Origin of the sequence: Pseudacidovorax intermedius, assembly GCF_003350475.1 — a bacterium.
GTDB classification, from domain to species: domain Bacteria; phylum Pseudomonadota; class Gammaproteobacteria; order Burkholderiales; family Burkholderiaceae_C; genus Xenophilus; species Xenophilus intermedius.
Window position 1 is genome coordinate 276,455 of record NZ_QQAV01000005.1, and the last position, 45,422, is coordinate 321,876.

General features: G+C 69.4%; 41 protein-coding genes (1 of these 41 cut by a window edge). 19 read left to right on the top strand and 22 right to left on the bottom strand.

Features of this window, described 5'->3' with window-relative positions; genetic code table 11:
- Nucleotides 1-1,164: the 3' portion of a TerC family protein gene (locus DFR41_RS15215; RefSeq protein WP_114803382.1), read on the top strand. It extends 411 nt beyond the left edge of the window; 1,164 of the gene's 1,575 nt are visible here — the last part of the coding sequence; its start codon lies beyond the left edge, outside the window; the stop codon is at nt 1,162-1,164.
- Here DFR41_RS15215 and DFR41_RS15220 read toward each other — a convergent pair.
- The 4 genes from DFR41_RS15220 to DFR41_RS15235 form a co-directional block, all read right to left on the bottom strand.
- A complete protein-coding gene (locus tag DFR41_RS15220) occupies nt 1,146-2,186 on the bottom strand; it encodes a lysylphosphatidylglycerol synthase domain-containing protein (protein ID WP_425326704.1) in 1,041 nt (346 codons plus the stop codon). The genes DFR41_RS15215 and DFR41_RS15220 overlap by 19 nt on opposite strands.
- Nucleotides 2,187-2,438: 252 nt before the next feature.
- Nucleotides 2,439-3,029 carry a DUF4142 domain-containing protein gene (locus tag DFR41_RS15225; protein WP_147284363.1) on the bottom strand — a complete coding sequence of 197 codons (591 nt, stop codon included), beginning with the start codon at nt 3,027-3,029 and terminating at the stop codon, nt 2,439-2,441.
- 157 nt (nt 3,030-3,186) lie between these two features.
- Nucleotides 3,187-4,698 carry a tripartite tricarboxylate transporter permease gene (locus DFR41_RS15230; protein WP_114803319.1) on the bottom strand — a complete coding sequence of 504 codons (1,512 nt, stop codon included), beginning with the start codon at nt 4,696-4,698 and terminating at the stop codon, nt 3,187-3,189.
- Between the two features lie 13 nt (nt 4,699-4,711).
- Nucleotides 4,712-5,197: a tripartite tricarboxylate transporter TctB family protein gene (locus DFR41_RS15235; RefSeq protein WP_017761498.1), complete on the bottom strand. Its 486-nt coding sequence runs from the start codon at nt 5,195-5,197 to the stop codon at nt 4,712-4,714.
- Nucleotides 5,198-5,427: 230 nt separating this feature from the next.
- On the opposite strand from DFR41_RS15235, the gene DFR41_RS15240 reads away from it, so the two are divergent.
- Nucleotides 5,428-5,898: a MarR family winged helix-turn-helix transcriptional regulator gene (locus DFR41_RS15240; RefSeq protein WP_017761499.1), complete on the top strand. Its 471-nt coding sequence runs from the start codon at nt 5,428-5,430 to the stop codon at nt 5,896-5,898.
- 35 nt (nt 5,899-5,933) lie between these two features.
- On the opposite strand, the gene DFR41_RS15245 is transcribed toward DFR41_RS15240, so the two are convergent.
- Nucleotides 5,934-6,830: a LysR substrate-binding domain-containing protein gene (locus DFR41_RS15245; protein ID WP_231394058.1), complete on the bottom strand. Its 897-nt coding sequence runs from the start codon at nt 6,828-6,830 to the stop codon at nt 5,934-5,936.
- Between the two features lie 272 nt (nt 6,831-7,102).
- Between DFR41_RS15245 and DFR41_RS15250 the strand changes: the two genes are divergently transcribed.
- The 4 genes from DFR41_RS15250 to DFR41_RS15265 all read left to right on the top strand — a co-directional run bounded on the left by DFR41_RS15250 (nt 7,103) and on the right by DFR41_RS15265 (nt 11,566).
- The gene (locus tag DFR41_RS15250) at nt 7,103-8,101 is read left to right on the top strand and encodes a Bug family tripartite tricarboxylate transporter substrate binding protein (protein ID WP_017761501.1); all 999 of its coding nucleotides are present in this window, start codon (nt 7,103-7,105) and stop codon (nt 8,099-8,101) included.
- A gap of 28 nt (nt 8,102-8,129) precedes the next feature.
- Nucleotides 8,130-9,548: an FAD-binding oxidoreductase gene (locus DFR41_RS15255; RefSeq protein ID WP_017761502.1), complete on the top strand. Its 1,419-nt coding sequence runs from the start codon at nt 8,130-8,132 to the stop codon at nt 9,546-9,548.
- A gap of 52 nt (nt 9,549-9,600) precedes the next feature.
- On the top strand, nt 9,601-10,992 hold the full coding sequence (gene hglS, locus DFR41_RS15260) for a 2-oxoadipate dioxygenase/decarboxylase HglS (RefSeq protein WP_017761503.1): 1,392 nt from the start codon (nt 9,601-9,603) through the stop codon (nt 10,990-10,992).
- A gap of 106 nt (nt 10,993-11,098) precedes the next feature.
- Complete coding sequence (locus DFR41_RS15265) at nt 11,099-11,566, top strand: GFA family protein (protein ID WP_017761504.1); 468 nt, start codon at nt 11,099-11,101, stop codon at nt 11,564-11,566.
- Between the two features lie 30 nt (nt 11,567-11,596).
- Here the strand turns inward: DFR41_RS15265 and DFR41_RS15270 are convergent, their stop codons facing one another.
- Genes DFR41_RS15270 through DFR41_RS15280 form a run of 3 tightly spaced genes read right to left on the bottom strand, consistent with a single transcriptional unit; the run spans nt 11,597 to nt 14,600 of the window.
- A complete protein-coding gene (locus DFR41_RS15270; protein WP_017761505.1) occupies nt 11,597-12,469 on the bottom strand; it encodes an alpha/beta hydrolase fold domain-containing protein in 873 nt (290 codons plus the stop codon).
- A 25-nt stretch (nt 12,470-12,494) separates the two neighbouring features.
- Complete coding sequence (locus DFR41_RS15275; protein WP_081682084.1) at nt 12,495-13,511, bottom strand: Bug family tripartite tricarboxylate transporter substrate binding protein; 1,017 nt, start codon at nt 13,509-13,511, stop codon at nt 12,495-12,497.
- A gap of 42 nt (nt 13,512-13,553) precedes the next feature.
- Nucleotides 13,554-14,600, bottom strand: coding sequence for a porin (locus tag DFR41_RS15280; RefSeq protein ID WP_043113130.1), 1,047 nt, complete (start codon nt 14,598-14,600; stop codon nt 13,554-13,556).
- A gap of 146 nt (nt 14,601-14,746) precedes the next feature.
- Between DFR41_RS15280 and DFR41_RS15285 the strand changes: the two genes are divergently transcribed.
- Complete coding sequence (locus DFR41_RS15285; protein WP_231394061.1) at nt 14,747-15,538, top strand: GntR family transcriptional regulator; 792 nt, start codon at nt 14,747-14,749, stop codon at nt 15,536-15,538.
- On the opposite strand, the gene DFR41_RS15290 is transcribed toward DFR41_RS15285, so the two are convergent.
- From DFR41_RS15290 to DFR41_RS15345, 12 genes are all read right to left on the bottom strand, one after another.
- Nucleotides 15,459-16,292, bottom strand: coding sequence for a ChbG/HpnK family deacetylase (locus tag DFR41_RS15290; protein ID WP_114803320.1), 834 nt, complete (start codon nt 16,290-16,292; stop codon nt 15,459-15,461). The two genes, DFR41_RS15285 and DFR41_RS15290, sit on opposite strands and share 80 nt — an antisense overlap.
- Nucleotides 16,289-17,893, bottom strand: coding sequence for an ArnT family glycosyltransferase (locus DFR41_RS15295; protein ID WP_244917762.1), 1,605 nt, complete (start codon nt 17,891-17,893; stop codon nt 16,289-16,291). The genes DFR41_RS15290 and DFR41_RS15295 overlap by 4 nt, the downstream gene beginning before the upstream one ends.
- Nucleotides 17,890-18,921: a glycosyltransferase family 2 protein gene (locus tag DFR41_RS15300; RefSeq protein WP_114803321.1), complete on the bottom strand. Its 1,032-nt coding sequence runs from the start codon at nt 18,919-18,921 to the stop codon at nt 17,890-17,892. The genes DFR41_RS15295 and DFR41_RS15300 overlap by 4 nt, the downstream gene beginning before the upstream one ends.
- Complete coding sequence (locus DFR41_RS15305; RefSeq protein WP_170159385.1) at nt 18,918-19,508, bottom strand: phosphatase PAP2 family protein; 591 nt, start codon at nt 19,506-19,508, stop codon at nt 18,918-18,920. The genes DFR41_RS15300 and DFR41_RS15305 overlap by 4 nt, the downstream gene beginning before the upstream one ends.
- A gap of 204 nt (nt 19,509-19,712) precedes the next feature.
- The gene (locus DFR41_RS15310; RefSeq protein ID WP_114803323.1) at nt 19,713-20,681 is read right to left on the bottom strand and encodes a Bug family tripartite tricarboxylate transporter substrate binding protein; all 969 of its coding nucleotides are present in this window, start codon (nt 20,679-20,681) and stop codon (nt 19,713-19,715) included.
- A 139-nt stretch (nt 20,682-20,820) separates the two neighbouring features.
- On the bottom strand, nt 20,821-21,540 hold the full coding sequence (locus tag DFR41_RS15315) for a nitroreductase (protein ID WP_114803385.1): 720 nt from the start codon (nt 21,538-21,540) through the stop codon (nt 20,821-20,823).
- A 35-nt stretch (nt 21,541-21,575) separates the two neighbouring features.
- Nucleotides 21,576-22,031 (bottom strand): Zn-ribbon domain-containing OB-fold protein, encoded by a 456-nt coding sequence (locus DFR41_RS15320; protein WP_114803324.1) that lies wholly within the window; start codon nt 22,029-22,031, stop codon nt 21,576-21,578.
- Complete coding sequence (locus tag DFR41_RS15325; RefSeq protein ID WP_244917763.1) at nt 22,028-23,245, bottom strand: thiolase C-terminal domain-containing protein; 1,218 nt, start codon at nt 23,243-23,245, stop codon at nt 22,028-22,030. Before DFR41_RS15325 ends, DFR41_RS15320 begins: the two co-directional genes overlap by 4 nt.
- Nucleotides 23,242-24,210: a Bug family tripartite tricarboxylate transporter substrate binding protein gene (locus DFR41_RS15330; protein WP_114803325.1), complete on the bottom strand. Its 969-nt coding sequence runs from the start codon at nt 24,208-24,210 to the stop codon at nt 23,242-23,244. The genes DFR41_RS15325 and DFR41_RS15330 overlap by 4 nt, the downstream gene beginning before the upstream one ends.
- 26 nt (nt 24,211-24,236) lie before the next feature.
- Nucleotides 24,237-25,013 (bottom strand): FadR/GntR family transcriptional regulator, encoded by a 777-nt coding sequence (locus tag DFR41_RS28175; protein ID WP_280525161.1) that lies wholly within the window; start codon nt 25,011-25,013, stop codon nt 24,237-24,239.
- Nucleotides 25,014-25,023: 10 nt separating this feature from the next.
- Nucleotides 25,024-26,340, bottom strand: coding sequence for a Rieske 2Fe-2S domain-containing protein (locus DFR41_RS15340; protein WP_114803326.1), 1,317 nt, complete (start codon nt 26,338-26,340; stop codon nt 25,024-25,026).
- Between the two features lie 141 nt (nt 26,341-26,481).
- A complete protein-coding gene (locus tag DFR41_RS15345; protein ID WP_114803327.1) occupies nt 26,482-28,182 on the bottom strand; it encodes an FAD-dependent oxidoreductase in 1,701 nt (566 codons plus the stop codon).
- A 93-nt stretch (nt 28,183-28,275) separates the two neighbouring features.
- Here DFR41_RS15345 and DFR41_RS15350 point away from each other — a divergent pair, with 93 nt between their 5' ends.
- From DFR41_RS15350 to DFR41_RS15365, 4 genes are read left to right on the top strand one after another with little or no spacing between them, the layout of a single operon-like run.
- A complete protein-coding gene (locus DFR41_RS15350) occupies nt 28,276-29,532 on the top strand; it encodes a CaiB/BaiF CoA transferase family protein (protein WP_244917764.1) in 1,257 nt (418 codons plus the stop codon).
- 58 nt (nt 29,533-29,590) lie between these two features.
- A complete protein-coding gene (locus DFR41_RS15355; RefSeq protein ID WP_043112508.1) occupies nt 29,591-30,784 on the top strand; it encodes a thiolase family protein in 1,194 nt (397 codons plus the stop codon).
- On the top strand, nt 30,781-31,212 hold the full coding sequence (locus tag DFR41_RS15360; RefSeq protein WP_017757146.1) for a Zn-ribbon domain-containing OB-fold protein: 432 nt from the start codon (nt 30,781-30,783) through the stop codon (nt 31,210-31,212). The genes DFR41_RS15355 and DFR41_RS15360 overlap by 4 nt, the downstream gene beginning before the upstream one ends.
- A gap of 49 nt (nt 31,213-31,261) precedes the next feature.
- Nucleotides 31,262-32,422, top strand: a complete 1,161-nt coding sequence (locus DFR41_RS15365) for an acyl-CoA dehydrogenase family protein (protein WP_017757145.1) — start codon at nt 31,262-31,264, stop codon at nt 32,420-32,422.
- Between the two features lie 16 nt (nt 32,423-32,438).
- On the opposite strand, the gene DFR41_RS15370 is transcribed toward DFR41_RS15365, so the two are convergent.
- Nucleotides 32,439-33,395 carry an IS110 family transposase gene (locus DFR41_RS15370; RefSeq protein ID WP_114803329.1) on the bottom strand — a complete coding sequence of 319 codons (957 nt, stop codon included), beginning with the start codon at nt 33,393-33,395 and terminating at the stop codon, nt 32,439-32,441.
- Between the two features lie 173 nt (nt 33,396-33,568).
- Nucleotides 33,569-34,492 carry a LysR family transcriptional regulator gene (locus DFR41_RS15375; RefSeq protein ID WP_043118830.1) on the bottom strand — a complete coding sequence of 308 codons (924 nt, stop codon included), beginning with the start codon at nt 34,490-34,492 and terminating at the stop codon, nt 33,569-33,571.
- A 103-nt stretch (nt 34,493-34,595) separates the two neighbouring features.
- Between DFR41_RS15375 and DFR41_RS15380 the strand changes: the two genes are divergently transcribed.
- The 8 genes from DFR41_RS15380 to DFR41_RS15415 form a co-directional block, all read left to right on the top strand.
- On the top strand, nt 34,596-36,017 hold the full coding sequence (locus DFR41_RS15380; RefSeq protein WP_114803330.1) for an amidohydrolase family protein: 1,422 nt from the start codon (nt 34,596-34,598) through the stop codon (nt 36,015-36,017).
- Nucleotides 36,018-36,098: 81 nt separating this feature from the next.
- Nucleotides 36,099-37,601 carry an ABC transporter substrate-binding protein gene (locus DFR41_RS15385; protein WP_017760863.1) on the top strand — a complete coding sequence of 501 codons (1,503 nt, stop codon included), beginning with the start codon at nt 36,099-36,101 and terminating at the stop codon, nt 37,599-37,601.
- A 49-nt stretch (nt 37,602-37,650) separates the two neighbouring features.
- A complete protein-coding gene (locus DFR41_RS15390) occupies nt 37,651-39,000 on the top strand; it encodes an amidohydrolase family protein (RefSeq protein WP_170159386.1) in 1,350 nt (449 codons plus the stop codon).
- Nucleotides 38,997-39,941 (top strand): ABC transporter permease, encoded by a 945-nt coding sequence (locus DFR41_RS15395; RefSeq protein WP_017760861.1) that lies wholly within the window; start codon nt 38,997-38,999, stop codon nt 39,939-39,941. The genes DFR41_RS15390 and DFR41_RS15395 overlap by 4 nt, the downstream gene beginning before the upstream one ends.
- Nucleotides 39,942-39,954: 13 nt before the next feature.
- A complete protein-coding gene (locus tag DFR41_RS15400; protein WP_017760860.1) occupies nt 39,955-41,904 on the top strand; it encodes a dipeptide/oligopeptide/nickel ABC transporter permease/ATP-binding protein in 1,950 nt (649 codons plus the stop codon).
- The gene (locus DFR41_RS15405; RefSeq protein WP_114803332.1) at nt 41,901-42,938 is read left to right on the top strand and encodes an ABC transporter ATP-binding protein; all 1,038 of its coding nucleotides are present in this window, start codon (nt 41,901-41,903) and stop codon (nt 42,936-42,938) included. The genes DFR41_RS15400 and DFR41_RS15405 overlap by 4 nt, the downstream gene beginning before the upstream one ends.
- Nucleotides 42,935-44,266 carry an amidohydrolase family protein gene (locus DFR41_RS15410; RefSeq protein WP_114803333.1) on the top strand — a complete coding sequence of 444 codons (1,332 nt, stop codon included), beginning with the start codon at nt 42,935-42,937 and terminating at the stop codon, nt 44,264-44,266. Before DFR41_RS15405 ends, DFR41_RS15410 begins: the two co-directional genes overlap by 4 nt.
- Nucleotides 44,267-44,280: 14 nt before the next feature.
- On the top strand, nt 44,281-45,422 hold a 1,142-nt coding region (locus DFR41_RS15415; protein WP_170159387.1), incomplete at its 3' end, for an amidohydrolase family protein.

The following is a 45,422-nucleotide window of genomic DNA, read 5'->3' on the forward strand; positions in this document are numbered from 1 at the left end:
GTGTTCTCGCTCGATGCCGTGATCACCGCCGTCGGCATGGTGGGCGACCTGCCCGTGATGATGGCCGCCGTCGTCATCTCCATCGGCGTGATGCTGCTGGCGGCCAAGCCCCTCACGCGCTTCGTCAACGCGCATCCCACGGTAGTGGTGCTGTGCCTGAGCTTCCTGCTCATGATCGGCCTCAGCCTGGTGGCGGAGGGCTTCGGCTTCCACCTGCCCAAGGGCTACCTGTATGCGGCCATCGGCTTCTCGATCCTCATCGAGCTGCTCAACCAATTGGCGCGGCGCAACCAGGCGCGGCAGCAGGCCCTGCGGCCCTTGCGCGAGCGCACGGCCGAGTCGGTGCTGCGGCTGCTGGGTGGTGGCCGGCGTCTGCAGGCGGCCTCGACGTCGGCCGGCGATGCGCAGGCGCCGGCCGATGCCCCGGCGTTCGCGCCGGAAGAGCGCCACATGGTCAGCGGCGTACTCTCGCTTGCGGAGCGCACGGCGCGCAGCATCATGACGCCGCGCTCGGATGTGTCCTGGATCGATCTCGAGGAGTCGCCCGACGCAGTGCGCGAGCGTCTGCTGGGCTCACCGCACAGCCTGCTGCCGGTGTGCCGCGGCAGTCTGGATCAGGTCGTCGGCGTCGGACGGGCGACCGAGTTGCTCGCGACGCTGGTGGCGCAGGGCCGCATCGACGAGCAGGGCGCACACATGCGCGTACCGCTGTACCTGCCGGAAAGTGCCAGCGTCACCCACACCATCGATGTCCTGCGCAAGGCCAAGGGCCAGCTGGTGCTGGTCAATGACGAATACGGGCTGCTCAAGGGCCTGCTCACACCCTTCGATGTGCTCGAAGCCATCGCGGGCGAGTTTCCCGACGAGGACGAGTTGCCGGAGATCGAGCGCCTCGAGGCGGGCGCCTGGCGTGTCGCCGGCACTGCCGACATCCATCAGCTCGAGCGGATGCTGGAGACTGAAGGGCTGGTGAGCGATGACGACAGCTACACCTCGTTGGCGGGCTATCTGCTTTCACGGCTGGGTCGCATGCCGAGCACCGGCGAGGTGCTCATCCACGACGGATGGCAGATGCAGGTGCTCGACGTGGACGGCCAGCGCATCCGTGCGGTGCGCATCGAGCCGGCGGCGGATGAGACGCGGGCTCACGCCCCCTCGGCCTGACCTGCATTCGGATCGGCGGTCTTCTCCAGGTACACATAGAGCCCCAGCGCGATCGCCAGCGGCAGCAGGTAGTAGAGGGCGCGGTAGGCCAGCACCGCGCCCATCAGCTTGCCCTGCGGCACCTGGCCCGACAACAGGGCGAGGTACACGGCCTCCAGCACGCCCAGGCCCGCTGGGATCGGCACGCACACGCCCACCACCGACGCCGCCAGCAGCACGCCAAGCACGTGGGCATAGGACACACTGCCCCCCAGCAACAGATACATCAGGGTGCCCATCAGGCACCAGTTGCTCGCGGAAAGTGCCAGCTGCACCAGAGCGAGGCGCGGCGTGGGCAGGTGGACCGACTTGCCGCGCACCTTCCAGGTGGCACCGTGCCAGCGCAGGCAGGCGCCCAGGTACGCCACCGGCAGCAGCATCAGCCCGATGCCGATGATCTGCAGCATGCCGTTGGACAGTGGCACTGACGTCGGCAGCTTGAGCATGCCGGACGCGAAGAGGCCGCCCGCCACCAGCCCGTAGCCCAGCCAGTTGGTGCTCAGGCTCATGGCGATGATCTGACCCACCTTGGTCTCGTCCAGCCCGTCGCGCGCATAGAGCCGCGCGCGCAGCGCCACGCCGCCGACCAGCGACCCGAGGTTGAGGTTGAAGCCGTAGCTCGCCACGGCGATGGCCCAGGTCCGCATCACCGGCAGGCCGTGTTTGGTGTGATGTCGTCCGGTGAGGTCGAAGCACCCATACAGCGCATGGCTGGCCAGCGCGAGGATCGATGCCTCCAAAAGCACGGTGCCGGGATAGCGCTTGAGCGCAGCCCATGCGCCGGCCCAGTCGACCTTGTGCGCGTGGGAGATGAGCATGGCCAACACCAACAGCCCGAGTGCGGGCACTGCCCAGCGCCTGATCGTGGGCCACAGGCGTGACCAACGGGAGCGTTGGGCGGGCGCATCCTGTTCATCCTCAGCGCGTGCCGCTGTGCGGGGGGAAGAGCTGGCCATCATCAGCGGCGCGTCGGTGTCTTGCATGGTGCGATGGTGCGAAGGGCGCGCGTCACCCCACGTCGGCGTCCAACATCGGCCGCTGTAGGCCGCCCGGATGCGTCGGCAGCGGGCTGGCCCGGATCCTGCTTGGAAACAGTGGTCTCCTCGCAGCACCCTTGCTGCGACTTCGCCCGGCGGCCTCACGGCCGACCGGGCTTTTTCATGCCAGCGAATGCCAGCGTGGCTCACGCGGATCCCAGGGGCCGCGCCGCGCCCGGCGCTGGCCACCGCCACACCTCAGGAACGCGGTGCGGCCTTGTCGAGTGCCTGCAGCAGTGCTCGCCGGTCATCCGCCGCGCGGCGGGCGAGGGCGGCAACCGCCTGGTGCTCCGCCGATTCCGCGGAGTCGCTGAACACGCGCACCTGCTCTTCCAACAGGGCGCGCACGGTGCGCACCATGTCGCGGTCGAAGGTGGCGCCCTTGCTCTCGGCGACGCGGTCGACCATCCGGCGGGATGCCTCCGACATGTCCAGCGGAAGGTTGGTCTTGTGGCGCTCTGCATAGTCCGTCATGTCGCGGTAGAGCGCGTCGGACTTCTTCTCCAGCGATGCCGCCCATTCCCGCAAGGCCGGCTTCTGGAAGCGTCGCTGGCCCAGTTTGCCGATCTCGCGGTCGCGCACGATGAGCCCGCCGGCGGAGCGCAGGAACACGCGGTCGCCGTTGCTCATGTCGCCACGCAGCGTGGCGTCGTCGGGGTCCTTGCTGTTGGGTTGGGCCTGGGCGGCCGAGAAGGCGGTACCGGTACAGCCGGCCGCGACAAGCACCAGAAGTCGACGCCGGTCGGGGCGATGGGGGGAGGAAGGCGAGACGAAGAGAGGCTGACGCATGGCACTGGACGTGAACGGGATGGCAATGCGCCAAGCATCGGCGCAGCGGCGCGCCACCACGCTGCGCCTTCGCACCCAAGCGACGTAGGACCGGTCAGCACGTGACCGGTTGTCCGCGTCCGACGTGCGCCCCGCCGTGGGTCATCGCAGAAGCGAGTCAGGCCTCCACGAACGCCTCCTCGCGCCGGGATCGCACGGCGGGCATGAGCACGATGACGACCAGCACAATGGCGGCAACCAGCAGTCCGGCCGAGATGGGCCGCGTGACCAGCACGCCCCAGTCGCCGCGCGACAGCAGCAGCGCGCGCCGCAGGTTTTCCTCCATCATCGGCCCCAGGATCAGGCCCAGCAGCAGTGGCGCCGGCTCGCAGCCCAGCTTTATGAAGCCATAGCCGATGACGCCGAAGACGGCCACCATCCAGATGTCGAAGGTGTTGTTGTTGGTCGAGTACACGCCCACCGCGCAGAACAGCACGATCGCCGGGAACAGCCACTTGTAGGGAATCGACAGCAGCTTGATCCACATGCCGATGAGCGGCAGGTTCAGGATGATCAGCATCAGGTTGCCGATCCACATCGAGGCGATCAGGCCCCAGAACAGCTCGGGATTGCTGGTCATCACCTGCGGACCGGGCTGGATGTTGTGGATGGTCATCGCGCCCACCATCAGGGCCATCACCGGATTGCCCGGGATGCCCAGCGTCAGCAGCGGGATGAAGGAGGTCTGCGCCCCGGCGTTGTTGGCCGACTCGGGGCCCGCCACGCCGCGGATGTTGCCTTTGCCGAACGGGATCTCGCCCGGCTTCAGGCGCAGCTTCTTCTCCAGCGTGTAAGAGGCGAAGGACGACAGCAGCGAGCCACCACCGGGCAGGATGCCGAGCGAGCAGCCCAGCGCCGTGCCCCGCAGCACGGCGGGCGTCATGCGCCTGAAGTCGTCCCGCGTGGGCCAGACGCCGTTGAGCTTGGCGGTGAATGCCTGGCGGTCTTCCTCGGGCTTGGCCAGGTTGGAGATGATCTCGCCGTAGCCGAAGATGCCCATGGCGATCGCGATGAAGCTGATGCCGTCGGTCAGCTCCGGGATGTCGAAGCTGTAGCGGGCCACGCCCGAGTTCACGTCCGTGCCTACCAGGCCCAGCAGCAGGCCCAGGATGATCATGCACACCGCCTTGAGCAGCGAGCCGGAGGCCAGCACCACGGCGCCGATCAGGCCCAGCACCATCAGGCTGAAGTACTCGGCCGGGCCGAACTTGAAGGCCAGCTCGGTCAGCGGCGGCGCGAAGGCGGCGAGGATGACCGTGCCCACGCAGCCCGCGAAAAAGGAACCAAGCCCCGCCGCCGCGAGTGCCGGCCCGCCACGTCCCTGCTTGGCCATCTGATGGCCGTCGATCACGGTCACCACCGAGGCCGATTCCCCTGGCAGGTTCACCAGGATGGCGGTGGTCGAGCCGCCGTACTGCGAGCCGTAATAGATGCCGGCCAGCATGATGAGCGCGGCCACCGGGGGCAGCGCATAGGTGGCCGGCAGCAGCATGGCGATGGTGGCCACCGGCCCGATGCCGGGCAGCACGCCGATCAGCGTGCCCAGCAGGCAGCCGACGAAGGCATAGACGAGGTTCTGGAGCGTGAAGGCGGCTTCGAAGCCGAGCGCGAGGTGGTCGAGCAGTTCCATGGTGGGGTTGTCCTCAGCTGATGAAGGTCGGCCAGACCTGGAACTGCAGCTTCAGGCCGACGATGAACACCAGGTAGCTGCCGATGGCCAGCAGCGTGGCCAGGATGAGCGTGGTGCGGAAGGAATAGCTCGGGCCCGCGCGGCTGGCGATGAAGGTCAGCGCGTAGATGGCGAGCACCAGCCCCATGGCGGGCAACCCGATGCTCGGCAGGCCGCCCAGCAGCACGCCGAAGGCGAGGTTGGCGCAGATGATGAGCGTCAGCGGCCGCCAGGCAATGGCGCCGATGCGGCCGTCGCTGCCATCGCCGCGTGCGAGCGAGCCGGCGATCACCAGCAGGCCGAGCAGTGCCAGCACGATGCCCAGCATGAGTGGAAAGTAGCCGGGGCCCATGCGGGCGGCGTCGCCCACGTTGTAGGAGGTGGCACCCATGGCGAACGCCGTGCCGACGCCCGTGAACATGAGGCCGGAGAAAAAGTCCTTCTGGCTTTGGATCTTCATGGCAATGGAGGTTGGAGAAGGCACGGCGGATGCGTGCTGGCGGGCGGTGCGTGCGCCCCGTTGGCGCAGCCTGGAGGGCGCGACGCACGTCGGCGACCCGTCAGTGCCGGGTCAGATACATCATGGTATGAGCAAAAAATACATCACATCATGAGTAATTACCCTTTCCAAACGCTCATGCGGGCGGCTCGTGCCTGGGGCTAAAGTGCCTCCATTTCGTGGGGGACCGAATGAGTGAAGGATCGGCCGCGTCGGCGGCGGAAAAGCGCCGGCTCGAGGCGCTGTCGGAGTTCCGGTACCGGCTGCGCAACTTCCTGCGCTTCAGCGAGGACGCGGCGCGCGAGGAGGGCATCACCGTGCTGCACTACCAGCTGCTGCTGCACACGCAGGGCTTTGCCGGACGCGACTGGGCCACCGTGACCGAGATCGCTGAGCGGCTGCAGGCGCAGGTGCACGGCGTGGTGGCGCTGATCTCGCGCTGCGAGGAGGCGGGCCTGGTGCAGCGCAAGCCGGGGCGCACCGATCGTCGCCAGACGGAGGTGCACCTGTTGCCCAAGGGGCAGCGCAAGCTTCAGAAGCTGGCGGGCCAGCACCTGGGCCAGATCAGCGCGCTGGCCGAGGCCGTGCGGTTGGCGCAGGCCATTGCCGGCCCGGCCGAAGCGGGCGGGGCCCCGGCCTCCGAGGCGGCCGAAGCCTCCTAGCCCGTGCTGCCGCCCGGCGCAGGCGCAGTGGCGCTTCAGGGCGGCGAGGCAGCCGCCTGCCGTCCGAGCCACTCGCGAAATGCCCGCAGCGGCGGATAGCGCAACTGACTGCTGGCGCAGGCAAGGTAGTAGCTGCCGGCGCTGCCGCAGCGCAGATCGACGGCCGGCACCAGCTCGCCGCGGTCGAGCTCCGAGCGGATCAGGAACTCGGGCAGCAGCGCCACGCCCAGTCCCGCCGAGGCCGCCTGGGTGACGGTGGCGAATTGGTCGATGCGGGTGCCGGCCTCGTCGCCGGGCGCGAGGCCTTGCGCGGCGAACCAGTCCGTCCAGGCCTGGGGACGCGAATTCAGGTGCAGCAGCGGCGCGGCCCGCAGGTCGGCCGCTGCCGCGAAGCCGTAGTGCGCCTTGAGGGCGGGCGAGCAGGCCGGTACGACGGTCTCGCCGAACAGCAGGTCGAGTTCGGCCTGCGGCCAGTGCGCATGCCCGTAGTGGATCGCCGCATGCACGCCCTCCGCATCCAGGTCGAAAGGGTCGAGCCGTGTCACCAGGTTGAGCGTGATGCCGGGATTGGCGCGCATGAAGTCGGGCAGAAGCGGGGCCAGCCAGCGCGTGCCCACGGTCGGCAGGATGGCCAGGGTCAGGGTGCCGGCGCCGGGGTCGGCGCGCAGCTGCAGCGTGGCGTTGCCGATGGCCCGCAGCGCGTCGCGGATTTCCAGGGCGTACATCTCGCCGGCGGGCGTGAGCCGCACCGTCTGGCGGTCGCGCGTGAAGAGCTCCACGCCGACGGCGTCTTCGAGCGCGCGGATCTGGCGGCTGATGGCGCTCTGGGTCAGATGGAGCTCGTGCGCCGCCGCGGTGAACTTCTGCAGGCGCGCGCAGGCTTCGAAGGCCACCAGCAGGCCCATCGACGGAAGATATTTACGGGAATTCATGAGCGCGCGTGAGCGAGAGGCGGGATGCGGGCCGACCATCGCGTCTTCTGCCAAGCGGTCGCCCGAAAAGCGCGACGCCTGCAGGCATCGCCGGGATCATTCTCAAACGGAATGACGATCTTCCAAAACATTGATTGACGTCAAGGTGCGGTTTTCAGGACCATGCGCCCCCGACCTGCCCGCACGCTGCAGGTGCCATGCCTCGCATGACGCACCGCGGCCGACGGGGCTTCCGCCCCGCCGATGGGGCCCGAACACGGAGACTCCCTCTTTTGACCCGCATCCTCTCGCGCAAGCATTTCCTGGGCGCTGCCGCCCTGGCCGCCACCACCCTTCTGCTGCCCACCTGGGCCCAGGCACAGGCGGGCGGCTATCCCGCCCGGCCGATCCGGCTCGTGGTGCCTTTCGCGCCCGGCGGCAACACCGACATCCTGGCCCGCATGGTGGGCCAGGGCCTGACCGAAAGCCTGGGCCAGCCCGTGGTCGTGGACAACGTGTCGGGGGCCAACGGCTCCATCGGTGCCAGCCGGGTCGCCTCGTCCGCGGCCGATGGCTACACGCTGCTGTTCGGCACGGCGGGCACGCAGGCCATCAACCAGAGCCTGTACAAGAACCTGGGCGAGAAGAACCTCGATGATTTCGAGTACGTCGCCATGGTCACCTCCATCCCCAACGTGCTGGTGGTCAACGACACGAAGGGCGCACCGAAGACCGTGGCCGAACTGGCCGCCAGCGAGAAGGCGCGGCGCGAAGGTCTGAACTACGGCTCGCCGGGCACCGGCTCCACCGTGCATCTGTCCGGTGAACTGTTCAAGACCGCCACCAAGCTCAACCTCGTCCATGTGCCCTACAAGGGCAGCTCCCTGGCGCTCACCGACCTCATGGGTGGGCAGATCGACTTCATCTTCGAGAACGTGACGCCGGCGCTGCCCTTCATCCAGGGCGGCAAGCTGCGCGCCCTGGCCGTGACCTCGGCCGAACGCATCCCGGTGCTGCCCAACGTGCCCACCATGAAGGAGCTGGGCTATGCCAACTTCGTGACCGCCACCTGGAATGGCGTGCTGGCCCCCAAGGGCACGCCGGCCGCCATCGTCAAGCGCCTGGAAGAGGCCACGCTCAAGGTCGCGGCCAGCCCGGAGTTCAAGGAACGCGTCACCGCCCTGGGCGGCGAGGTGAAGCCCCTGGCCGGTCCGGCCTTCCGCGACTTCACCCGCAGCGAGTACCGCCACTGGGGCGCCATCATCAAGGACGCCGGCGTTCCCCGGCAGTGAGCCGCCGCGAGTCCACCGACGCCGACGCATGACGACGCTCACCGACACCCTCGCCGCCATCGTGGGCCCCGCCCATGTGCTCACCGGCGCCGATCTCGACAGCTATGAACAGGACTGGCGCGGCCGCGTGCGTGGCCGCGCCCTGTGCGTGGTGCGCCCTGCCAGCGCCGACGAAGTGGCGCGCGTGGTGCGCGCCTGCGCCGCCGCCGGCACCAGCCTCGTGCCGCAGGGCGGCAACACCGGCCTGGTGGCGGGCTCCACGCCCGACGACACCGGCACGCAGGTGGTGCTGAGCCTGCGCCGCATGAATGCCGTGCGGTCCATCGATCCGCAGAACATGACCTTCACCGTCGAGGCGGGCTGCATCCTGCAGACGCTGCAGCAGGTGGCGGACGAGGCCGGCTTCCTGTTTCCGCTCAGCCTGGGCGCCGAAGGCAGCTGCACCATCGGCGGCAACCTGGCCACCAATGCGGGCGGTACCCAGGTGCTGCGCTACGGCAATGCCCGCGAGCTGTGCCTGGGCCTGGAGGTGGTGACGGCACAGGGCGAGCTGTGGGACGGCCTTTCGGGCCTGCGCAAGGACAACACCGGCTACGACCTGCGCGACCTCTTCATCGGCAGCGAGGGCACCCTGGGCATCATCACTGCGGCCACACTCAAGCTCCACCCGCGGCCTGCCGCGCAGCTCACGGCCTGGGTGGCACTGGCGTCGCTCGAAGACGCCACGGCACTGCTGGGCCTGGCGCACCAGCACCTGGCCGCCGGACTCACGGGCTTCGAGGTGATGAACCAGTTCGCGCTCGGCCTCGTCGATCGGCACTATCCGCAGTTGCGCGTGCCGATGTGGCGCGAGCATGCGTGGTGCGTGCTCATCGAGCTGTCGGACAACGAATCCGAGGACCATGCGCGCGCGCAGTTCGAGCGGCTGCTTGAAACTGCCTTCGAGCAGGGCCTGGCGGCCGACGCCATCGTGGCCGAGAGCCTCAAGCAGGCCCACGACCTCTGGCACATCCGCGAGAGCATCACGCTCGCACAGGCAGAAGAGGGCGTCAACGTCAAGCACGACATCTCGATCCCGGTGTCGCGCATCCCGGACTTCGTGCGCGAGGCCGATGCCGCGCTGGCTGCGGGTGTGCCCGGCGTGCGCTTCGTCAACTTCGGCCACCTGGGCGACGGCAACCTGCACTACAACATCCAGGCACCGGCCGACGGTGATGCCCGGGCCTTCGTGGCCGCGCACGAGTCGACGATCAGCACCATCGTCTACGACACCGTCAGCCGCTTCGGCGGCTCGATCTCGGCCGAGCACGGCGTGGGCGAGCTCAAGCGCGAGAAGCTGCCCCACCACAAGTCGCCCGTGGCGCTGCAGCTGATGCAGGCCATCAAGCAGGCGCTCGATCCGCAGCAGCTGCTCAACCCGGGCCGCGTGCTGGCTCGCACGCCTTGAGGCCGTTCGCCCGCCGCCCTTCCGCATTCCTACGCTTCCCGACGTTTCCACCATGTCCTCCTTCGTCAGTCCGGACCAGATCCGCGACCGCTTCTCGCAGTCCATGTCGGCCATGTACAAGACCGAGGTGCCGCAGTACGGCGCCTTGCTCGAACTCGTGGCGCAGATCAACCAGGCCACGCTCGACGCGCAGCCCGTGCTGCGGCAGTCGCTCACGGAGGCCGGCGAGCTGCATCGCCTCGACGTGGAGCGCCACGGCGCCATCCGCCTGGGCACGCCCGAAGAACTCGCGACCATGCGGCGCATCTTCCGCGTGATGGGCATGTTCCCGGTCGGCTACTACGACCTCTCGGTCGCCGGCGTGCCGGTGCATGCGACCGCCTTCCGGCCCGTAAGCGACGAGGCGCTGCGGCTCAACCCCTTCCGTGTGTTCACCTCGCTGCTGCGGCTGGAGCTCATCGCCGACGCAGGCCTGCGCGAACAGGCGCGCGACATCCTCGCGAAGCGCCGCATCTTCACGGACGAGGCACTGGCACTCACGGCGCGCTTCGAGTCCGATGGCGGGCTGACCGATGCGCAGGCCGATGCCTTCGTGCGCGAGGTGACCGAGACCTTTCGCTGGCACAGCGAGGCCACCGTGAGCCTCGACACCTACCGTCAGCTGCATGCCGCGCACCGCCTGGTGGCGGACGTGGTGTCGTTCAAGGGCCCGCACATCAACCATTTGACGCCGCGCACGCTCGACATCGATGCGGCCCAGGCCGAGATGCCGCGCCGCGGCCTGGCCGCCAAGGACGTGGTCGAAGGACCGCCGCGCCGCCGCCATCCCATCCTGCTGCGGCAGACCAGCTTCAAGGCGCTGGAAGAGACCATCGTCTTCACGCAAGGCGGCGACGCTGGCTCGCACACCGCCCGCTTCGGCGAGATCGAGCAGCGCGGCATGGCGCTCACCCGCAAAGGTCGCGCGCTCTACGACCAACTGTTGGCGCAGGTGCGGTCGATGGAAGGCGCCGGCAGCGCCGCGGCCGACTACGGTCAACGGCTGGCCGCGGCCTTCGCGGACTTCCCGGACGAGCCGGAGGTGCTGCTGGACCAGGCGCTGGCCTTCTTCCGCCATCACGTGGCGGACGAGGCCGGCTTTGCCGCGCGCGCGGCGAGCGGCACGCCCTTCGACCTGGCCGCCCTGCGCCGCGACGGCATCGTGGGGGCGCGGCCCATCGTCTACGAAGACTTCCTGCCCGTGAGCGCGGCCGGCATCTTCCAATCCAACCTGGGCGGGGAAGAGCAGAAGAGCTACGCCGCCAATGCGGCCCAGGCTGCTTTCGAACAGGCCCTCGGTGCGCCGGTGGCCGACGAGATCGCGCTGTATGAAGCGAGCCAGGCGGCCTCGGTGGAGGCGCTGCGGGTCCGCTACGCAGAACTGGCGGGCGCGGGCGCGCGCTGAGGCGCGGCGGCCCCTGCCTACAGCAGACTCGGCTGTCTGGCTGGCGGGCCGCCCCGTGCAGTGCACTAGGCTCCTGGGTCCGAATCCATTCCAAGGAGTCCTGCCCATGCATCTCGACGGATCGTGCCATTGCGGCCGCGTGCGCTTCAGCGTGGAGTCGACGGAGCCGGTGCCCTTCATGCGTTGCTACTGCTCGATCTGCCGCAAGACCGCGGGCACGGGCGGCTATGCCATCAACCTGGGCGCGGATGCGCGCACCTTCCAGCTGCACAGCGGCCAGGATGCGGTGCGCATCTATCGCGCCCGCATCGACGGCAAGGAGAGCACGGGCCAGCGCCACTTCTGCGGCCACTGCGGCACAGCCCTGTGGCTGTACGACAAGAGCTGGCCCGAGCTGATCCACCCGCATGCCGGTGCCATCGACACGCCGCTGCCCGTGCCGCCCGAGAACGTGCACATGCTGCTCGATTCGAAGGCTGCGTGGGTGCAGGTGGAAGGCCGGCCGGGCGATGCGCGCTTCGAGCACTTTCCGAAGGAGTCGCTCGCCGAGTGGCACCGCCGCCACGGGCTGTGAGCGGCCGGCCGCCCGGCGCAGGCCCGCGCCTCAACCGGTCTGTGCCACGAGCCTGAGCAGCGCCCCGTACCACGGCGCCTGCGGATCCCGCAGCGCCAGGTGGGTACCGAAATGGTCCAGCAGCGGCATCTCGTGCGTGCTCACGCCGCCGGGTTGCAGGGCCAGCAGGGCGGCTGTGCGGCGGTTGGACCGCTGGACCCGCTCGCTGTCCTGTGCGCCCCAGCCCAGGTGCACGGGAAGGCGGTTTCCCGCCGTCCAGCACAGAGGGCTGAGCGGGGCGTCGTCGTCGGCATCGAGGAGCACATGGGTGTAGACGCGCTCCTCCAGGCTGCCCGGCGGCGGCATCGGATGGTGCAGGTCGAGGATGGCGCTCAGCGGCAGGCAGGCGCGTATCGCCTGAGCCGGCACGCCGGCGCGCTGCGCGTCGGCGATGCGCAGTGCCGCCAGGGCCGCAAGGTGGCCGCCCGCCGAATGTCCGGCCAGATAGAGCCGTCGCGGATCGCCGCCGAAGCCGGTCGCGTGCCGGGCAATGTGTGACAAGGCAGCCAGGCTGTCGTCCAGGGCGGCAGGCAAACGGTGCGCGGGCGCAAGGCGGTAGCCCGGCGTGACGAGCCGCATGCCCATCGCGGCCACGATGGGTGCCATGAAGGCACACCATTCCTTGTGGCCATGCGTCCAGCCGCCGCCATGCCAGAAGACCAGCACGGGTGCGTCGCGCATGCCCGGCGCGCCGTACACGTCGTAGCGCTGTGCCGGGTCGTCGCCGTAGGGCACGTTCCGGACCTGCACGAGGGCGGCGGGCACCTCGCGTGCCCAGCCGAGCACGGTCTCGGCGTAATCCGCCGCTGCCTTGAATGGCAGGGGCGGCTGGAGTGGGAGGGCGTCGATGTCGAGGAAGGTCACAGTGTCCTTGCGGTGGGCCTGTGCGCTACTCGGCGCGGATGCCGAATTCCTTCACCAGCCTGCCGTAGCGCAGGTAGTCATCTTCGGCGAGCTTCTTCATTCTGTCCGGCGGACCGCCTTCGGGCTGGAGCGAGATCGACTTCATGCGTGCCACCACGTCGGGCATGCGGATGATCTCGTTGAAGTGCTGGTTCAGCAGCGCGACCAGCGCGGGCGGCAGGCCCTTGGGCCCGAGCAGCGCCTGCCAGGCGCCGATCTCGGCATGGGGTATGCCGGCCTCGGCCAGCGTGGGCACCTGCGGCAGGAAGGGCGAGCGCTGGGCATCGGCCACGGCCAGCACGGTGAGCTTGCCGCTGTCGATGTAGGGCGCCACCGGTCCGAGCGACGTGTACATCATCGGCACCTGGCCGGCGACCATGTCCGCGATGGCCGGCATGCTGCCGCGGTAGGGCACCTGGGTGATCTTCACGCCGGCGGACTTGTCCACCAGTTCGGCCAGGATATGCATGGGCGAGCCGTAGCCGGGACTCGCATAGCTGCGGATACGGCCCGCCTTGACGCTGGCGAGCAGATCCTTCATGGTCTTGACGCCCGTGTCCGACGCCACCACCACGAAGAGCGACTGGCTGGCGAGTTGGATGATCGGCGTGAGATCGTTGGCGGGGTCCACCTGCGCCGTCCGCGAGGTCTGCAGCACATGCGGGGTGATGGCGAGGGTGTTGGGGGCCAGCAGCAAGGTGTAGCCGTCTGCTGGCGCCTTCGAGACATAGTTGACGGCAATGGTGCCGGCGGCGCCGGTGCGGTTGTCGATGACCACCGGCTGGCCCAGGCGCGCGGACAGCTTCTCGCCCAGGATGCGGGCAAGCACGTCGGAGTCGCCGCCGGCGGGATAGCCGACGACCAGCGTGATGGGCCGGGCGGGATAGCCGGCCGTGCCCTGCGCAAAGGCGGGCAGCGGTGCGATGGCCGCGAGCGGGGCGGCAGCGCAGGCCAGCAGGCGCTGGCAGAGGGAGCGGCGGTTCATGGCGATGTGCGGGTTCATGGGTGGAGGGGATGAAGGCGGAGGCGGACGGGAAGGCGGCGCTCAGAAGGCATGGCGCACGCCCACGTTGAAGGCGCGGCTGCCCAGTCCCTGCTCGGTGGCGTTGCCCACGCGGTAGAAGCCGGTGGCGGAGCCGGCCGGGGCGTTGTTGTGGATGCGTGCGATGGACACGTACAGGGCGGTGCGCCGCGAGAGGTTGTGCACGTAGCCCACGGCCCACTGGTTGGCATCGTTGTTGGCCAGGGTGCGGTCGTCCTTGCGGATGTACGACGCAAGAAACCGGCCGGGTCCGTAGGGCACGGAGACGCCCAGCAGCACGTCGCGCGAATCGCGGTTGAGCACGCCGAACACCGACGAGCCCTTGTTGATCGCGTAGTTGAAGTGCGCGGTGAGGAGGCCGAAGTCGTACTTGGCCGCCAGCAGGCTCATGCTGCCTGGCTTGCCGTTGGCATCGTTGACGTTGTGGTGGCCCAGCTTGACGTACACCGGACCCGACACGTAGCCGATGGCCGCGCCCCATTCCCGCGAGAGGCTGGCGTCGTTGGCTTTCTCGCCGAAGCCGTAGGCCAGGTCTACGGTGAAACCCTGGCGGGTTTCGAGCGCGTAGCGGACCGTGTTGTCCATGCGGTTGCTGCCGCCGGCGCCACCCGGGCTGATCAGGTTGGCCGAATCGCCGGCGAGGCCGGTGCCGAAGGGGTCGGACTCCACCTGGACGATGGCGACCGGTGTGTACTGCCGGCCCAGCAGCACGCGGCCCCAGTCGCCCTGCAGGCCGACCCAGGACTCCCGGCCGAAGCCGCGGCCGCCCTGGCCCAGCGTGCCGGTGTCGGCATTCAGGCCCATCTCCAGCCGGTAGACGGCAGCGAGCCCACCGCCGAGATCCTCGGCGCCCCGGAAGCCGAGCCGGGAACCGGCGGAGACCCCGCTGGTCAGCTTGCTGGCCTCGGCGCCGTTCGGTCCGCCGCTTTCGCGCACGAAGCCGAGGTCGACCAGCCCATAGACTGTGACGCTGCTTTGCGCAAGGGAGGAGGTCGCCGCGCTCGCAAGCGCCAGGGCAACAAGACAGGGGAGGGGACGTGCAGAGGTCATGGGACGGAAGGACAGGGATGCGAAGCGGCAAATGGGACGGATGAACCGATGCGCTTTTCATGTTTCGCCTCGGATTTCATGAAATCTACAAGTTTCATGAAATATTGTCGTTCGTATAATGGCGTATTTACTTCATGGAGGCATCCGTGTTAAACGAACCTGTGCCCGACGCCTCCGGCTCGCGGACGGAGCGCGCCTACGAGCGGCTGCGCCAGGAGATCCTGCGTGGCGAGCTGGCGCCCAACGAGCGGCTTCGCGCCGCCGACCTGGACAAGCGCTTCCAGCTCGGCCTGACACCCATCCGCGAGGCGCTGGCCCGCCTGGGCAGCGAGGGGCTGGTGGCCATCGAGGCGCATCGGGGTGCGCGTGTGGTGGAGTCGTCGCCGGCCGAACTCATCGACCTGACCCGCACGCGCCGCGAGATCGAGCGGCTGTGCCTGGCCGATGCCATCGCCCATGGCGATGCGCGGTGGGAGGCCGGCATCGTGGCGGCATTGCACGTGCTGCACCGGACGCCGCTGCCCGACTTCAGTCGCAGCGACGCCATGGCCTCGGAATGGGAAGTGCACCACCGCGCCTTCCATGCCGCGCTGGTGGGTGCGTGCACCTCGCAGTGGCTGCTGCGCTTCTGGAACCAGCTGGCGGACCATTCCCAGCGCTATCGCAAGATCCGGCTGGAGAGTGCGCACCTGCAGGCGCGGGACGTGAATGCCGAGCACCAGGCCATCGTCGACGCGGTGCTCGCGCGCGACGCCGCGACCGCCATCGCGCTGATGGACCGCCACCTGCAGGAGACCGAGAACGCGGTCAGACAGGCGGGCTCGTCCGCGCCAGACGCCGCTGGGGCGGCACCGGCGCTCAGTGCCCCGCGCGCACGGGCTGGGGCGAAAGCCGCACGCCCCAGCCCTGTTCCACCAGCGCGGGGCTCAGCGCGCTGAGTGCCTCGAACTCGATCTGGCGTGCGGCGGCGATGCCGTCGTAGGGGGTCGCGCCGATGGCCGGGTGGCACATGAGCACGTCGCCGTCCTGGCACTGGGCGATCCACTCGTCCAGCGATCGCGCATAGGTCTGCACGTCACGGTCGAAGCCATAGACGCCCAGCAGGCGATGGCTCAGGGGAATGCCCCGGCGCCGGGCGAGCCGCCGGGCGCCCGGCCCGCCCAGGCGGTGGATGAGCTGCTGCTTGAAGGCGACGGCGCCCGATGCCGGGCCGGGCCGCGTGCCACGCAGCCAGGGCAGTGCACGGCCGTAGCGCTGGTTCAGCAGTTCGGCCAGCGTCTCGCGCACGCCCGGCAGCTGGTGCACGTGCCGGTGGCCGTCCACATGGCTGGGTGGCCGGCCCATCGCGTCCTCGAAGCGGTCCAGCTGCTGCCGCAGGAGCGGGCGCCAGTGGTCGGCGCCCCGGGGCATCAGCATGCTGCGTGCCGCGAGGCCCGCCAGGCTGGCCTCGCGGGCCGTGCCATCCACGTTGGTCAGGTCCAGGTGCAGGCCCGCGTCGACGCGGTCGGCCGCGCGCTCGCGCAGCCTGGGTGCGTCGGCCGCCCAGGCCTGCCGCAGCACCATGCAGCTCGTCGCCGTGACCACGCCCTGGTCGATCAGCGCCAGGATCGCACGATCGATGCCCTGGCTCAGGCCGAAGTCATCGGCGCACACGCACAGGCGGCGCAGGAAGACCGGGTGCGGTGGGCTCATGAGGCGCCGCTCCAGGCGGGCAGTGCGCCCGGTGCGCCGTGGCCTGTGAGGCAGTCCGGTCCCTCGCCCGCCCGGCCATCGTGGCGCCAGACCGCGATCTCGGTGTTGAAGGTGACCAGCTGCATGCCCAGCACCCAGGGGGCGACGAGCTGCGCGTTGGAGGGCCCGATCACCCAGGTGCGGCCTGGGGCGCAGATCCGCGCCGGCTGGGCGTCGATGCCCTGCAGCCACGCGGCCTGGGTGACGGGCTCGAAGGCGCCGGCGTCGGCCAGTTCCTTGCGCCAGTTGTCGCTGGCCTGGGCCACGGCCGGCCGCCAGTCGGACGCCACGGTGACGGGGCCGGGAAGCTGCCAGTAGAAGGGCAGTTCGTAGAAGTAGTGGTCGAGCATCACCACGCGATCCCCGGGCCGCACGGACTCGCCCGCGGGCAGCTGCAGCCGGGCGTCGGGCGGGGTGCCGTAATGCCCGGCCGCCGCCACGCCTCCCACGCACAGCAGGGCGGCGAGCGTGCCGGTGGCGCCCAGGACCTTGGCGCGCCGCGGCGAGCCTGCCAGGGCGCGCTCCAGGCCCAGCGCGACGAGGGCAGCCAGGGGCGGCAGGGCCGGCAGCACATAACCCACCAGCTTGGAGCGCGGCAGCGAGAAGAACACCACCACCACGCCCATCCACACCAGCATCAGCAGCGGCAGACCCTGGGCGCCGCGCGAGGGCGCCGGCGCGGCCTTGCGCCACCACAGCAGCAGCCACGGCGTCCAGGGAAGGCACAGGCCCAGCACCACGGGTGCATAGAACCAGAAGGGATGCTCATTGTTGAAGCCGCTGGCCGCGAAGCGGCGGAAGTGCTGCGTGATGACGAAGTAGTCGAAGAACTCCGGGTAGCGCAGCTGCATGGCGACGAACCACGGTCCGGCGACGAGCGCCATCAGCAGCCAGCCCGGCCACCACACGGCCATGCGCAGCGCCACGCGGGTGCGGCGTGTGAGCAGGGCCCACAGCACGATCACGCCGCCCGGCAGCACCACGCCGATCAGCCCCTTGGCCAGCAGGCCCAGCCCCGCCGAGGCGAAGGCCAGCGCCAGGGCGATGCGCCAGGGGCGCTCCTCGTCCAGGCACAGCAGTGCATCCGCGGCGCAGGCGATGGTAGCGGTGATGCAGCCGGCCACCAGCATGTCGAGGTTGGCGAACTGGGCGCCGACGAAGAAGAAGGGGCTGGTGCACAGCGCCAGCGTGGCCCAGCGCGCCAGGCGCAGATCGCCATGTCGGCGCAGGAGGGTGTAGAGCGATGCGGCCGCCAGCCAGGCGCCCAGCACCGACGGCAGGCGCGCGGCCCACTCGTGCACGCCGAAGACCTGCATGGCCCCGGCGCCGAGCCAGTAGAACAGCGGCGGCTTGTGGAAGAAGGGCAGGCCGTTGAGCCGTGGCACCAGCCAGTCGCCGGATTCCAGCATGGCGCGCGCCACGCCGGCGTAGCGGCCCTCGTCGGGGGCGGTCAGCGGGCGCAGGCCGGCGGTCCAGGCCAGCCACACGCCGACCATCAGCAGGAAGGCGGCATGCCCCTTCCACCACGACGACGTGCCGCGCGCTTGCGCGGCGGCGCTCACGGCGTGCGCTCCGCGAGGCCGTGGCCGTGTTCTTCGCGCACCAGGAACAGCGGCCGGGCCTTGACCTCCTCGAAGATACGGCCCACGTACTCGCCCACGATGCCGACCGACACCAGCTGGATGCCCATGAAGAACATGAGGCTCACGACGATGGTGGACCAGCCCGGCACATCGCTGCCCGAGATGAAGTGGCTCAACACCAGGAAGACGCCATAGCCCAGCGCCGGCACGGCCAGCAGCAGCCCGATCACGCTGATCAGCCGCAGCGGCCAGGTGGTGAAGGAGGTGATGCCGTCCAGCGCCAGGTTCAGCAGCCGCAGCGCGCCGAAGCGGCTCTGGCCTTCGGCCCGCGGCGCCGGCGTGTAGGGCAGGGCCACGGTCTTGAAGCCCACCCAGGCGTACAGGCCCTTCATGAAACGGTTGCGCTCGGGCAGCGCCAGCAGGGCGTCCACCACCTTGCGGTCCATCAGTCGGAAGTCGCCCGCGTCCTCCGGCAGCGGCGTGCGGCTGGAGATGTTCACCGCCCGGTAGAAGAGCCGCGTGCCCACGCGCTTGAGGGCGCCTTCGTCGGCCCGGTTCTCGCGCACCGCGTAGACCACTTCGGCGCCGCTGCGCCACTGCTCGACCATCTTGCCGATGAGCTGGGGCGAGTGCTGCAGGTCGCCATCGAGCAGCACCACGGCATCGCCGCGCGCGGCCTTGAGCCCCGCACTCAGCGCGGCCTCCTTGCCGAAATTGCGCGACAGCCGCACCAGCCGGAAGCCCGCCAATTGGCACCAGGTGCGCGCCACGTCGGAGGTGTCGTCGCTGCTGCCGTCGTCCACCACGATGACTTCCCATCGCAGGCCGATGCCCTGCAGCAACTGCTCCAGCAGCGGCAGCAGCAGGCGGAGATTGGCTGCCTCGTTGAAGCAGGGGATGACGCACGACAGGGCTGCCGCGGCGAGCTGAACGGGCGGCTGGGCGACGACCTCGTCGGTCTCGACGACCTTCAAGTGCGCGACAGGAGCATGCACGGCGGCATTCATGGCAGCGGTTTCTCTCGATGCGAAGGGGCGATGGCAGATGGAGCAGGCGGCAGCACGACCGGCTCGGCGGCGCTGGCGCCGAGGCGGACTCGAAGTTGCCACTGCACGACCAGAAAGCCGGTCAGGAGCGCGGCCGCCAGCCCCAGTCCCGCTACAACGTCCAGCGGGAAGTGCACGCCGACATGGATGCGGGCCCAACCCGTGGCAAGCGCCAGGGCCATCGCCGCCAGCCCGTACCGGCGCAGTGGCCGACGCACCAGCATGCCGAAGGCCACCAGGCCCATCACGGTGGCATGGGTGCTGGGCAGTCCGTCGCTGCCGCCATGGGCCAGGTGGCTGGGCGTCAGGCCCAGCATGAAGGGGCGGGAATAGCCCAGCGTGCTGGCCAGGGCGTGGGCCGCCAGGGAGCCGATCGCTGCCATGCACAGCAGCGCCAGCAAATAGCCGCGCTCGTCGCGCTGGCGGAGGCCGGCCCACAGCATCACGACTGCGCTGAGCCAGGGACCGAAGCGCGCGAGTGCACTGGCGATGGACAGAAGCCAGGGCGTGGGCGAGCTGCCGGCCGTCATCGCGAGGAAGAGGGCCATGTCGGGGCGCGTCATTGTGCGGCCCCACTGCCGCAGCCGTCGGCGCGGCCCCGGTCACGCCGCGTGCGTGTGAACGCGGGATGAATGGGCGCGCGGAATTGGTCGGTCAGCATGGCGGCGGATGCTAGGAGTCCGCCGTGAATCCTTCCTGACCGTGCGTTTCAGACGCCGTTCAGGCTGGCCGGCGCGGGCCGGCCGCCGCGCTCACTCTTCCTTCATGCCGGTGGCCTTCACCACCGCGCCCAGGCGCGCGCGTTCCTCGTCGACGAACTTGACGAAGCTGGCGCGCGTGCCGCCGATGGGCTCGATGCCCATGCCTTTGAGGCGTTGCACCGTGGCCGGGTCCTTCATGGCCTTGTCCACGGCCTCGGCCATCTTGTCGAGGATGGCCAGCGGCGTGCCGGCCGGCGCATGCACGCCCGCCCAGTGGGCGATGCGGATGTCCTTGAAGCCCAATTCCACGGCCGTGGGCAGCTCGGGGTAGGCCGAGATGCGCTGCGTCCAGGTGGTGGCCAGGGCCTTGAGCTTGCCGGCCTTGATGTAGGGCAGCACCACGATGCTGGCCTCCGACGTGGCGTCGACCTGGCCGCTGAGCACCGCGGTGATCGACTCGGAGCCGCTCTTGTAGGGCACCACGTCGAGCTTGGCACCGTAGTTCTTCTCCAGCAGGCCTTCGACGAAGTGCGGCGTGCTGCCCGTGCCGGCCGTGGCGAAGTGCAGGCCCTGGCCCTGCTTGGACTTGTTCACGAAATCGGTCAGGTCCTTGTAGGGCGAGTTGGCGGGCGCCACGATCACCGAGGGTGCCAGGCCGATCATGGCCACCGGCACCAGGTCGCTGTCCTTGTAGGGCACCTTGCGGATCATGCTGTTGGAGACCACGCCCGCAGCGCTGATGAGGAAGGTATAGCCGTCGGGCGCGCTCTTGGCGACCACGTCGGAACCCAGCACGGCCCCGGCGCCGGGCTTGTTGTCCACCACCACTGGCTGGCCCAGGGCCTTGGAGACGCCATCGGCCGCCGCGCGGCCCATCAGGTCGTTGGCGCCGCCAGCGGAGAAGGGCACCACGAAGTGGATCGGCTTGGTGGGCCACTGCTGCGCCGAGGCGCCGGCGGCCAGCAGGCCGGTGGAGAGGGCGACGAGCAGCGCACGGCGGCGCGAAGGGGCGAGAGTCATGGCGAGGGTCCTGTCTGTCTAGGTGTTGGAATGCTTCAGGAACCGGCCGGAGGCCGGGCCGGGATCATGCCACCCGGCCCAAGCCCTGCCATGAGGGGAGACCGCAGCACAGGGCGCCCTGGCCTGTGCCCGCAGGCGCTCAGCTTTCGGCCCAGGTCAGCACTTCGTCCAGGCCCGCGCGCGTGGTGCGGAAGCCGTTGGCCGGATGCGCCTCGTCCGCAAAGCCGAAGGAGATGCCGCAGACCACGCGCCGGTCGGCCGCCAGGCCCAGCTGCGCGCGCAGCACGTCCGCGCGAGACGCCAGTGCCGCCTGCGGCACGGTGGCCACGCCCAGGCTGGTGGCGGCCAGCATGAAGTTGGAGACGAAGGCGCCGCAGTCCACCGCGCCGTACACACCCAGCGCCTCGTCGCTGGTGACAATGGCCACATGCGGTGCGCCGAAGAAGCGGAAGTTCTCCAGCGCCTGCCGGGCCGAGGCCTCGCGGTCGCCCTTGGGCACGCCGACCGCGTCGTACAGGGCCAGCCCGCATTCGCGGCGGCGCGCCTGGTAGACGCCCTGGTACTCGCGCGGCCAGGGAAAGTCGGACTGCGGCGGCTCGCCCTGGGCCGCCAGTAGCGCCGCACGCAGACGCTCGGTGGCTGCACCCCGGGTGATGACCACCTGCCAGGGCTGCGCGTTGCACCATGAGGCGGTGCGCTGTGCCAGCTGAAGAATGCGTTCGATGGTGGCGCGTGGCACTTCCTGCGGCAGGAAGCCGCGGCAGCTGTAACGCTGGTCGAGCAGGCCCTGGAGCGTGCGGTTCGGATCGGCGTCGGCGGGCAGATGTCCGCCAGTGGCGGAGGCAGAGGGAAGGGACATGGCGATGGAGGGAGGATGAAAGGCCGGAGCCAAGGCTACCCGCCGCAAAGCCGCCAGTGCAGCAGCGAAAACGCGGGTTGTGCGTCGGGATGGTGCGCGAAAACGCCCCGGACGGCTGCGCCGATGGCGACATCCTGCATGGGATCGCCCAGCAGGTTGCCGACCATGCGCACGCCGCCGGCGTGGGGCAGTGCGACCAGCGCCACGCGATAGGGGCCATGGTCGCGCAGGGCCGCATGGGCCGGATGCCAGACCCGCGTCCAGCTGTGGATCACGCCCTGCGGGGGCACCTCGGTCCAGGCCGGGTCGAAGGCATGGCAGTGGTGGCAGATCCACTCAGGTCCGAACTGCCAGGTGCCGCAGTGCGTGCAGCGCTGCACCTGCAGTCGCTCTTCGCGCAGGCCCTGCCAGTACGGCGCCGAGAGGCCGTCCGGCTCCGAGACGGGAATCGGCAGACCGGCGGGCAGCGGCGGGATCGTGGCATCGCTCACAGCGCGGCCTCCGAGCCCAGCAGCAGGTTGCTCACGGGCGAGACCATGGGCGCGCCGATCACCAGCGCGGCATCGCGCCGCGGTGCCTGGCTGGTCGAGGTGCCGCGCACCTGGCGCACCGCCTCCAGCACGAGTTCGAGGCCGTGCATGTAGCACTCCGCCAGGTTGCCGCCGCTGGTATTGAGGGGCAGGCGGCCGTGGGGGCTGAGGAGGTTGTCGACGGTGAGGAAGTCGTTGGCCTCCTCGGGCCGGAAGAAGCCATGCTCCGTCAGCGCCATGACGACGCCGCCGGTGAAGTTCTCGTAGCTCTGCACGGAGCCCACGTCCGGCGGCCCGAGCCCCGCCATGCGCCACAGGTCTTCGGCCACGGCGGCATAGCCGGCGCTGCCGTAGTCGGGGGCGTTGTGGGCCATGGCGGCGGCGCGGTGAGGCGCGCCGGCTGCGGCGCCGAGCAGGTAGACCGGCTCGGCCGCGAAGTCGCGCGCGCGCTCCGCCGCGACCAGTACCAACGCCGCGGCGCCGTCGTTCTCCATGCAGCAGTCGAACAGGTGGAAGGGCTCGGTGATCCAGCGCGACGCGTCGTACCGGTCCGCATCCAGCGGCCGCCCGTGCATCAGCGCGCGCGGATTGGCCTGAGCGTGGTGGTAGCAGGCGAGGGCAATGGCACGCAGGGCCGACTGCTGCACCCCGTGCTCGTGCATGAAGCGCTGCACCCGCATGGCGAAGCGCTGTGGCGGGGCCAGCACGCCGTAGGGCATCAGGTAGGCCTTCTCGCCCGAGATGGTCGAGACACCCGATACCTGGCCGAAGCGTCCATGCTCACCCTGGGCCAGGGCCCGGAAGACCACCACGCAGTCCGCCATGCCGGCTGCGATGGCGGCGGCGGCATTGGCCACCGCGGCGCAGCAGCCACCGCCGCCGCCGCCCCATTGCATCGTGGCCAAGCGCAGGCGGTGGATGCCCAGCGCAGTGGCGAGGCGCGAGGCGTCGTTGCGGTCGTCGCCATAGGAGGCGAAGCCATCGATTTGGCGCGGGTCCAGACCCGCGTCCCGGCAGGCCGCGAGGATGGCCTTGAGGGCCAGCTTGAATTCCGGGTCGGGCGACTGGCCGTGGCGCCAGTAGCCGCCCTCCCCGATGCCGACCACCGCCACCTGCCCGCGCAGCGAGCGCGTGCTGCGGCGGGGCGCCGTGTGCAGGTGCATCGCGGCGTTCACATCTGGATGTTGGCCTTGCGCACCACCGGTCCCCACTGCGCCATCTCCTTGCGGATCAGCTGCTCCAGTTGTTCGGGCGTGCTGCCGCGTGCCTCCACCTTGCGCTCGGCGAACAGGCGGCGCACCTCGGGCCGCTCCACCGCCGCGCGCACGGCCGCGTTGAGCCGGGCGGCCACCTCGTCGGGCGTGTTGCGGGGGGCGAGCACACCGAACCAGGCCACGCTTTCGAAGCCCGGCACGGCCTCGGCGATGGGCGGCAGCTCGGGCACGGCATCGCTGCGCTGCGCGGTGCCGACGGCCAGGTAGCGCACCCGGCCCGAGGCCAGCAGCGCGGCGCCGTCCAGCCCGGTGACGAAGGCCGCCTGGATCTGGCCACCGACGAAGGCGGTGGTCATGGGCGCGCCGCCGTTGTAGGGCACATGCTGCATGCGCGTGCCGGCCAATTCGTTGAAGTAGGCGCCGGTGAGGTGCGACAGCGAGCCATTGCCCACCGAGCCGAAGTTGAGCGCCGAGCCTTCCTTGCGCGCATAGGCGATGAATTCCGGGAGCGTGCGCGCGGGGCTGTCGCTGGGCACTGCCAGGATCATGGGCGTGATCGCCACGGTGGAGATGGGCCGCAGGTCCTTGAGCTCGTCGTAGGGCACCTTGCGCATCAGCGAGACGATGGCGTTCGGCCCGCTGTTGCCGAAGACCAGCGTGTAGCCGTCCGGTGCGGCCTTGGCGACGCTGTCCACGCCGATGGTGCCGCCCGCGCCCGCCTTGTTGTCCACGATCACCGGCTGGCCCAGGAACTCGCTCAGGGGCTGCTGGATGGCGCGTGCCAATTGGTCGGTGCTGCCGCCGGCCGCATAGGGCACGACGATGCGGATGGTCTTGCTGGGATAGGCCTGCGCGAAGGCGCCCCCGGTGGCGAGCAGGCCTGCGGCGAGCAAGGCTTGGCGCCGGGTGAGAGGGATGAAGGTCATGGGGTGTCTCCGGGTTGTGGTTGGCATCAGGGGGCGGGCGCCGCATCGGACAGTCGGTCGCTCCAGTAGCGGCGGGCGCGCTGCATGTGGCGCAGGATCAGGGACTGGGCTTCGCCCGCATTGCGGTCGCGCAGATGGGCCACCATCTGGCGGTGCTCTTCTTCCGAAGCCCGGCCCTGGGCCTCGTCCTCGAACAGAGACTCGCGCCGCAGGGCGGTGAAGCGGTAGAAGGCATTGAGCACGCGAACCAGCACCGAGTTGTGCGTCGCCTCCACCAGGGCCAGATGGAAGTCGCTGTCGGCCTGCGCGATGTTGCCGCCGTGGGCCAGCAGGTCGCGGGTGCGTGCCAGGATGCCGTCGAGCCGCTGCAGGTCGTCGTCCGTGCGCCGTGCGCAGGCCAGGCCGGCGGCCAGCAATTCGAGATGGGCGCGGACTTCCATGGTCTCGTCCACCTCGACGCCCGTCGGGGTGGCGCCCATGTCGGCCAGCATCACCAGGGCCTCGAAGCTGCTGTCGCGGCCCATGTGGCGCAGGTACACGCCCGAGTTGGGTCGGCATTCGACGACGCGCAGGGTGCTGAGGATGGCCAGCGCCTCGCGCACGGCGTTGCGGCCCACGGCCAGACTCTCGGCCAGATCGCGCTCCGAGGGCAGGCGGTCGCCCGGCTGCAGGCGGCGTTCGCGCAGGTAGGCCAGCAGGCCCGCGATCACCGTGCCGATCTGTCCACCGCCGTCGCGGGGGCGGGCGGGCGCCGGAAGCCCGCGCTCGCGCGGGACGCTCTGGTCGGGGCAGGTAGGGGGCAAGGCGAGCGCCTCAGGGCTGGTAGCCGAAGTCCTTGCCCACCTCGGCACGCATGTGCTCGGCGCCCAGTTCCTTCCAGTCTCCGCCGGCCGGAATGGTGATGGACACCGCCCGCTTCATGAAGAGCCCGGGCTGCGCCGCCGACACCGGCGGCGTGCCCGCCTGCAACTGGCGCACAGCCTCCAGCAGCACGCGCCGGGTGCGGGCGATGCCGGCATCGCTGGTGCCCAGGTGCTCCTGGCTGCGGTCGTAGATGGGCTGCACGCCCGATTGGCAAGCCGCGTCCTGGATCCAGAGGCCGGGCATGCCCGAGTTGTACTTGCTGACCTGCTGCGCATAGTCGAAGTGGTAGGCGTTGCCGCGGTTGAAGCGGCTCCAGTAGGTGTGATAGGGCTCGGTCACCGGCCGCTTCTCGTAGGCGCCGTCGGAGTGGTGGCCGGTCTCGCGGCCCGCATGGCCGTTCTTGAAGACCTGGCGCGTCTTCTCGTAGAAAGGCTGTGCCGGCGTGTACGAGAACATCACGCACAGCGTGTGCTCGTCGTCGATCGGGACCCAGGCATGACCGCTCAGGTCCGGGAACTGCGCCTGGGGCGGCACCAGCGTCCAGAAGGGCAGCATGAACTGGTTGACCCGCACATAGTTCTGGCCGTCCGGCGTCTTGCGGCGCGCGCCGATGCTCACGCCCGCGTCGTGCTGCACGCATTCGAAGGTGGGCGTGAGGTCGGCCCCCTGCTTCCACTGGTTGATCGTGCCGCCCACATCCACGCGGCCGTGCAGGATGGCGGCGTGGGCGGAATCGATCTCGCCTTCGAGGGCCTGCAGCCAGTTGCATTCCTGGATGCGCATGGAGATGGCCACCTGCGTCTCGGGCACCAGGTTCCATTCCACGGCGGGCAGCTCGGGCGGGTTCTCCTGCTCGGGTCCCATGTAGGCCCATAGCATGCCGTTGCGCTCGCGCACCGCGTAGGCGGTCACGCGCATGCGCTTGCACATGGGGCTGCCGGCCGGCTCGACCGGAATGTCCAGGCAACGGCCGTCCACGCCGAACTTCCAGCCGTGATAGACGCAGCGCAGCCCGTCGGCCTCGTTGCGGCCGAACACCAGCGGCGCACCGCGGTGCGGACAGGCCTGCGCCACCAGGCCCACGCGGCCGCTGCTGTCGCGGAAGGCGACCAGATCCTCGCCCAGCAGCCGCACCCGGTAGGGCTGACCGTCGGGCGTCACGTCCGAGGCCTTGAGGAAGGGGATCCAGTACAGCCGCATGAACTGCCCCATGGGCGTCTGGGGGCCGATACGGACGAGGGTTTCGTTGTCTTCTCGGGAAAGCATGGATTCGTGATGGTCGGGCGCGCCGGCGCAGATTGGTTGGGCCAAATTGGTAGAACCAATTCTTGTGGAAGTTGGAAGGCGCGTCAAGCACGGCGACAGCCGGCGCCGCACGCCGGGCCACCCACGGGGTGCCCTGGCGCGTCAGCCGCGGATGTCGCTGGGCGCCCGGGCGCGCGCATGCAGGGCGATGCGGTAGGCCTGCGCCATGCCGGGCCCGAGCGTCGCGCCCGGTCCGGGATAGTGGCCCTGGAACACCGAGCCGGCGTCGTTGCCGCAGGCGTAGAGCCCTTCGATGGCGCTGCCCTGCGCATCCAGCACGCGGCCGTCCACGTCGGTCGCCAGGCCGGCGCTCGATGCGGCATCGCCGGGCCACACTTTCATCGCGGCGTAAGGCCCCGGCCCGATGGGGCCGACGCAGGGGTTGGGTGCATGCGCCGGATCGCCGTTGAAGCGGTCGAACACCGAGGCGCCCTTGTGGAAATCCGGGTCCTCGCCCCGCCGGGCGTGATGGTCGTGGTGCTGCACGGTGTCGGCCAGCGCGCGGGCCGGCAGGCCCGACGCCTGGGCCAGCGCCTGCAGCGTGGGGGCCACCACGAGCATGCGGCGTTCGAGCCAAGGGCGCAGGTCGCGCGTGCCGGGCGGGATGGCGCCCAGTCCATGGCGGCGGATGAAGGCGGTGCTGCAGACCAGGTGGGCCGGAACCGCGCCGGCGCGGGCCATGCCCTCGACGAAGTGGTGGTACGAGGCCGCCTCGTCGACGAAGCGCCGGCCCTGGCCGTCCACCGCAATCAGGCCGGGCTTGGCGCGGTCCAGGAACAGGTGGGGAAAGAGCCCGGTCGAGCCGTCCTTGCGATGGACCAGCGATACCGGCTGCCACAGGAACGGCCTGGCAAGGCTCGTCATTGCGGCGCCCACCGCGCGTCCCGTGCCCAGGCCATCCCCGCGCACCGCTTCGGCGGCCAGGGCCAGCATGGTCGGCCCGTGGGGCGCCATGGAATGCCGCAGCGCCGCATCGTGGCCCACGCCGCCCGTGGCCAGCACCACGCCGAGGCGGGTACGCAGCAAGAGGGACCGGCCCTGGGTCTCCAGGCGGGCGCCCACGACGCGGCCATCTTCCCCTTCGAGTGTGCGCAGCCGCCAGCCGAAGCGCAGGTCGACGTGGGCCGACCTCAGACTGTGGAGCAGGCGGCCGACCAGCGCATTGCCCATCACCCAGCGCGCGCCGCGCGGGTGGCGCAGCCGGTCCCCGGCATGGCGCAGCACCAGCCGCGCGCTGTGGGCGAAGGCCCGCCATGAGCGATAACGGCCGACCAGTGCGGCGATGTCGGCCTTGCCGACCATCATGCCGCCGAGCAACATGAATTCGGGCAGGGGCGGGCGCACGCGTCCGAAGTCGGCGCCCAGCAGGCGCCCGTCGAAGGGCAGGGGAGACACCGCACGGCCACTGACGGCGGCGCCTGGCAGGTGCGGCAGGTAGTCGGGATGCATGCCGGCGCTTGCGAACTTCACGGCGGTGCGCGCTTCGAGGTAGCGCAGCATGGCCGGGCCGCTGCAGAGAAAGGCCTCGCGCCGGCCGTCGTGATCGGGCTCGCCGATCAGTGCGTCGAGGTAGATGCGTGCGGCGTCCACCGTGTCTGCATGACCCGCAGCGACGCCATGGGGGTTGCCTGGGATCCACAGCGTTCCGGCCGACGTGGCGCTGGTGCCGCCCACCTGCTGCGTGGCTTCGCACAGCACCACGCGCAAGCCCTCGTGCGCCGCCACGAGGGCCGCCGTCATGCCGGCTGCACCGGCGCCGATCACCAGCAGGTCGGCTTCCGTCGCGGGGTTATCCAGGGTCATTTACCGATTGCCTCGTGGAGCTGTTGTGCAAGAATGGTAGAACCATACACATTTTCAAGGACGACAGTGTTCGATCAAGCAAGAATCAATGCCTTGCCCGAGCAGCCGGTGCCCGCATCGCGCACGCCGCAGGCGCTGGCGGGCATCCGGGTGGTGGACTTCACGCACTTCGTGGCGGGGCCGCTGGCCACCATGACACTGGCCGACTTCGGCGCCGACGTCATCAAGATCGAGGCACCGGTCAAGGGGGAGGACTTCCGCTACTACCCGCCCATGGACCCGGAGCTGCCCGCCCAGGGTGCGCCCTACATCTGGACCAACCGCAACAAGCGCAGCATCGGTGTCGACCTCAAGTCCGAAGCGGGTCGCGAGGTGGTGCGGGCCCTCATCGAGACCGCCGACGTGGTGGTGGAGAACTTCTCCACCGGCGTGATGGCGCGCTTCGGCTTCGACTACGAGCGCTGCGCGAAGCTCAACCCGAAGCTCATCTACTGCTCGGTGTCGGCCTACGGCCGCACGGGTCCGCATGCGGACCGGCTGGGCTTCGATCCCATTGCCCAGGCGGAGAGCGGCTTCATCTCGATGAACGGCTATTCCGACCGCCAGGGCGTGCGCAGCGGTGCCGCCGTGATGGACGTGGCCACCGCCATGTCCGCCACCAATGCGATCCTGCTGGCGCTGATGGCGCGCACCCGCGACGGCCAGGGGCAGTTCGTGGAAGTGGCCCTCTTCGACACCGCAGTGCTGATGACCGGCTTCGGCGCCATGCAGCACCTGACCACCGGCTACGAGCCGCAGCGCAACGGCAACACCAGCCCCGACACCTGCCCCTCGGGCGTCTTCGAGTGCGAGGACATGCCCTTCTACATCAACTGCGGCAACGACGGCATCTTCGTGCGGCTGTTCGAGCAGGTGCTGGAGCGGCCGGACCTCGCGCACGACCCCATCCTCTCCAAGCGCGCCAACCGCCTGCAGCAGCGCGACCACCTGTTCGAGATCATGCAGGCCGAGTTCCGCAAGCACCCCTGGCGCCATTGGCAGCCGCGCCTGCGTGCCGCCGGCGTGCCGTCGGGCGAGGTGCGTACCCTGGCGCAAGCCCTGGCTTCCGAGGAGGCACGCGACCGCCATCTGGTCACGCGCATCCCGCATCCGGTCAAGGGCTGGGTGCCGAACGTGGCGACGCCGCTGCGGCTGTCGCGCACACCCGCGGTGGTGGCGCGTGCGGCCCCGGCCGTGGGTGCCGATACGGAGGCCGTGCTCGCGGACACGCTGGGCATGGACGAAGAGCGCATCGAGGCGCTGCGCGCGGCCGGTGCCTTCGGCGCACCCGCCCTGGAGCCCCAGCCATGAGCGCGCCTCGTCGCACCCAGGAGCGACGCCCGCAGCGCCTTGCGCGGTGGGCCTTCCCATGAGCCGCGCCGTCGCCATCGTCGGCGCCAGCGCCATTCCGGTCGGCCGCCACCAGACCGCGGACGACGTGGCCCTGCAGACGCTCGAGCACGAGATCATGACCCGCCTGGTGGTCGAGGCCGTGCGCGATGCCGGCGTCGACAAGCAGGACATCCAGAGCCTGGTCTTCACCCTGCCGCGCCCCTACACGCGGCAGAAGTACTTCCACACCTTCCTGATGGGCCAGCTGCGGCTGGCCTGCCGCGGCAATGTGATGGAGGTGATGGGCAACGGCATGACCGCGGCGCTGGCCTTCGACCAGGCCTGCAACGACATTCTGCTGGGCCGGGCCAATGTGGCGCTGGCGCTGGGCATCAACATGGAAAGCGCGGTGTCCGCCACCGAGCACATGATGAGCAGCATGCGCACCACCGGCGACGTGGACTTCCACACGTCTGCCGGCTTCACGCCCATCGCCTGGTACGCCATGGACGCCATGCGCTACATGCACGAGCACGGCGCGACGCGCGAGCAGATCGCGGCGGTGGCGGTGAAGAACCGGCACCATGCCTCGCTCAATCCGCTGGCCCAGTTCCGCAAACCCATCACACTCGACGAGGTGGTCGCGCAACGGCCCATCGTCGAGCCGCTGGGGTTGTACGAGGTGCCACCGCGCGGCGATGGCGCGGCCTGCCTGGTGCTGGCCAGCGAGGAAGTCGCCAGGTCGCTCGGCCGGCCCTACGTGCTCGTGCGTGGCCGTGGCTTCTGCCACGACGGCTCGCACCAGATCAGCGACGTGCCCAACGACATGATCGGCTTCACGGCGGCGCGCCAGGCCGCGCAGGACGCGTACCGGCAGGCGGGCATCGGCCCGGAGCAGCTCGACCTGGCCGAGCTCTATGCCCCCTGCACCATCGTCGAGGTGCTGGTGAGCGAGGCCATCGGCCTGCTGCCGCACGGGCAGGGCGCGCGAGCTGCGGCCGAAGGCCAGACGCGGCTGGGTGGGCGGATTCCCATCTCGACCTCGGGCGGCCTCACCTCCCGCGGGCATCCGGCCTATGTGACCTCGCTCTACAACTATGTCGAACTGGCCGAGCAGCTGCGTGGCCGGGCCGGCGAACGGCAGGTGAAGAACGCCCGCTTCGGCCTGGCCACCGGCGAACTGGGCAACTACAACGCCGCCCTCATCCACGTCATGGAGGCCGTGCAATGACGCCGCCGCTGCCCCAACTCCCCGTCGCCGAAGACCGGGCCTATCCGCCGCGCGAATCGGAATTCACCACCACCTTCTGGCAGGCGCTGCGCGAGGGCCGCTGGATGAGCACGCGCTGCAATGCCTGCGAGCGCCAGACCTTTCCGCCCAAGCCGGTGTGCCCGCATTGCTGGTCCACCGATGTGGCATGGACGCCGCTGGGCCGCACCGGCACGCTTTACTCGTGGACGCGCATCCATGCCGCGCCCGCGGTGTTCGCGGCCGAGGCGCCCTATGCCTGCGGCATCGTCGACCTCGACGATGGCCTGCGCCTGGCCTGCCGCCTGGTCGAGGACCCGCAGCGACCGCTGGCCATCGGCCAGGCCGTGGAGATGGTGGTGCTGCAGTACCGGGACGGCCCGCTGTTCGCAGCGCGCCCGCTCGGCTGAGCACGGCCTTGATCGTTAACCCCAATCGATACACAGGAGAAAGAAAGCCATGAGCTTGTTCAACACCACCGGCCTCACCGACGACCAGCGCATGATGCGCGAGGGCGTGCTTGACCTGCTGGGTCGCCATCTGCCCTGGGAGAAGATCCGCAAGATGGACGAGGCGCGCGAGTTCCCGCTCGAAGCCTACGAGGCGCTGGCCGATGCCGGCTACATCGGCCTCTTCTATCCCGAAGAACTGGGCGGCACCGGCGGCTCCTACCGCGACATCGCCATCTTCCTGGAGGCCATGGGCTACCACTACACCGGCATCGCCCAGGCCATCACCACCTCGGCCGTGTATGCGGGCATGCACATCGCCAAGTTCGGCTCGCCCGAGATGAAGAAGGACCTGGTGCCCCGCATCATCGCGGGCAAGGCCAAGCTGGCGCTGTGCATGTCCGAGCCCGGCACCGGCTCCGACGTGGCCGGTGTCAAGACCTTCGCGCAACGCGACGGCGACGACTACATCCTCAACGGCAACAAGGTGTGGATCACCTGTGGCCACGTGGCGGACTACTTTGTCGTCATCACCCGCACCGACCGCGATGGCGCCAATCGCCACCAGGGCATCAGCACCTTGCTGGTCGACGCCAGGACGCCCGGCGTGACGGTGCGGCCGCTGCAGATGCTGGGCCGCCGCACCTCGCATGCCAACGAAGTGTTCTTCGAGAACGTGCGCGTGCCGGCGCAGAACCTCTTCGGCGGCGAAGGCCGTGCCTGGAAGAACATCATGAGCTGCCTGGGCCTGGAGCGCCTGGGCCTGGCCGCCATCTCGGCCGGACACTGCTTCAAGATCACCGAATACGCCCGCGACTATGCCAAGGACCGGGTGCAGTTCGGCCAGCCGATCTCGCAGTTCCAGGTGATCCAGCACAAACTGGCCGACATGCTGATCCTGTCCGAGACGGCCCGCCAGATGGTCTACCGCGCGGCCGACGTGCTGGACTCGGGCACACCGGCGGTGACCGAGGCCTCCATCGCCAAGATCGTCGCCACCGACAACAACTTCAAGTGCGCCGACATCGGCATGCAGATCATGGGCGGCGCGGGCTATTCCATGGAGTACGACATGCAGATGTTCTTCCGCGACTCGCGCGTGGGCCCCATCGGCGGCGGCACCAACGAGATCCAGCGCAACATCCTGGCCAAGCAGATGGACCTGGGCTGAGCAACCGTCTTGGCAGTCAAGCGCAATGCATAGTTGAATCCCATACAGAGCCGTGTTTGGCGATGGCATTGAGCATCGTCAGCAGCTTGCGCATGCAGGCCACCAGGGCGACCTTCTTGCGTTTGCCCGCTGCCAGCAGGCGCGCGTAGCAGGCCTTGAGCGCTGGGTTGTGGCGCACCGCCACAAGGGTGGCCATGTACAGCGTGCGCCGCACATCTGCGCGCCCGCCCCAAATGCAGCGCTGACCACGCATCTGGCCAGAGTCTCGGTTCAGGGGCGCCACGCCTACCAGTGCAGCGATGCGGCGCCGGTCGAGCTTGCCCAGTTCGGGCAGTTCAGCCAACAGCACCGCCACGCTTGCCGCGCCGATGCCTGGCACGCTGGCCAGCGCCTGGGCCAGTTGCGCGTGGTGCCGTTGCACATGCGTGGCCACTTCAGCCTCGCTGTCGCCAATCTCCTGCTTGAGGAACTCGACAACCCGCTCAATGCTCGGCCGGGCGGCGGCATGGGCCAGACGCAGGCGCTGTCGCTCCGAGGTCAGCATCTGCACCAACTGGCGCCGACGCAGCACCAGGGCTTGCAGTTGCTGCAGTTCGGCGTCGGCCAGCGGCTTGACGAAGCGCTCCCGCTCAGGGTGCTGGTGCAGCACGCGGGCGAAGGCCGCCAGCATGCGTGCATCCAGCGCGTCGGTCTTGGCCAGAGCGCCCATCGCGCGGGCAAAGTCGCGCGCCGTGCGTGGGTTCACCACTGCCACCGCCAGGCCCACGGCCTGCAGCGCACAGGCTGCCTCGAACTCGTAGCCACCGGTGGCTTCCAAGACCACCAACGCAGGCGCCAAAGCCGATGCCTGGCTGACCAGTTGTTCAATGCTCCCCGCGTCGTTGGCAAGCCGCCAGGTTTTGGCCTGCTCGCTGCTGGCAACCTCCAGCGTCTGACTGGAGACGTCAATGCCGATAAAAATAGAGTCGGACACGTCCTCTCACTCCCATCCTTGTCTATGCGAACTTCAAGCTCCTACAACCGATCGGGCTGCAGAGAAGGACGGTCCGGCTCAGGCGCCCAATGCTCAGCCACGGGCTTGAAACATCCCAGAGGGCGCTCGGGCTACCTGAGCCAGTCCGAGCGCTAAAGATACAAGGGGCTGAATCACTCGTCGCTCGAAAATCCCAGCCGCCATTGGGCGTCCACGGCGAAGCTGTGGGCCAGGAAGTCCACGAACTCGCGCACCTTGATGGACGGCTGCCGAGGCTGGGGAAACACGGCATAGAGCGTGCGCGACTCCGGGGCCCATCCCGGCAGCACCATGCGCAGCGTGCCCGCCGCGATGTCGTCCGCGACCAGGAAGGTGGGCAGCAGACCGATGCCTGCGCCTTCAAGAAGCGATTCGCGCAGCACCTGGCTGTTGTTGCAGCGGCAATCGCCAGCGACGCGCACCGTTCGTTCTCCGCCGGGCCCATGCAGTCGCCACTCGTCGGGCGACTGCCCGCGGTTGTAGATGAGGCAGTTGTGCCGCTTGAGCTCCGCCACGCTGGCGGGCGCGCCATGGCGGTCCAGGTAGGCGGGGGCGGCCACCACGGCGCGTGCCATGCGGCCGATGGGACGCGCGCCGCGCATGGGCTCCCGGTCGTTGCTGCCGATGGCGATCGCCACGTCCACGCCCTGCTCGGAGGGGTCGATGAAGAAGTCGTTGAGCGTGAGCTCCAGCTTCACCTCCGGAAAGCGCGCCAGGAAGTCCGCAATGCTGCGCCCCAGATGGGCGGATCCCAGGGACACCGGCGCCCGCACCCGTAGCAGGCCGCGCGGGCTGGGATGCAACTGGCCGGTCGACTTCTCGGCTTCTTCGATGTCGTCCAGGATGCGGACGCACTTGGCGTAGTAGCCGGTGCCCGCCTCCGTCAGGCTGATGCGGCGCGTCGTCCGGGCCAGCAGGGGCGTGCCGATGTGGGTCTCCAGCGCCGCCACGTACTTGCTCACCGAGCCGGCCGACATGCCGAGTTCCTCGGCCGCTTCACTGAAGCTGTGGCGCTCCACCACCTTGCGGAACACGCTCATGCAGGTCAGGCGATCCACTATTCGTTCCAATTCAGAAAGAAATTCTTCTCGAATCGAATATTTATAGCCTGAAAGGAAACTGTCACGATCCGTCTCCATCGACCCACCTACGGATTCCTCGATGAAACGCACCTTGATCGAACACGCCCATGTGCTGTCCATGGACCCGGCGGTGGGCGACTTCGACGATGCCAATGTGCTGGTCGAAGGCGAGCGCATCGTGGCGGTCGGACCTGGCCTCGACGCGGGCGACGCGGAGCGCATCGACGGACGCGGGCGCATCGTGACGCCCGGCCTGGTCAATGCGCACATCCACACCTGGGAGTACCAACTGCGTGGCATTGGCGCCGACTGGGTGGGCTTTCGCGACTATGTGGCGAACATGCACGGCAACTTGGCGACGCGCTACGGCGAGCGAGACGTGTACCTGGGCAACCTGCTGGGGGCGCTGAACCAACTGCGCAACGGCACGACGACGATCGTGGACTGGTGCCACATCCTGCGCGATGCGCAGATGACCGACGCGGCGCTGGACGCGCTGGAGGAGTCGGGCATCCGCGCTGTGTTCGCGCGCGGCACGGTCAAGCCGCCCGAGCGCGAGGGGGAAGTGCCGTACCACAAGAAGCCGTTCCCGCGCGAGGAGATCGAGCGGCTGCGCAAGGGTCGTCTGGCCTCGGACGACAGGCTGGTGACGCTGGCCATGGCGATCCTGGGGCCGGACTGGGGCGAGTACGACGTGGCGGTGCACGACATCCGGCTGGCGCGCGAGTTCGGGCTGATCAACTCGGCACACACCTACGGGCGCAAGGGCAAACGTGTGGTGGAAGACGGCTACCCGAGGCTGGCGGCCGAAGGGCTGCTGGGGCCGGACCACAACATCGGGCACGGCAACTGCTTCGACGAGCGGGAACTGAAGATCGTGCTGGATGCGGGCTGCACCATCACGGCCACGAACCTGACGGAGATGCTGAACTACGAGCAGCCGGCGATGCTGGGCAGGCTGGTCAAGCATGGCGCGACACCCTCGCTGGGCACGGACTGCGACCCGTACTTCAACAGCTCGATGCTGGCGGTGACGCGCCACGCGTTCCTGCACCAGAGAGAGCTGGACAACAGAAGTCTGTGGCACGAAGGGGCGTGGCCGGCGAAGACGCAGCACTCGACGCTCACGCGCGATGCGCTGTACTGGGCGACGATGGGCGGGGCGAAGGCGTTCGGGCTGGATGGGAAGACGGGCTCGATCACGCCGGGCAAGCAGGCGGACCTGGTGATGTTCGACTGCCGGGGGATGAACATCTTCCCGGCGCTGGCCGGTGGCAATGCGGCGCACATCGTGGTGATGTACGCGGAGACGTCGGACATCGAGAACGTGATGGTGGCGGGGCGCTGGGCCAAGCGCGGGGGCGCGCTGTGCTTCGACATCGGGCGTCTGGCGCGGCTGCACGAGGAGCTGATGGCTTCGCGCATGCGCATCTTCGAACAGGGGAGCTACAAGTCCGTCCCCGTACAGCGGGGGGCCCAGCCCGCGACCTTCTCCATCTAGACCGCAGCCGACCGCGGTTCACCTCTTCCGACGCGTCGCTCGCACGCCCGGTTCTTCCCCAGTTTGAGCAAGGAGTTCTCCATGAAGCGCAGTCCCGGCCGATTCCTCCGGCATCTGGTGCAGTTCTCGGTCGTCACCGCATGGGTGTGCGTGGCCGGCCTCGCGGCGGCGCAGCCGGCGGGCACGCTGCGGTTCGGCAGCAACCAGGGGCTGGACGACTGGGAGACGCTGACCAAGCCCAACAGCATCTACACCTCGCTCATCTACGAAGGCCTGGCCGAGGTAACACCCGATGGCATTTCCGTTGCGCCCAAGCTGGCCACCGGCTGGAAGGAGTCGCCGCGCAAGCTTGAAATCACGCTGCGGTCGAACGTCACCTTCCATGACGGCACACCTTTCGACGCGGCCGCCGTGGTGAAGAACCTCGAACGCATCCGCGACACGCCGGGCCAGTGGCGCGGTGTCTTCAGTGCCGTCGACAAATTCGTCGTGGTGTCACCCACCCGGGTGGACATCCTCCTGAAGATGCGCGCGCCCAATCTGCTGCCCAACCTGGCGCGCCGGGGCGCCTACATGGTCTCGCCCAAGGCGCTGGACGACGGCTCCTACAAGCTCACGCCGGTGGGCACCGGCCCCTGGAAGTACGAGCCCAAGGACACCGTCAAGGGCCTGCGCACGGTGGTCAGCTCCTACGACAAATACTACGCGCCGCAGTCCGTGGGCCCCGCACGCATCGAGGTCACGCACATCAACGACCCCGACAGCCTCTACAACGCGCTGCGCACCGGCCAACTGGACATCGTGTGGACCAACCCATCGATCGCCAAGCGCGCGGAGCGCGAAGGACTGAAGACGAGCTGGTTTCCCTCCGTCATGTGGCACCTGCAGATGATGGACACCGTCAAGACGTTCAACAGCACCCGCCTTCGTCAGGCGGTCTGCCACGCCATCAACGCGCAGGATTACATCGATGCGGCGCTCGGCGGCAATGGCAAGGTCCACACGCAGCGGCTGCGCGAGGGGATGGCCGGCTTCAACCCCGCGGTGAAGGGCTATCCGCACGACCTCGACAAGGCAAAGCAGCTCATGGCGTCGCTGGGCAACCCGAAGGTGCAGCTCACGCTGGCCACCTTCGACAACCAGCGCATCATCGCCGAGCTCTTCAAGAGCCAGATGGCCCAGATCGGCATCGACGTGAAGCTGGAGACGATGACCTTCGGCCAGTTCTTCAGCACCTTCCGCAGCGGGCGGTATCCGGCGGCCATCCTCACCGACTCGCAGGACACGGGTGCCTACGACTACTACCTGTACCACTATGCGCCGGACGGCGCCGGCAATCCCCTCAAGACCGTCTTCCCCGGCGTGGAGGCTGCCGTGAAGGAGGCGCTGGCCGCCGACGACGTGGCCGGCCAGAACGCTGGCTGGCAGAAGATGGCCAAGGCGGTGGACGACGAGGCGCTGGACTGCGGCTTCTTCGACTACGCGGCCTACTGGGCCTACAACCCCAAGCGGGTGTCCAACATCGTGTCGACCGTGGGCGATGTGGCGGTGTTCCGCTACATCGACGCCAAGGTCAGTCCCTGAGACCCTGGCGTTCGTCCACGGGCCCATCGCCATCCACCAAGGAGCCGAGATGACCGCGCTGCTGATCCACAACGCCATGGTGCTCACCATGGACCCCGCCCTCGGCGACCTCGCGCAGGCCGATGTGCTGATCGAGGGTTCGCGCATCGCGCAGGTTGGGCGCGCGCTCGATGCGCCGCCCGACGCCCGGCGGATCGACGCCCGCGGGATGCTCCTCATCCCGGGCCTGATCGACACCCATACCCACATGTGGCAAGGCCCGCTCAAGGGCCTCGGCGGCGGCCTCTGGGGGACGCCGGACTACCAGAAGCATGTCTTCCCGATGCGCGAGAAATTCTCTGCCCCGGACATGCAGGACGCCTGCTTCGCGGCAGGCACCGAGATGCTCGACGCCGGGATCACGACGGTGCTCGACTTCTGCCACAACACCATGACGCCCGGCCATGCCGAGCAGTCCATCGCCGGCCATCGGCGCACCGGTCAGCGGGTGCTCTTCGCCTACGGCATGCTGGGCGAGTTCAAGAGCCTGGCGGCGGATCATCCCTGGCGCATCGCGCAGGTGCGCGAGCTCGCGGCCGAGCTCGGCCGCGACAGCGCAGGGCGCGTGCGCCTCGGGCTGGCCGTCGGGTCGCTGGAGTACTCGGGCTTGGAGCTGGTGCGGACCGAGATCGAGCTGGGCCGCGCGCTGGGGCTACCCATGAGCTTCCACCAGAATCCCCCGGCCCAGATCCGGCAACTCGGCGAGGCGGGACTTCTGGGCGCCGACCTGCTTCCGGTGCATGCCAACCTGGCGGCTGACGATGAGCTCGAGATGCTGGCGGCCTGCGGCGGGGGCATCTCGTTCACCGTGGAGGGCGAGTTTGGCGGCGGCCGGGCCATGAACATCATCGGGCGCGCCCATCGGGCCGGGGTCACGCCCAGCCTGGGCGTGGACATCCCCTCGAGGGTGGCGCTCGATCTGTTCGCTCAGATGCGACTGACCTACCACGTCATGCGGGCCGAAGAGGCCATGGCCGAACGCCTCACCGGCCGATGGCCTCTGGCCCGCCGTCCTGGCACACCGCATGTGCAGCCACGTCACATGCTGGAGTACGCCACGGTGAATGCGGCCCGAGCCGTTGGCCGGGGCGACGAACTGGGACGCATCGCGCCCGGCTGCCTGGCCGACCTCGTGATGCTCTCGACGGGCCCTTACAGCATGTCGCTGGGCGACCCGGCCGCCCATGTCGTGCTGCAGAGTACGCCGGCCGACGTCGACACGGTGATCGTCGACGGCCAGCTACGCAAGCAGGCCGGCCAACTGGTGGGCCTGGAGCGGGCCGATGCGGCCGAGGCCATCCGGCGCGTGCGAGAGCGCGTGCTGGCCGGTGAGGCCGCCATCGCGGAAACAGCACCATGAGACGGCTGGTCGTCTCTCGCCTGCTGTCGGTGATCCCGATCCTGCTGGCGGTGTCGTTGTTCACCTTCCTGCTGACGCGCATGACGTCGACCGACCCGGTGACGCAGATCCTCGGCCCGGGCGCTTCCGACGCCGATCGCGCGGAGTATGCGCAGAAGCTGGGGCTTGACCTGCCGCTGGCGCAGCAGTTCCTCGCCTGGCTGGGCGCCGCGCTGCGCGGCGACCTGGGCGTCTCGCTCTACACCGCGCTACCGGTGGCGCCCACATTGCTCGACGGCGTCAGCGTGACGCTGTGCCTCGCGCTGGCGGGCATGGTGCTGGCGTTGTGCATGGGCATCCCGCTGGGCATCTGGGCCGCTGTGCGGCACGGCTCGTGGGCCGACCGGCTGCTGTCGACCATCGTCTCGCTGGGGCTCGCCGTGCCGAGCATCTGGCTCGCGCTCCTGCTCTCACTGGCTTTCGCCGTGCATCTCCAATGGTTCCAGGTGGTCGGCTACACGCCGTTCTCGCAGGATCCGGTGAACTGGGCGCGAGGCCTTGTGCTGCCGGCCTTCGCGCTCTCGGTGCACACGGCATCGGTGCTTGCCCGCCAGACGCGCAGCGCCATGATCGATGCGATGCACTCCAGCTATGTCCACGCGCTGCGGGCGCGGGGGCTGCCGCCTCGGCTGATCGTGGTCCGCTATGCCGTGCGCAATGCGATGAGTCCGGTATTGAGCGTGATGGCGATCCAGATGTCCGTGCTGGTCGGCGCGAGCGTGGCGGTCGAGCGCATCTTTGCAGTGCCAGCGCTCGGCACCTTGCTGATCGACAGCGTGGTGCGTGGGGACTTCCCGGTGCTTCAGGGGGCAGTGGTCGTGGTTGCGACGATCGTGCTGCTGGTCAACCTGGCCACGGACGTCGGCTATGGACTGGTCAATCCCAAAGTCCGCGCCCACTGAGGTGCTAACCGCCATGCAAGCGCCCACCGCCTCGCTCCCCGGCATCGCCTCCACCGTCGTCGCTGCGGCACCAGATGCCGATGCAGCCCGTGCGCCGCGCGGCGCACCCTGGCGTGCGCTGGCCCACCCCTTCGTCCTGTTGCCGGCCGCCTTTGTGCTGATCGTGGTGATCTGCGCATTGGGGGCGCCCTGGATCGCGCCCCACGATCCGTTCACGCCCAGCCTGCGACACCGTCTGGAAGCGCCCGGCGCCACGTTCTGGTTCGGCACGGACGACCTGGGGCGCGACATGCTTTCCCGGGCCATCTTCGGGGCGCGTACGGCATTGCAGGCATCGCTGCAGAGCGTGGGTATCGGCGTGCTCTTCGGCGTCAGCCTGGGGCTGCTGGCCGGTTACGCCGGCGGCTGGTGCGACAGACTGGCCATGCGGCTGGCCGACGTCATGCAGTCGATTCCCGCGGTGCTGCTGGCGCTGGCCCTGATCAGCGTCCTGGGCAAGGGTCTCACCAACGCGATGCTGGCCGTCGGCCTGATCTTTGCCGTGAGCTTCATGCGCATCACCCGTGCCGTGGTGCTGGCCGAGCGCGAGCGTCTGTATGTGGATGCGGCCCGCGTGCTTGGCTTGCGCGCGGGCGCCATCATGTTCCGACAGATCCTGCCGAACATTGCCGGGCCGCTGATCGTGCAGGCGTCGATTTCGCTCGGCACCGCGTTGCTGATCGAGGCGATGCTCAGCTTTCTGGGCGTCGGTGCGGACAGCACGCAGATCAGCTGGGGTGCCATGCTCGAGACAGCCCGGCAGTTCCAGAGCGAGCAGCCCCTGCTGCCGCTGGTGCCCGGCCTGGCGATCACGCTGACGGTGCTGTCCTTCAATCTGCTGGGCGACGCGCTGCGAGATGCCCTGCTGCCCCGGGGCACCGCCCGTCGGGCGTCGTCGGTGCAGGTTCCGGCAGTTCGGGCCGTTCACGAGGAGACACCGCTGGATCCGCCGCTGCCGGATGCGCTGCTCGTCGTCCGCGGGCTGAGCGTGCGCGCGGGCCGGCCGGGCGCCGAGTCCGAGCTGTTGAGCCAGGTGTCCCTGCAGCTGCGCCGCGGCGAGGTGCTCGGCCTGGTGGGTGAGTCGGGCTGCGGAAAGTCCATGACGGCCGCCGCCATCTTGGGCCTGCTTCCGGCTGGCGCCCGCATAGCGTCAGGCTCCGTGCGCCTGGGAGGCACGGAGCTGGTCGGCCTGGGCGACGAGGCGCTGCGCCATGTACGCGGCCGGCGCATCGGCATGGTCTTCCAGGATCCGAATGCGGCACTGTCGCCGGTGCACACCATCGGCATGCAGTTGCGTGACGCCATCCGTGCCCACCGCAGGCTCAGCCATGCACAGGCGCAGGCGCGCGCCGTCGAGCTGCTGGAGCTGGTCGGCGTGCCCGATGCGGCTCGGCGCATGCAGGACTATCCCCACCAGTTCTCAGGGGGCATGGCGCAGCGCGTGGTGATCGCCTGTGCCCTCGCCTGCGATCCGGAGCTGCTCATCGCCGACGAACCCACCACGGCCCTGGACGTGACGATTCAGGCGCAGGTGCTGGACCTGCTCGCCCAACTGCGCGAACGGCTGGGCATGTCCATACTGCTCATCACGCACGACCTCGGCGTGGTGGCCGACCTGTGCGATCGCGTGGCCGTGATGTACGCGGGCCAGGTCGTCGAGGAAGGGCCCGTTCAGCAGGTCTTGTCCGCGCCGCGCCACCCCTACACGGCGCTGCTGCTGCATGCGATGCCGCGTGGAGGTGCAGGCGGCGCAGCGCTGTCCACCATCGCAGGGCGCGTTCCCCCCGCCTGGGCCTGGCCGCAGGGTTGTCGCTTCCATCCGCGCTGCCCCCATGCCACGGCCGCCTGCTCTGTACAACCCGTCGCGCTGGCGCAGGGTGTGCGCTGCATCCGCGCCGACGAACGCCTCGAGGTTCTCGCATGAACGCCCATGCCCCCCTTCTGTCGGTGGAGCACCTGTCCGTGGACTTCCGGCTGCGCGACGGCCTCTTCGGCAGCCGAACGCTGTCGGCCGTGCGCGATGTGAGTTTCACCATCGAACGCGGCAGTACTTTCGGCCTCGTGGGCGAGTCGGGTTCGGGCAAGAGCACCATCGGCCGCGCGATCCTGCGCCTCGTCCAGGCGAGTTCCGGTCGCATCGTGTTCGACGGGCAGGACGTGACAGCCTTCGGCGCGCGCACGCCGCTGGCCTTTCGCCGGGACGTGCAGGTGGTGTTCCAGGACCCGATCTCCTCGCTCAATCCGCGTCAGACCATCGGCGCCACGCTCGGCCAGGCCATCGACCGGCACCGGCCCATGCAGGCCCCGGCGCGCGACCGGGAAATCGCGCGGCTGATCGACAACGTCGGACTGGCCGCCTACCAGGCCGGGCGCTACCCGCATGAGCTGTCGGGCGGTCAGCGTCAACGGGTCGCCATCGCCCGTGCGCTGGCCGTGCAGCCGCGCCTGATCGTGTGCGACGAGCCTGTGAGCGCGCTCGACGTCAGTACGCAGGCCCAGGTGATCAACCTGTTGATGGACCTGCAGCGGGAGTTCGGCCTGTCCTACCTCTTCATTGCGCACAACCTCGACGTGGTTCGTCACATGAGCCAGAACATCGGCGTGCTCTATCTGGGCCGGCTGGTGGAAGTGGGCCCTGCGGATGTCGTCCACGAGAGGCCCAGCCACCCCTACACGCAGATGCTCATGGCGTCGACGTTGGTGGCCGATCCCGTGGCGCAGGCGGTGCGCACGCGCGCAAGGCGGCAGACGATCCGGGCGGAGCTGCCCAGCCCGCTCGCCCCGCCGCCGGGATGCGCCTTCAATACGCGCTGTGCCTTCGCGCAGCCGCAGTGCCGGCAACGCATGCCGGAACTCCAGGCCACGGGGCGGGGCGCGCAGGCGGCGTGCCTGCGTCTCGACGCGCTGCCGGCTTCCGCCATCGCGGGTGACCCCGCCCGCGAAGAGGTGACGGCATGATGGCGCCTGCGGCCCTGTTGCTGCGCGGAGCGACGGTGCTCACCATGGATCCCGCGTTGGGCGACATTGCCGACGGAGACGTGCGCATCGAAGGGGGCCGGGTGGTGGCCGTCGGCCGGGGCCTGCCCGTGGAGCTGGGGGATACGGTCGTCAACGCGCGGGGCATGCTCGCCATTCCCGGTCTGATCGACACGCACACCCATATGTGGCAAGGGCCGCTCAAGGGCCTGGGGGCCGCCATGTGGGGCATGGCGGACTACCACGCGCACATCTTCTCGCTGCGTGGGCGGCTCAGCGCTGAGGACATGCACGACGCCGCCTTTGCCACGGGTGTGGAAATGCTCGACAACGGCATCACGACCGTGCTCGACTTCTGCCACAACGTGATGTCGCCCCAGCATGCCGAGCGCTCCATCGATGCGCACCGCAAGACGGGCCAGCGCGTGCTGTTCTGCTATGGCATGCTGGGCGACATCCCGACGCTGGCGACCGATCATTCCTGGAGGATGGCGCAGGTGCGCCATCTTGCCCGGGCGATGGACGGCGGCCCGCAGGCGCTGGTCCGGCTCGGCGTGGGTCTGGCCTCCCTCGAATATGCAGGGCTCGACCTGTTCGAGGAGGAAGTGCGGGCCGCGCGCGGCCTGGGACTGCCCATGAGCTTCCACCAGAACGTCGCGGGTCAGATCCATGCGCTGGAGGACGCGGGCCTGCTCGGCCCGGACCTGCTCCCGGTGCACTGCAATCCCGCGCTGGACGCCGAACTGGCGCTGCTCGCCGCCCATGGCTGCGGCATCTCCTTCACGCCGGAGAGCGAGGTGGGCGATGGCCGCTCGGTGCGGGTGATGGGCCGGGCGCACCGCGCGGGCGTCACGCCCAGCCTGGGTGTGGATGTGCCGTCGCGGGTGGCGCTGGACCTGTTCTCCCAGATGCGGCTGAGCTTCTGGCTGATGCGCAACGAGGAAGCCGAGGCAGAGCGTCTGGCGGGACGCTGGCCGTTGACCCGCTACCCGGGTGTGCCGTTCATCCAGCCTCGCCAGGTCCTGGCGTATGCGACGGTGAACGCCGCGCGCGCGGTGGGGCTGGGCGACGAACTGGGACGCATCGCCCCTGGCTGCATCGCCGACCTCATCCTGCTGCGCTGCGGCGCCTACAGCCCGTCGCTGGGCGATCCGGCGGCGCATGTGGTGCTGCAGAGCACGACCGCCGACGTCGACACCGTGATCGTGGGCGGGAAGTTGCGCAAGCAGGCGGGCCGACTCCTCGATGTCGACCGACGCGAAGCAACGGCCGCGACACAGCGCGTGCGTGCACGACTTTTTTCCGCATGAATCCAAGGAGCCCTATGTCCAGACTGCTGATCAAGAACGCCTGCATCCTTTCCATGGACCCCCAGGTCGGGGATCACGAGGACGCCGACATCCTCGTGGAAGGCGAGCGAATCGTGGCCGTGGGCCCTGGCCTCGATGCGGGCGACGCGGAGCGCATCGATGGACGCGGGCGCATCGTGACCCCCGGCCTGGTCAATGCGCACATCCACACCTGGGAGTACCAGCTGCGGGGCATCGGCGCCGACTGGGTCAGCAGTCGCGACTACCACGCCAACATGCACAAGCGCCTGGCCTTGTACTACGGCGAGCGAGACGTGTACCTGGGCAACCTGCTGGGGGCGCTGAACCAGCTGCGCAACGGCACGACGACGATCGTGGACTGGTGCCACATCCTGCGCGATGCGCAGATGACCGACGCGGCGCTGGACGCGCTGGAGGAGTCGGGCATCCGCGCTGTGTTCGCGCGCGGCACGGTCAAGCCGCCCGAGCGCGAGGGGGAAGTGCCGTACCACAAGAAGCCGTTCCCGCGCGAGGAGATCGAGCGGCTGCGCAAGGGTCGTCTGGCCTCGGACGACAGGCTGGTGACGCTGGCCATGGCGATCCTGGGGCCGGACTGGGGCGAGTACGACGTGGCGGTGCACGACATCCGGCTGGCGCGCGAGTTCGGGCTGATCAACTCGGCACACACCTATGGGCGCAAGGGCAAACGTGTGGTGGAAGACGGCTACCCGAGGCTGGCGGCCGAAGGGCTGCTGGGGCCGGACCACAACATCGGGCACGGCAACTGCTTCGACGAGCGGGAACTGAAGATCGTGCTGGATGCGGGCTGCACCATCACGGCCACGAACCTGACGGAGATGCTGAACTACGAGCAGCCGGCGATGCTGGGCAGGCTGGTCAAGCATGGCGCGACACCCTCGCTGGGCACGGACTGCGACCCGTACTTCAACAGCTCGATGCTGGCCGTGACGCGCCACGCGTTCCTGCACCAGAGGGAGCTGGACAACAGAAGTCTGTGGCACGAAGGGGCGTGGCCGGCGAAGACGCAGCACTCGACGCTCACGCGCGATGCGCTGTACTGGGCGACGATGGGCGGGGCGAAGGCGTTCGGGCTGGATGGGAAGACGGGCTCGATCACGCCGGGCAAGCAGGCGGA

Excerpts from the sequence above, each read along its gene's own strand:
- DFR41_RS15220 (WP_425326704.1), bottom strand. The coding sequence starts at position 2,186 with ATGCAAGACACCGACGCGCCGCTGATGATGGCCAGCTCTTCCCCCCGC.
- DFR41_RS15225 (WP_147284363.1), bottom strand. The coding sequence starts at position 3,029 with ATGCGTCAGCCTCTCTTCGTCTCGCCTTCCTCCCCCCATCGCCCCGAC.
- DFR41_RS15230 (WP_114803319.1), bottom strand. The coding sequence starts at position 4,698 with ATGGAACTGCTCGACCACCTCGCGCTCGGCTTCGAAGCCGCCTTCACG.
- DFR41_RS15235 (WP_017761498.1), bottom strand. The coding sequence starts at position 5,197 with ATGAAGATCCAAAGCCAGAAGGACTTTTTCTCCGGCCTCATGTTCACG.
- DFR41_RS15240 (WP_017761499.1), top strand. The coding sequence starts at position 5,428 with ATGAGTGAAGGATCGGCCGCGTCGGCGGCGGAAAAGCGCCGGCTCGAG.
- DFR41_RS15245 (WP_231394058.1), bottom strand. The coding sequence starts at position 6,830 with ATGAATTCCCGTAAATATCTTCCGTCGATGGGCCTGCTGGTGGCCTTC.
- DFR41_RS15255 (WP_017761502.1), top strand. The coding sequence starts at position 8,130 with ATGACGACGCTCACCGACACCCTCGCCGCCATCGTGGGCCCCGCCCAT.
- hglS (WP_017761503.1), top strand. The coding sequence starts at position 9,601 with ATGTCCTCCTTCGTCAGTCCGGACCAGATCCGCGACCGCTTCTCGCAG.
- DFR41_RS15265 (WP_017761504.1), top strand. The coding sequence starts at position 11,099 with ATGCATCTCGACGGATCGTGCCATTGCGGCCGCGTGCGCTTCAGCGTG.
- DFR41_RS15275 (WP_081682084.1), bottom strand. The coding sequence starts at position 13,511 with ATGAACCCGCACATCGCCATGAACCGCCGCTCCCTCTGCCAGCGCCTG.
- DFR41_RS15280 (WP_043113130.1), bottom strand. The coding sequence starts at position 14,600 with ATGACCTCTGCACGTCCCCTCCCCTGTCTTGTTGCCCTGGCGCTTGCG.
- DFR41_RS15290 (WP_114803320.1), bottom strand. The coding sequence starts at position 16,292 with ATGAGCCCACCGCACCCGGTCTTCCTGCGCCGCCTGTGCGTGTGCGCC.
- DFR41_RS15300 (WP_114803321.1), bottom strand. The coding sequence starts at position 18,921 with ATGAATGCCGCCGTGCATGCTCCTGTCGCGCACTTGAAGGTCGTCGAG.
- DFR41_RS15305 (WP_170159385.1), bottom strand. The coding sequence starts at position 19,508 with ATGGCCCTCTTCCTCGCGATGACGGCCGGCAGCTCGCCCACGCCCTGG.
- DFR41_RS15310 (WP_114803323.1), bottom strand. The coding sequence starts at position 20,681 with ATGACTCTCGCCCCTTCGCGCCGCCGTGCGCTGCTCGTCGCCCTCTCC.
- DFR41_RS15315 (WP_114803385.1), bottom strand. The coding sequence starts at position 21,540 with ATGTCCCTTCCCTCTGCCTCCGCCACTGGCGGACATCTGCCCGCCGAC.
- DFR41_RS15330 (WP_114803325.1), bottom strand. The coding sequence starts at position 24,210 with ATGACCTTCATCCCTCTCACCCGGCGCCAAGCCTTGCTCGCCGCAGGC.
- DFR41_RS15340 (WP_114803326.1), bottom strand. The coding sequence starts at position 26,340 with ATGCTTTCCCGAGAAGACAACGAAACCCTCGTCCGTATCGGCCCCCAG.
- DFR41_RS15345 (WP_114803327.1), bottom strand. The coding sequence starts at position 28,182 with ATGACCCTGGATAACCCCGCGACGGAAGCCGACCTGCTGGTGATCGGC.
- DFR41_RS15355 (WP_043112508.1), top strand. The coding sequence starts at position 29,591 with ATGAGCCGCGCCGTCGCCATCGTCGGCGCCAGCGCCATTCCGGTCGGC.
- DFR41_RS15360 (WP_017757146.1), top strand. The coding sequence starts at position 30,781 with ATGACGCCGCCGCTGCCCCAACTCCCCGTCGCCGAAGACCGGGCCTAT.
- DFR41_RS15365 (WP_017757145.1), top strand. The coding sequence starts at position 31,262 with ATGAGCTTGTTCAACACCACCGGCCTCACCGACGACCAGCGCATGATG.
- DFR41_RS15380 (WP_114803330.1), top strand. The coding sequence starts at position 34,596 with ATGAAACGCACCTTGATCGAACACGCCCATGTGCTGTCCATGGACCCG.
- DFR41_RS15385 (WP_017760863.1), top strand. The coding sequence starts at position 36,099 with ATGAAGCGCAGTCCCGGCCGATTCCTCCGGCATCTGGTGCAGTTCTCG.
- DFR41_RS15390 (WP_170159386.1), top strand. The coding sequence starts at position 37,651 with ATGACCGCGCTGCTGATCCACAACGCCATGGTGCTCACCATGGACCCC.
- DFR41_RS15395 (WP_017760861.1), top strand. The coding sequence starts at position 38,997 with ATGAGACGGCTGGTCGTCTCTCGCCTGCTGTCGGTGATCCCGATCCTG.
- DFR41_RS15400 (WP_017760860.1), top strand. The coding sequence starts at position 39,955 with ATGCAAGCGCCCACCGCCTCGCTCCCCGGCATCGCCTCCACCGTCGTC.
- DFR41_RS15405 (WP_114803332.1), top strand. The coding sequence starts at position 41,901 with ATGAACGCCCATGCCCCCCTTCTGTCGGTGGAGCACCTGTCCGTGGAC.
- DFR41_RS15410 (WP_114803333.1), top strand. The coding sequence starts at position 42,935 with ATGATGGCGCCTGCGGCCCTGTTGCTGCGCGGAGCGACGGTGCTCACC.